This is a genomic window from Blautia faecis (assembly GCF_020554845.1).
In the GTDB taxonomy this organism is placed as follows: domain Bacteria; phylum Bacillota; class Clostridia; order Lachnospirales; family Lachnospiraceae; genus Blautia_A; species Blautia_A faecis.
Map to the genome: position 1 here is coordinate 1 of NZ_JAJCIA010000028.1, position 52,259 is coordinate 52,259.

Sequence of the window (52,259 nt, forward strand, 5' to 3'; positions counted from 1 at the left end):
CTTCGGGTCACACCGTTCTCTGCGACAAAATAGTTACTTGTCACTATTAAGCCTTCCTTTGCCCTGTTTTTTTCATAAGGAGAGGAGCCGAAAGACACCACAGCATCTTTGAATTCCTGCTGGTCGGACACATGGATAGGAGTTCCGTTCAGATAGGCACCTTCCCCTTTGGCACCGTAGAAGAGTTCCTCGGTAAAGGGATTATAGACCACTCCGAAAGTGATTTCCCCATTTTCATAAAGCCCCAGAGAAACTGCGCTTAAATGATAATCCCGGATTAAATTGGTGGTTCCGTCAATGGGATCCAGAATCCAGTAAGATTTCCGGGAATTCAGTCCAAGGTTTTCTTTTTCCTCAGCAATCAGTGCAATGTCCGGAAATTCTTTTCCAAGAGCCTCCTTCAGGTAATTTTGTACGGCAACATCTACGTTGGTAACGTAATCGGCAGCCCCTTTTTCGGTAACCTTTTCGTGGACCATTTCCTGGAGAATCAAGGGCTTGGCCTGCTTGACCAGTTCTATGATTCTGGCTTGGTTTTCCTTATTCATATCAATATACCTCCTAACGTATGTCAAAAAATTTCAACAATTTGTATGGCCTAGAGAAAATTTACCATAAACGGAAAGAAAGGGCAAATGGAAAATTAAAGTGTAAAAATACATAGATTGATTTTATTCGCAGTTTAGCGTATAATAAATTTGATTAATTATGTTCCGCTGAGAGTAGATTGCAACATGAAGAATGAGGTTAACTATGGATTATTTATCGATTAAACAATTATCAGAAAAATGGGGGATTTCAAAAAGAAGAATTCAAACTCTGTGTTCAACAGGGCGAATCCCCGGAGCTAAAAAAGTTGGCTACTCATGGATTATACCTGACGATGCAGAAAAGCCCGTTGATGCCCGCATTAAGTCAGGAAAATATCTAAAGAACAAAAAATGTTCTGAGGCTTCGGAATAACAAGGGCTAAGGAGGCTGCATACAAATGAAGATTTTTGATAATATTTCTGAAATTGTGCGTGACGACATGACCACTACAATTGCAAAAGGAAGTAAGGTGTCTGTTGCAGCTGCCTGCTTTTCCATGTACGCGTATAAAGAACTGAAAAAACAGTTAGAAGGCGTGGGTGAGTTTCGTTTTATATTCACTTCACCTACTTTTACAACTGAGAAAGCCTCAAAAGAAAAGCGGGAATTCTATATTCCGAGATTGAACCGTGAGAGCAGTTTGTATGGAACGGAATTTGAAATCAAATTGCGGAATGAGATGACGCAGAAGTCGATTGCAAAAGAATGTGCAGATTGGATCAGGCGGAAAGCTGTTTTCAAATCTAATATTACAGGTGAAAACATGCAGGGTTTTATGACCGTGGAGTCTTCGACAGAACAAGTCGCCTATATGCCGATGACGGGGTTCACAACAGTTGATATAGGATGTGAACGAGGCAACAACAGCTATAATATGACCAATCGAATGGAAGCACCATTTTCCACTCAGTATATGCAGCTATTTGAGAAAATTTGGAATGATCGCAGTAAGATGCAGGATGTTACAGATGTGGTGATTGAGAATATTTCTTCTGCTTACAATGAAAATTCTCCAGAGTTTATTTATTTTATGACTCTGTATCATGTATTCAGCGAGTTTTTGGCGGATATTTCGGAAGATGTTCTTCCCAACGAATCTACAGGATTCAAAGAAAGCAAGATCTGGAACCTACTTTACGATTTCCAGAAAGATGCTGTTCTCGCAATCATCAACAAACTTGAAAAATACAATGGCTGTATTCTGGCGGATAGTGTTGGTCTTGGAAAAACTTTCACAGCCTTAGCCGTTGTGAAGTATTACGAAAATAGAAATAAGTCGGTTCTTGTTTTGTGCCCTAAGAAACTGGCGGAAAATTGGAATACCTATAAGGGAAACTATATGAACAACCCGATTGCGCTAGATCGTCTGCGGTATGATGTGCTGTTCCATACAGATTTATCACGAACAGGCGGTACTTCCAATGGCATTGAGCTGGATCGCCTGAACTGGGGGAATTATGACCTTGTTGTCATTGATGAATCTCATAACTTTCGCAACGGCGTCGGCACGCATGCGAATACAACAGAAAATCGATATGTGAAGCTGATGGAGAAAGTCATCCGCACCGGTGTGAAGACGAAAGTTCTAATGTTATCTGCAACTCCGGTCAATAACCGATTTGTGGATTTGCGCAATCAATTGGCTATTGCTTATGAGGGAGACAGTGAGCAAATCGACAGTAAGCTTGCAACAAAAAAATCTATCGATGATATTTTTCGTCAGGCACAGAAAGCATACAATGCCTGGTGCAAGCTTGATCCGGAAGACCGCACAACGGATGCGCTTTTAAGAACCTTGGATTTTGATTTCTTTGAAGTGCTGGACAGCGTAACAATTGCCCGCTCCAGAAAGCACATTTCCAAGTATTATAGCACAGCAGAAATTGGCAAGTTTCCGGAGAGATTGAAGCCAATTTCACTGCGGCCGAGTCTTACCAGCTTAAAGTCGGCAATCAACTACAATCAGATTTATGAAGAGCTGATGAAGCTTAGCCTTTGCATTTATACGCCGTCCAACTATATCTTTCCAAGCAAGCTGGATAAGTACATGGATTTGACGCATAACAAGGGCATCAATCTTACCCAGCGCGGTCGTGAGCAAGGAATTCGCAGACTGATGAGTATCAACCTACTGAAGCGATTGGAAAGTTCTGTGTTTTCATTCAACCTGACGCTTAGCCGTATTCGCGAGCTGATCACGAAAACAATCGATGCGATCAATCGTTTTGAAAAATATGGTGTATCTGATCTGGATATGTCTGAAGCGTCTGATAATGACTTTGATATGGATGACGGCAATACAGATTTCTTCTCTGTGGGCGAGAAAATAAAAATCAATCTTGCGGATATGGATTATCGCACATGGAGAGAGGAGCTTCAGACCGATGCTGATATTCTGGAACTACTGACACTTATGATCGCTGACATTACACCGGAATACGATACGAAGCTGCAAACATTATTTGGTCTGATCTCCAAAAAAATTGAGCATCCGATCAATCAAGACAACAAGAAAATCATGATCTTCTCAGCGTTTTCAGATACGGCAGAATACCTCTACGAGAATGTCAGTGTATTTGTAAAAAAGAAATATGGATTGGATACCGCTCTTATTACCGGAGCAGTTGACGGAAAGACTACTGTTAAAGAGCTGAAAGCAACACTGAACAATGTTCTGACTTGCTTTTCTCCTATCAGCAAGAGCAAGGCAGCGCTTATGCCGAACAGTACAGCTAATATTGATATTCTGATCGCCACGGACTGTATTTCGGAAGGTCAGAACCTGCAAGACTGTGATTATCTGGTGAATTACGACATTCATTGGAACCCCGTGCGTATTATCCAGCGTTTTGGACGTATAGACCGTATTGGCAGTAAGAATGAATATATCCAGTTGGTGAACTTCTGGCCCGATATGAATCTGGATGAGTATATCAATCTGAAAAGCCGTGTAGAAACTAGGATGAAAATTTCAGTCATGACTGCTACCGGTGATGATGATCTGATCAACGCAGAAGAAAAAGGCGACCTAGAATATCGTAAGGCACAGCTGAAACGGTTACAGGAGGAAGTGGTTGACATCGAGGATATGTCGGAGGGAATCTCAATCATGGATTTGGGGCTGAATGAATTCCGCCTCGATCTGCTGGAATACCTGAAAACACATCCAGACATGGAACGAAAGCCACGCGGTCTTCATGCTGTGGTGTCGGCAATGGAGGAACTGCCGGAAGGTGTGATCTTCGTGTTGCGGAATGTAAACAATAGCGTGAATATAGACAATCAGAACCGCATCCATCCGTTTTACATGGTTTATATCGGTCGGGATGAAGATGTGATCTGCGATTACCTGAATCCCAAGCAGCTTTTGGATGATGTGCGGCTTCTCTGCCGTGGTAAGTCGGAACCAATCAAAGAAGTTTATACAAAGTTCAATGAAGAAACAGATGATGGCCGGAATATGGCAGAGATGTCGGAACTTTTGAGCATGGCCATTGATTCTATTATAGATACTAAAGAAGAAAGCGATATTGACAGCTTGTTCTCGCCTGGTGGTACATCGGCTCTGATGTCGGATATTTCCGGACTGAGTGACTTTGAGCTGATCTGCTTCCTGGTCGTGAAGTAAAGGAGGAATTTATTTTGTTAGGACTTCCTAAGTCGACAGAATTTAACAAGCGCTTGCCCAAGCAGAAGTTCTATGAGAACCTTACCATTACACCTGCTTTGAAAAAGAGGGTTATTGATGATATTCGGATTATATATTGGCGTAATAAGATTGCTGCGTCTACGATGAATCTGGCAGCGGGGCAAATGGTGACTGAAATTGAAGTGTTTGAAATCAGGTGGAACACGCAAACTGTGAATGAAGCGATACTGCGACAAATTGACCGTGAAATCCCGTATCACATTTTATTCCTGATGGAATATGGCGGCAAGTATCAGGCCTGGATCGGATACAAAGAAGCGACTGCTGGAAATAATGCTTTCAAGGTGGAACGTTACTATCACACGGATTGGCTGGCAGAAGATGAGCTTTCATTAAAAGTGGAAGGCTTGAATCTGGATGCGGTGTATGAGAGTTTTGTTCGCCAGCTGGCGGGTGCCGTGTTAGAGCAGACAGAAGGCGTGCAGGAGACTTTGCAGGAAGCTGTGCAGCGGAGTGAGCAGAAAGCAAAGCTTCAAAAACAGATCGAAGCCTTGCAGGCAAAGATACGAAAAGAAAAGCAGCTGAATAAACAGATGGAAATGAATGCGGAGTTGAAGAAATTGAGAAATCTTTTAACCAAGATGGTCAGATAGAAAAAGAGGTGAAACTGGTGGGGAATTTTGAATACAGAGATTTGGCACCAATTGACAATATCGAAAACGGCGACAAATATATAGAAGCCCTTAACTGGGCATTTCAAAATAAGAAAGTTAAGAATATTGCTTTAACAGGCCCTTATGGTGCAGGCAAGAGCAGCGTTATTGAAACTTTTCTTGCGCAGGATGATGAAAAAAATAACAAGGGCATTCCCTTTCGTGCTAATACCATCAGAAACAAATCTCTTAAAATCTCTATGGCCACATTCTTTAAGGGAAAGGTTTTGGAAAATGATGAATCAGGAGAAAAAATTGAAGTAGATGCTGACGAGGTTGAAAAGGGAATCTTAAAGCAGCTTTTTTACAAAGTAGAACCAGGTAAAATCCCGCAAAGTCGATATAGAAAAATACATAAAATAAAATTTCTTCCAGTGTTTGTAGGTGTTTTGGCTGTAATGATATTTACGGCTATTCTGTCTGATATTTTTGTGCCAGAAAAGTTTAGTACCTTTGTTGAGACGGTAAGTAACTTCCTTTCAAGAAAAAAACTGCCCTATATCAATACATATTTTTTTATTGGAATACTTTTCACGGTAACATCTGGCATAATTGCTTATCTGTATCGCACAGTGATTTCGAGATTCAGGATAAAAGAAGTAAAGCTGCCCAGTGATACAACCATTCAAAGCGGCAGAGAAGAATCGGATTCTGTTTTCAATAAGAATCTTGATGAAATCATGTACTTCTTTGAAGCTACTGGATACAGAATCGTGTTTTTTGAAGACCTGGATCGTTTGGACGATCCAAAGATTTTTGTTCACCTTAGAGAGCTGAACAACCTTCTTAATAACGATGACGCTATTAAACGAAAGCCGATCGTTTTTGTTTATGCTGTTAGAGATGATATTTTTTCAAAAGAAGATAGAACCAAGTTTTTTGATTTTATCATTCCTATCATTCCTGTAATCAATGAGACGAACTCTGGGGAGATTCTTCTTCAGCGGCTTCAAGAGGCAAAAGGGAAAGCCATTGAGCACAATATATCACAGGGGTTTGTATTGGATGTTTCTCCGTATATTTCGGATATGCGTGTTCTGCAAAATATATATAATGAGTTTGTTATATACAAAGATACATTAAGGACAACGCAGGAACTTTCATTGTCGGATGAGCAAATGCTTGCAATGACCATCTTTAAAAATGTCCATCCGAGTGATTTTGCAGATATACAAAGCGAATCGGGCGTTATTAAACAAGCTTTTGAGGATAAACAAAGGTTTATTTCGGCCAAGAAACAGGAAATGCAAGCAGAAATTGATGACTATAAAACCACGGTAGAGCGATACAAAGCGGACAGCATGAAATCGGTGAGGGAAATTAAATTCGCAATGTTTGGTGAGTTGATGGGGCAATTGGGAACACCAGAGTCTTTGAGAGCTGGGTGGGATGCAATTTCCGCAAGTGAAATCATGGATGATAAATTTGATTTAGTGAAAATACTCAACAAAAATTATACCGAAATGTATTATTATTATGGAAGTGGATATTCTGGTCAAACATCAATAAATAAAGAAACGCTCAAATCCTACATTGAACGGTGGAAAGAAATCAATCGAATAAGGAAAATCGGGCTGCAGGAAATACAGGAAAAATTGCAAGAACTTAGAATGCAGCAGCATGATCTTTCGGGTCTTTCACTTGCTAAGCTGTTGGAAGATTATTCACCAGAGGAAGTATTATCAGAAAAGGTCAAACGGAACAAATTGCTTGTATTCCTCTTGCGCAGAGCCTATATTGACGAAGAGTATGCCAGTTATATTAACTACTTTAAAGGCGCAAGCATTACTAAAGATGATATGAATTTTATTCTTTCGGTGAAGAATCAAGAGCCACTTGCATTTGACTATCAGCTGACTAAGACGCCAATGGTGCTTCAAAGACTTCAAGAATATGAATTTGAGGAAAAGGCTATTTATAATTTTACCTTACTTGAAGAATTGCTATCAGAAGGTGAATCAGTAAAGCTAAGTGCTTTTATTAACCAGTTATCTGATGAAAGAGAAATCAGTTGGCACTTTATTGATGAGTTTTTCAGCTGTACCAAGCAAAGAAAACAATTTATTCAATTGTTGTCCCAAAAGTGGACCGGAATGTGGACGCATATCAGTGCAGATGCAACAATGACATATGCTCACAAACTGGAATACCTATGCGAAATCATGAATACTTCTCCAATTTCTGTAATTGAGGAGTTGAATGCAGACGATAGTATGACGGCATTTTTTGAACAGCATGAAGACATCCTTCAGGGGTTAGAATCTTGCGAAAATGAAAAAATCATTTCGGTGATCCAGTGCCTGAATGTTCACTTTACTCGCTTGCTAATAGAAAATGTTGCAAATAATATTTTAGATGCAGTTTTCGATGGAAAATTTTTTGCTCTGAATCAAGAAATGATCCAAACGATAGTAGGGTATAAAAATAGCAGCATGGTTGGCAATTTGACCACTCGTCCATATTCTACACTGATCGATCTAAAATACTTGCCTTTGCTCCAGTATGTTCAAGACAACATCGAATTGTATGTTCGTGAAATTGTTTTGACGAATGAAGCTTTGAAGGATAGTGCAGAGGATATTATTGACCTGCTCAGGCGTTTGGATGGTATGACGGAATTGCAGGTTCAGATCGTTCGGCAGGAGCAATTTGCACTAAGTAATATTGAAGATTGTGCAGGTGATTTGGCTCGAAAAAATAAAGAACAATGGAGTGCTATTTGGGATGAGCTTCTGAAGGAAAATATTATTGAGCCTGATTGGAATAATATCATTGAGTATTGGAAGATTTACAGCCTTACAGATACGCTGAAAAAATATGTATCCGCTCAGGTCGATGTATTGAAAAAGGCCGATACTACGGTTGTAAGCGATGCGTTTATAAGGAAATTCATAAGTTCCAAATTCGACGAAGAAGTTCAAAGAAAGCTCATCCCTGTGCTGAAGATGAATGACTTTGATATGGATATTTCGGCGATAGATCCATTCACATTACAGGTCATGATCGATTGCAGATATTTTGCATTCTCCGCTAACCGATACACAGATGTTACGGCAATCTCACCTGCTCTCGGTGTAGCTTTCATAACGCAGAATCAGGCTGATTTTATGGCGACAAAAAACAGTATTCCTATATCTGATAGTTTGTTTGAAAGCCTCATGCTTAGTGAAAGCATTCAGAAGGAATATAAAGATGAATTGTTTATTGAATATGCCGAAAGCTACATGACAGCAGGTGTGGCCACGAAAATGGTTGTATTAAAATTGCCGGTTACAAAAGAAATTGTGGATATTGCAATGAACTGTGTAGATCAGAAGAATAAAGCGGAAATTCTATTTACAAATATCGATGTATATGGTGCTGACGATCTCCCACGAAAATTCAATGAACTTGGTGGACAATATGCTGATCTTGTAGACCGTACAAAACGCCATGAGGTTCTTCTATCAGCGACTCAAGAACATTACTTGCTGGCTGAATATTTGGAGAAGATTGGATATATCACAAGTAAGGAAGAAAAAACAGAAACTCAATTTGATCCTGCTTTAGAAAGAAAGAAAACGCAAAAATTCTTAAAGCTGCGTGTCAAGAAAGTGTAAGAGGAGGAAAAACTGAATGGATAAGATGAGAATGGAATCGCCGGATATGACGGCACAGAATGTAGACCGCATTGCCGCACTGTTCCCAAACTGCGTCACAGAGGTGCTGGATGAAGAACACAGCACGCCGGAAAAGAAGGTGTACAAGCGGGCAATCAACTTTGAGCTGTTGAAGCAGATGCTTTCGCCTGATGTGGTGGAGGGCAATGAGCGGTATGAGTTTACATGGGTGGGAAAGAAGGCTGCTATTGTAGAGGCAAACCAACCCATTCGCAAGACGCTGCGTCCTTGCAAAGAGGAAAGCAAAGACTGGGACACCACCGAGAACCTCTATATTGAAGGCGACAATCTGGAAGTGTTGAAGCTCTTGCAGGAGAGCTATCTCGGCAAAGTCAAGATGATCTATATTGATCCGCCGTACAATACAGGCAACGACTTCATCTATGCCGACGATTTCATGCACTCACAGGAACAAGAAAACCAGCAGATGGGAATGTACGACGAGGACGGTGACCGTCTGTTCAAGAACACCGATACCAACGGGCGCTTTCATTCTGACTGGTGCAGCATGATCTATTCCAGACTGCATCTTGCTAAGAATCTCCTAACAGATGATGGCGTGATTTTTATTTCTATTGACGACAGCGAAGTAAAAAATCTCAAAAATATTTGTGATGAAGTTTTTGGAGCGGCAAACTTTGTCGCACAACTAATATGGCAAAATAAAAAAGGAGGCGGCAATGATTCTACGCACATAGCTATTGAGCATGAATATATCCTTACTTACGCAAAGAATATAGCACTGCTCGGAGAGTTCTATGAATCATATTCCGACGACTACATCAAAAGGTACAAAGAAGAAGATAATATTGGGCGCTTTTTCTGGGATACATTCAAGAGAAAAGCTGGCAAGCAATACTATCCTATTACATGCCCGGACGGAACAGTCTTAGAATATGATGAAGACGGAAATGCAATTAGCTGGTTGCGTTCAAAAGCAAGATTTGATTCTGACATTGCAGCAGGAGAAATAAGAATTATAAAAATTGGAGAAAAGTGGTCAGTCCAGTTTAAGCAAAGAATACCGCTTGGGAAGACGCCGCGTAGTATTTTTACAACAGAAACTGTGATCGATGACCGTGGTACTACAAGTACAGGCGCAAGTGATGTTTATGACTACTTCAAAAAGGATGTTTTCTCTAATCCGAAACCAGTTGAACTAATTCGATTCCTTTTAGGATTTGGACTTGGTGAGAATGACATTGTACTGGACTTCTTTAGCGGATCAGGGACAACGGCGGAGGCTGTCATGCGTTCTAATCTTGAAGGAGGTAAAAACAAGTTTATTCTTGTGCAACTTCCTGAAAATATTGATCCGCTTGTGAATAGTTCTTCTGCTAATGCAAAGAGGGTTGCCGAAAACGCTGTTTCCGTCCTCGATGAAATGGAACATCCACATCTTCTGACAGAACTCGCAAAGGAACGCATCCGCCGTGCCGGTGAAAAGATCAAGTCCGAAAGCCCATTGACAACTGCTGATCTTGACGTTGGCTTCCGCGTTCTCAAACTGGATGACACCAATATGAAGGATGTCTACTATGCACCTGATGATTACGACCAGGGCTTGCTTGCCGGTCTGGAATCCAATATCAAGGATGACCGCACTGATCTTGACCTGCTGTTCGGCTGCCTGCTGGACTGGGGGCTGCCACTGTCTATGCCCTATTCTTCTGAGCAGATCGATGGCTGCACCGTTCACACCTACAATGATGGTGATCTGATTGCCTGCTTTGATGAGAATGTGCCTGAAAGTGTGGTTGAGAAAATTGCCAAGCGCCAACCACTTCGCGTTGTTTTCCGCGACAGCGGCTTTGCAAACAGCCCAGCTAAGATTAACGTCACAGAGATTTTTAAATTGCTTGCACCGGATACCAGAGTAAAAGTGATTTGACGGGAGGCGCGGAGATGAAAAATAATGAGATTCACGAGGCAAATCAAAGTGATTTTTTAAAGAATGTTTCCGATGTTCTTCTGCAAGCCCAGAAAAATGCAAAAACCGCTGTTAACCTCTCTATGGTTTATGCCTATTACGAGATAGGCAGAATGATTGTAGAGGAAGAACAGCATGGCGAGAATCGGGCAACTTATGGCAAAAAGCTTTTGAAGGAACTTTCCACATATCTGACAGGCATGTTTGGAAAAGGCTATTCCGCTGAAAACCTGAAACTTATGCGGCGTTTCTATAGCATCTATTCGCATGATCAAATTGGGGAAACAGTGTTTACCCAATTCGAGAATCTTCCGGCGATCAGTACAGGAAGAAAATTTTACCTGAGCTGGTCGCATTATTTGAAACTCATGCGGATCGATAATATAGACGAACGGCATTTCTATGAAATCGAGTGTGTTAAAAACGATTGGAGCCTCAGTGAACTGAAACGTCAATATAATAGTGCTCTTTATGAACGGCTTGCTCTCAGTACGGACAAGGACAAGGTTTATCGGCTGGCACTGGAAGGCCAGAAAGTAGAGACACCGAAAGATGCAGTGAAAGACCCATATGTGCTTGAATTTCTGGGCTTGAAAGAGCTTCCGGAATATTCAGAAAGTGAACTGGAAAGCAGAATTATTGATCACTTGCAGCAGTTCCTTTTGGAACTGGGCACTGGTTTTGCGTTCATCGGGCGTCAGGTGCGCTTCACATTTGATGAAGAACATTTTATGGTTGATCTGGTTTTCTATAACCGTCTGCTGCGATGCTTTGTTCTGTTTGACTTGAAAATTGGGGAACTCAAGCATCAGGATATTGGGCAGATGCAGATGTATGTCAATTACTATGACCGCAAAGTAAAACTGCCGGATGAGAATAAAACAATCGGTATTGTCCTTTGTCGCGATAAAAATAATGCGGTAGTAGAAATGACGCTGCCAGAAGATAATTCTCAGATATTTGCCAGCAAGTACGAAACGGTTCTTCCAAAAAAGGAAGACTTAAAGAAACTTCTGGAAGAGCAAATTGCAGTTGAGAACGGAGGAGCGGAAGAATGAAACTTCAATTTAAGCATCAGAAGTTCCAGGCGGACGCTGCCAAGGCAGTGGTAGATGTCTTTACCGGGCAGCCATATCTGACTCCAACTTATATGATGGACAGAGGTACCGGTAATTTCCAGTTTGGTATGAATGAAGAGGAAGACTTTACCGGATGGCGTAACCACCCACTTGTGCCGGAGCTGTCTAACCGTATGATCTTGGAACAAATCCAGAAAATACAAAGAACCTATCAAATCACGCCTTCTCAGAAATTAGAAGGTGAAGGTTATAATCTGACAATTGAAATGGAAACTGGTGTTGGTAAAACTTATACTTACATCAAAACCATGTTTGAGCTGAATAAGCACTATGGCTGGAGTAAGTTCATTGTTGTGGTACCGAGTATCGCCATTCGTGAAGGCGTTTACAAATCTTTTCAGGTAACGCAGGAACACTTTGCGGAAGAATACGGAAAGAAGATTCGCTTTTTTATATATAATTCCGCTCAGCTTACGGAAATTGACCGCTTTGCGTCTGATAGTGCCATCAATGTTATGATTATTAACTCGCAAGCGTTTAATGCCAGAGGAAAGGATGCGCGTCGCATCTATATGGAACTGGATGACTTCCGTTCTAGACGTCCGATAGATATCATTGCGAAAACGAATCCGATTCTTATTATTGATGAGCCACAGTCTGTCGAGGGTAAGCAGACAAAGGAGCGGCTGCGGGAGTTTCATCCGTTGATGACATTGCGTTATTCTGCAACACATAAGGATGACAGTATCTACAACATGATCTATCGCCTGGACGCTATGGAAGCCTATAACAAACGTCTTGTAAAGAAGATTGCAGTTAAAGGGATTACAGAATCTGGCAGCACGGCAACAGAAAGCTATGTTTATCTGCAAAGCATTAACTTATCTAAAGCTGATCCGACTGCAACCATTCAGTTTGACTATAAAGGTGCTTCTGGAATTCGGAAAGTTACTAAGACAGTAGGAATTGGATTTAACCTCTATGATCAGTCTAACGGCATGGAAGAATATCATAATAACTTTGTAGTAAAGTCGATTGATGGTCGTGATGATTCTGTAGAGTTTTTGAATGGTATCAAAATTTATGCTGGTGATGTGATCGGTAGAGTTAGTGAGGAGCAACTGCGCCGTATTCAGATTCGAGAAACGATTCTCTCTCACATTGAGAGAGAACGACAGCTGTATTACAAGGGAATCAAAGTCCTTTCTCTGTTTTTTATTGATGAAGTTGCTCATTACAAACAGTATGATGCAAACGGAAAACCGAGTAATGGTATCTTTGCAGAGATGTTTGAAGAAGAGTATCGCGACATTGTAGAAAATTTGCAGATAGGTGTTGGAGAGACTGAATATTTTCGCTATCTGGCTTCTATCTCTGCCGAATCCACTCATGCAGGCTATTTTTCGATTGATAAAAAGGGCAAGATGATTAATAGCAAGGTTGGCCGTAAAGAAACCACAACAGATGATGTTGACGCCTACGATTTGATTATGAAAAACAAAGAGCTGCTTTTGGACAGAGATCCGAAACGTTCCCCCGTTAGGTTTATCTTCTCGCATTCAGCGTTACGTGAGGGCTGGGATAATCCGAATGTTTTTCAAATCTGTACACTGAAACAGAGCGGCAGTGATGTTCGCAAGCGCCAGGAGGTTGGTCGTGGTCTACGCCTGTGCGTCAACCAGGATGGTGAACGCCAAGATGCGAATGTTTTGGGAAATGATGTTCATAATGTCAATATTCTGACTGTCATTGCCAGTGAAAGTTATGATTCCTTTGCGAAAGGCTTACAGAGTGAAATCGCAGAGACTGTGGCAGATCGGCCTCGTGCTATTACAGCTGATCTGTTTGTAGGAAAGGTCATCAACGATTCGGATGGTCGTGAACAAGTGGTTGATAGGGATACTGCCTATGCCATCATGTATGATTTGACTATTAACCGCTATATCGACAAGAAGGGTGTATTGACTGATAAATACTACGAAGACAAATCCAATGGCATTTTGCAAATTGCTGAAGAAGTGAATGATTTCGCAGCATCCATTGTAGAACTCATCGACTCGGTTTACAACCCGAGGGCAATGCAGCCTGAAAATGCTCGTAGTAATAATGTTGAGCTTAGGGTTAATGAAGAAAAATTTGCTATGCCTGAGTTTCAAGCGCTCTGGTCAAAGATTAATGCAAAGTCTATTTATATCGTAGATTTTGATATTGATGAACTGATCCGAAATGCAATAACATCTCTGGATGCTAAGCTGAGAGTTGCTAAGATTTTCTTTAAGATTGAATCAGGTGCAATGGAAGAAATTAAATCGAAAGAAGCTTTGGAATGTGGAGCAGCTTTTACAAAGGAAACTTCTGCTTACGGTACGCAGACACGGATTCCTGTCAATAGTAGTGTGAAATACGATTTGGTTGGCAAACTGGTGGAAGAGACAAAGTTGACTCGTAAGGATGTTATTGCTATTCTGTGTGGTATCAAAAAGACTGTTTTTGATCAGTTTAAAGATAATCCGGAAGAGTTCATTATCAAGGCAGCTGCACTTATTAATGAGGAAAAGGCTACAGCCATTATCCAGCACATTACTTATGCAGCTTTGGATGAGCATTACAGCATGAAGGTATTTACTGATTCCACTATTAAAGGCAGGTTGGGCGTCAATGCAATGAAAACAAAGAAGCATTTGTACGATTATCTTGTTTTTGATTCCACCAATGAACGTGATTTTGCTATAGGACTGGATATGAGCACAGATGTGGCCTTATATGTAAAATTGCCGAATGGATTCTATATTTCAACACCGGTAGGAAATTATAACCCTGACTGGGCAATTGCTTTCTATAAGGGAAAGGTAAAGCATATTTATTTTGTAGCTGAAACCAAGGGCTCTATGTCCTCTATGCAGTTGCGCTTGATTGAGGAATCTAAGATACACTGCGCACGGGAACACTTTAAGGCTATCAGTAGTGACAGCGTTGTTTATGATGTTGTGGATAGCTATCAGAGTCTTTTTAATATGGTGACGAGATAAGGCGTTAAGGATAATATTTCCTCAACAATCATAGGAAGGAGTGCTGTGTATGTCAGCTTTTATATCTCGCTGCGAATAGCACGAATGTAATTCAGTGTGAAAACAGGGACTAACAATGTGTATGCGATGTAGTCCCTGTTTTCAAAAAAGGTTCATAAAAACATTGTTAAAGAAATATCTTTACTTTATTTAAAGGGTAAGTTATAATAATTCTGCTTAAAAGAATAAATGTGCCAAGTGCTGAAAAATATACAAAATTTATACTATTTTCAGAAGAGGGAATCAGGTGAGAATCCTGAACGATCCGGTCACTGTATTCAGTTATGCCACATTCATATCCATTGCATTTTTATGTGAGAAGGGAATGGGGATTTAAGCTGTAAGCCAGGAAACCTGCTTGGTTCATAGAAAGAAACTTCCGTGTAAAGTGCTGTCTTTCGTATCATGTTTTTTTGTGATGCCCGCTTTTCATGGAAGCGGACTTTTTTCTTTTAAAAACAGAAATTCAAAAGAAAAAGTGAGGAGAAAAAGCATGAAAAACATGAAAACAGCAGCAGGAATGTTATGTCTGGCAGGAATTCTCAGCCTGGGAATGGGAACAACTGTATTTGCGGAGGATGGAGACAGCCATTATCCCGTAACAATCACAACCTACAATTATGAGAACGAACCGGTTGAAATGACTTTTGAGAAAGCTCCGGAGAAAGTATTTGCATATGCAAACTCCAATATCGAAGAGCTTCTGGCACTTGGTCTCGGTGATAAGATCGTAGCTGCTTGCGGTCTGGACGGTGATGTGCGTGAGGATTTAAAAGATGAATTTGACAAGATTCAGTATATGGATACCAAGCCATCCAAAGAAGAAGTTGTTGCAATGGAGCCTGATTTTATTGCGGCATGGTATTCTTCTTTCAGTGATGACTGGCTTTCTGATGTAAGCTTCTGGCAGGAGAGAGATGTAAATACATACATGTCCCTGAACAGTTCTGCAAAGGGACCGGCTTCTGAGTTCCCACGTACAATTGAAGACGAATATGAGGATATCCTGAACCTTGGCAAGATCTTTGATTGCGAAGACAAGGCAGAGGAAATCGTTGATCAGATGAAGGGTGAGATTGATAAAGTAAAAGAGCATGTGGAAGGAACAGACCCGTTATCCGTAGCCGTTCTTGAGGATGAGGGAGATTCCTTCCGTGTATATGGAACAGAGACACTTGGCGGAAATATTCCGGAGACACTTGGTGCAGAGCTGAAGCTTGGTGCAGAGAACTCTGAAAACGTTGGTGCAGAGGATCTGATTGCAGCTGATCCGGATGTATTATTCATGATCAACTATGATGGATTTATGACAGCTGATGAGGCAATCGCTGATATTACAGATAACCCTGCATATGCGAGCCTTTCTGCAGTTAAGAACAACAAAGTATTCTCTGTAAACCTGAACGAGGTATACTGCAGCGGTGTGAGAACCTATGATGGAATTATGACATTTGCAAAAGCATTATATCCGGATCTGTACGAATAAAATGAAAAGAAAACCGGATTTTAAAAATGGAATTTTTCATGGAAAGCCGATCTATGTGCTGGCGGTGATATTACTGACTGTGCTTCTGGTGATATCCATTCTGACTGCAGTTACCATTGGTTCTGTAGATCTTTCTGTGAAAGATGTGTATAGTGTAATTTTGTATAAAGTGTTTGGAATCGGGGATCCGGAGGTTTATGGTGTAGGAGCCATGTCTGATATTGTGTGGTTTATCCGCCTTCCCCGTATTCTTCTTGCAACAGCCGTTGGCATGGGGCTGGCAGTTGCAGGTGTGGTAATGCAGGCCATTGTGAAAAATCCGATTGCAGATCCGTATATTCTGGGTATTTCCTCTGGTGCATCTCTTGGTGCAACAGTGGCAATCTTTCTTGGAGTTGGAGCCGTATTTGGCTCCAACTCTATTGGAATCTGCGCATTTATCGGAGCCTTCCTTATTTCTGTACTGGTACAGATCACTGCAAATATAGGAGGCCGGGCAAATTCAGTCCGACTTCTGCTTGCAGGTACAGCACTTGGAAGTGTGTGCAGTGCATTTTCAAACTTTGTTGTCTATATTGCGGGCGACAGAGATGGAATCCAGACAGTTACTTTCTGGCTGATGGGAAGTCTGGCAGGCGCGAAATGGGAAAATCTGGCTGTGATTATTCCCTGCGTTTTTATAGCAACCCTGTTTTTCTGCACCCAGAGCCGTATTCTCAATATGATGCTGCTTGGAGATGAGGTATCCATCACATTAGGAACTGACCTGCACAGATATCGTCAGGTGTATCTTGTAGTGACAGCACTGTTGATCGGTTTTGTGGTATATTCCGCAGGTATCATTGGATTTGTAGGACTCATTATTCCTCATGTGGTACGAATGTTCTTTGGAACCGATCACAAGAAAATGCTTCCACTGTCAGCACTTAGCGGTTCCATTTTCCTGATCTGGGCAGATGTTGCTTCCAGGATCATTATTCCCAAGAGTGAAGTCCCAATCGGAATCCTGGTATCCATGATCGGAGCACCTTGCTTTATTTATCTGCTGGTACGCAGATCTTATGGATTCGGAGGTGAGAAATCATGAAACTGACAGCTTCTGATATCCATGTGGAGCTTGGCGGAAATGAGATTCTTAAGGGAATTGACGCAGCCATAAAGGAAAAGGAATTTGTAGGAATTATAGGACCAAACGGAAGTGGAAAAAGTACATTGCTGAAATGTATTTACCGTGTACTTAAGCCAGATACCGGCGTGATCATGCTGGATGGAAAACCGTTGAACGAATATAAGGTAAAGGATTCTGCAAAAGCACTGGCAGTGGTGTCCCAGCACAATTACTATAATTTTGAATTTTCCGTACAGGAAATTGTAATGATGGGAAGGGCTCCTCATAAGAAAACCATGGAACGGGATAATGCCGAGGATTATAAGATCGTGGAAGAGTGTCTGGAAAAAGTGGGAATGCTTCCCTATCGGCACCGTGTTTTTTCCAGTCTGTCTGGCGGTGAGCAGCAGCGAATCATTCTGGCAAGAGCTCTGGCGCAGAAAACTGACTGTCTGATCTTGGATGAGCCTACCAACCATCTTGACATCAAATACCAGCTCCAGCTTCTGGATATTGTAAAAAGTCTTGGGGTCACTGTGATCGGTGCTTTGCATGATCTGAATATTGCAGCAGCATACTGCGACCGGATCTATGCCATGAAGAACGGTCGTCTGGTGGCTTGCGGAACTCCGGAAGAAGTCATTACAGAAGATTTTATACATATGTTGTATGAAGTAGATGCAACTGTAAAAAAGGATGAATACGGCATGCTGAATGTTACATACCATCCTTTGCATGTGAAAAAATAAAGGAAAAGTGGAGGAAATCTGAATGAGCGATACAGCAAAAAAAGGGATCCTTGTAGTCAGCTTTGGCACCAGTCACGAGGACACCAGAGCAGTGACCATTGATGCAATTGAAAAAGAAATTGGAGCTGCTTTTACAGATTGTAAAGTTTATCGCGCATGGACAAGCAAGATGATCCTTGCCAGAATTGCAAAGAGAGATCATATTCACTATGACAATGTGACAGAAGCAATGGAGCGTATGAGAACAGATGGAATCACAGAGGTGATCGTCCAGCCTACGCATGTAATGAACGGTGTGGAAAATGATCTTATGAAAAAGGATGTTCTGGCGTATGCGGATCATTTCCGATCTGTGAAATTCGGAGCTCCTCTGCTTACAACAGAAGAAGATAATGAGTATGTGGTGAAAGCGGTTGCAGATGAGTTCCCTGTAATTAAGGATAAGGAAACGGCACTTGTGCTTATGGGGCATGGAACCGAGCACTACGCAAATGCCGTTTATGCCGCACTGGATTACAGATTCAAGGATATGGGATATGAAAATGTGATCGTAGGAACTGTGGAAGGTTATCCTGAAATTGACCAGGTCCTGAAACAGCTTGGAAAATGCGGGGTAAAAAAAGTAGTAATCGCACCGTTTATGATCGTTGCCGGTGACCATGCGAAAAATGACATGGCAGGAGAGGAAGAAGACTCCTGGAAAAATATCATCAGCAAAGCTGGCTATGAAGTGCAGACAGTTCTGAAAGGACTGGGGGAATATGAAAGTATTCGAAAACTCTTTGTGGAACATGCGAGGGAAGCGGTATGATTAAAATTGGAACACTGACCTGCCTTCACTCCAATAATGTGTGTGCCAGAGTGGGATGCCTGAAGGCCTTTCAGAATCGCAGTGACTTTTTTGATGGATATTCTCCGGACACACTTCTGGGAGCAATGATGACCTGTAATGGATGCAAAAGTACAAATCCCAAAGAACCGGATGTAGATGAGGGAATTCTGGAAAAAATAGACAGGCTGGTCAGCGAAGAAATTAAGGTAATGCATGTGGGAGCCTGTCGTCTGGACAGGGAGAAAAAAGAGTGCCCACGAATAGCCAAAATCTGTGAGATGATAGAATCCAGGGGAATCCAGGTGGTAAGAGGAACTCACAGAGAATCCTGAAACAGGATAGAGAAATCGTATAGGGGAAACTTCCAGGCAGATTGTGGAAAATAGTCTGTCTGGAAGCTTTTTTATTGCTGTGTTTTGCCTGGCTTTATTGACAATATACGCAGGAATTAGTAAAATGAGCGGTGGCAGAAAATGATATTTAAGGAGAATTACATAAGATGAGTATTTCTATGATTGGAATAGACCATAGTATGGCTCCCGTAGATATACGAGCCTTGTTTGCATTTACCAGAAAAAATGCAGGGGAGGCTATGGAAAAATTAAAGGAACAGCGGGGAATAGACGGCTGTATTATTCTTTCTACATGCAATCGCCTGGAGGTATGGGCAAGTGTGGATGATGAGGCAGAGCTTTCTTTATATAAAGAGCTTTGTAAACTGAAAAATATTAATGATGATCAGTACGAGATATATTTTACAAAGCGTGAAGGCCATGCTGCTGTGGAACATCTGTTTTACCTTGCATCCGGTCTAAAATCCCAGATACTTGGAGAAGATCAGATTCTTACTCAGGTAAAAGATGCACTGGGAATTGCCAGAGAGCATTTTACAACAGATGGAGCCCTTGAAGTGCTTTTCCGAATGGCTGTAACAGCAGGAAAAAAGATTAAAACTGAGGTGCCATTTTCTCATGGGAATCCGTCTGTGATCCATCAGGCGATAGAAATGCTTGACAGACAGGGCTATTGCGTACAGGATAAGGTCTGCATGGTGATCGGAAATGGAGAAATGGGAAAGGTTGCAGCCCAGGCTCTTATGGAAGCCGGTGCAGATGTGACTGTAACCGTGCGTCAGTATCGCAGCGGAATGGTGAATATTCCATTTGGATGTAAACGAATTAATTATGGCGAAAGAATGGACTATCTGCCTAAGTGTGATCTTGTAGTCAGTGCTACGGCAAGTCCGAATTTTACTTTGCGTGAGGAACTGTTTGAAAATCTGGAACTGGAAAAAAGTATTGTTCTCATTGATCTGGCAGTTCCAAGGGATATTGAACCGGAGCTTGGAAAATTCGAAGGGATAACCTTGTTTGATATGGATAGCTTCCGCATGGAAGAAACTCCGGCTGAGCTTCAGGAAAATCTTGAGGCGGCAGGACTGATCGTGAGAGATCAGATGGATGAATTTTTTAAATGGTTAGATGGTAAGGAACTGATACCAAGAATTCAGGAAATCAAAGAGAATGCAGTGAATGATTTTAACCTGCGGATCATGAAGCCATTGAAAAACACACAGATGGATGAGCAGGAAAAAGAGAAGTTGATAAATGCAGTGGATACTGCAATGGGGAAGGTTGTAAATAAAATGCTGTTTGCATTGAGAGACAGTGTGAATGAGAAAGCATTTTTGGAATGTGTAGCAGGACTGGAGAAAACATATGAAAAATAAGCGCTATTTCCCACTGTATGTGGATCTATCGGATAAGAATATTGTGGTAGTGGGTGGGGGAACCATTGCCACAAGAAGAGTGAAAGCATTATTATTATTTACCAGGAATATTACAGTAATTGCGCCGAAGATGACAGCAGATCTCTGGGAACTGGGCAAGCTGGGAAAAATTCAGATCCAGCCCCGCCCTGTGAAAAAATCAGATTTCTCTATGGCTTATATGGTGCTGGCTGTTACGAATAACACTGAGTTAAATGAAGAAATTTACCGTATCTGTAAAGAAGAGGGAATTTATGTAAATGTTGCAAGTGATAAGAATTTGTGCGATTTTTACTTTCCTGGAATTTGCCTGAAGGATGATATTGTAGTGGGAATCACGGCCAGCGGTGTCAATCACAAAAAGGCTAAGGCAGTAAGAGAAAAAATGCAGGCACTTCTGGAAGAACTGGAAAAAGATGAGGATAGTTATGAATAAAAAAGTTGTGATCGGAAGCAGGGAAAGCAAGCTTGCCGTACTGCAAAGCCAGATGGTGAGGGACTATATTGTCTGCAAGCACCCGGAAACAGATGTGGAAATTCTTACCATGAAGACCACAGGTGATAAAATTCTGGACCGTACGCTTGATAAAATCGGAGGAAAAGGTCTGTTTGTAAAAGAACTGGACCGGGCGCTTCTGGAAGGAAGAAGCCAGTTGTCGGTTCATAGTCTGAAAGATATGCCAATGGAAATCTCAGAGGAACTTCCCATACTTGCTTTTTCCAGACGTGAAGATGCAAGGGATGTACTGGTTCTTCCAGAAGGCTGCTATACTTTGGATCCATCCAAACCCATCGGATGTTCCAGTCTTCGAAGAAAACTGCAGCTGAAAGAAATTTATCCGGATATGAATGTGAAAAGCATTCGTGGAAATCTTCAGACAAGACTGGAGAAGCTGGATAACGGAGATTATGCTGGGTTAGTTCTTGCAGCCGCAGGGTTGAAGCGTCTGGGACTTGAAAAAAGAATCAGCCGGTATTTTGATACAGAAGAAATGGTTCCGGCAGCAGGTCAGGGAATCCTGGCTGTCCAGGGAAGAAAAGGGCTGGATTATGAATATCTGGAAGGATATGACGATCTGCAGGCACACCAGGCGGCAGCAGCGGAGCGTGCCTTTGTGAAATATTTAAACGGAGGCTGTACTTCTCCTGTGGCAGCCTATGGAGAAATCAAAGATGGTCAGTTGAAACTTACCGGCCTTTATTACGAGGAAGAAACCGGACATTACCTGAAAGGATATAAAACCGGAAATCCTTCAGATGCAGAAAAACTGGGAACTTCTCTTGCAAAAGAACTGCAGGAGCGCTGCAAAGTGGAATACAAAGAGTCCGGCTTGCAGGAAGACAACAAAAAAGAACCGGGAAAAGTCTGGCTGGTGGGAGCTGGCCCTGGAGATGTGGGACTTTTTACAATGAAAGGTGCCCAGGTGCTGGAACAGGCAGATGTGGTTGTTTATGACAGCCTGGTAGGACAGGGAATCCTGACCAGAATTCCTGCTTCTGCAAAATTGATTAACGTGGGAAAACGAGCCGGCCACCATACCATGTCCCAGGAGAAGATCAACCAGGTTCTTGCGGATGAGGCAAAAAAGGGCAACCGGGTAGTACGCCTGAAAGGCGGCGATCCTTTCCTTTTTGGACGAGGAGGAGAGGAACTGGAGCTTCTTACAAAGGAGGGTATTCCTTATGAAATAGTTCCTGGTGTGACCTCCCCGATTTCCGTACCTGCATACAATGGGATTCCTGTGACACACCGGGATTTCTGTTCCTCTGTCCATGTTATCACCGGACATAAACGCAAGGGTATGGAGTACGACATTGATTTTGGGGCACTGGTGCATACAAAGGGAACTCTTGTTTTTCTTATGGGAATCACTGCCATGGAGGATATCTGCAATGGCCTTATGAAAGCTGGTATGGAACCGGATATGCCTGCCGCTGTTTTGTCCAAAGGAACCACAGCAGGCCAGAAACGAGTGGTAGCTACTGTTGGTACCCTGAAAGCTGCGGCTGATCAGGCGAAGATCCAGACACCGGCCATTATTGTGGTAGGAAAGGTCTGCACTCTGGCAGATGATTTTGCCTGGTATGAGAAATTACCTCTGGCAGGCTGGAAGATCCTTGTCACCCGGCCAAAGGAGAATATTTCCAGAACTGCGGCCCTTCTTCGGGAGAAAGGTGCAGAAGTACTGGAACTTCCATCCATCAGTATTATCCCTCTGGAGGATCAGAGCAGACTGTACCAGGCCTTTTCTCATATCCGCAGCTATGACTGGCTGGTATTTACAAGTCCTGCAGGCGTGGAAGTTTTCTTCAGGCAAATGGAGAAAAAGAAGATCGACCTGCGTTCTCTTGGAAATGCAAAAATCGCGGTGATCGGTGAGGGCACAAAGAAGAAATTTCTGGAAAGAGGAATCTATCCGGATTTCATGCCTTCTGTTTATGATGGAAATACCCTTGGAAAAGAGCTTGGCGCTCTTTTAAATGGAACAGAAAAGATTCTGATTCCAAGAGCCTCCCTTGGAAACAAGGAACTGGCAGAAGAACTGAAAAAAACAGGTGCACAGGTGGATGATGTTCCGACCTATGAGACTGGATATGTAAGCAGTCCTCTTATTAATGAGAAGAAAGAATTTGAAGAGGGCACTATTGACCTGGCTGTATTTACCAGTGCTTCCACAGTGAAAGGCTTTGTGGAGAGCACCAAAGGACTTGATTATTCCAGGGTTCGTGCTGCATGCATTGGAAAACAGACTCGTGCAGCGGCGGATTCTTATGGAATGCAGACATATATGTCAGAAAAAGCAACCATCGACAGTCTGATCGAACTGGTTGAGACACTGAAGAGGAGAGAAGAAAAATGGAACTGATTAAGAGACCTAGAAGATTAAGGGGCGGTGCGAATTTGCGTAAAATGGTGAGAGAGACCAGAATGGACAAATCTTCTCTTATCTATCCGCTGTTTGTAATGGAAGGAAATGGAATCCAGGAAGAGATCCCTTCCATGGAAGGGCAGTACCGTTACAGCCTGGACCGTCTTCCCTATAAGCTGGAGCAGTTGGAAAAAGCAGGAGTAAACAGCATTATGCTTTTTGGAATCCCGGATCATAAGGATGAAGTCGGAAGCGGCGCTTACGCTCAGGATGGTATTGTACAGAAGGCACTTCGGGAAGCAAAGAGCAGATTTCCAGAGATGTATTATGTGACAGATGTGTGCATGTGTGAATATACTTCCCACGGTCACTGCGGCGTTCTTTGCGGCCATGATGTTGACAATGACAAGACATTGGAGCTTCTGGCAAAAACAGCTCTGTCTCATGCGCAGGCTGGCTCTGATATGATCGCGCCTTCCGATATGATGGACGGACGTGTGGCTGCCATCCGTAAAGAACTGGATCTGGGCGGTTATACCAATATTCCAATCATGTCTTATGCAGTAAAATACGCTTCTGCGTTCTATGGCCCATTCCGCGATGCAGCCGGAAGTGCTCCTGCTTTTGGAGACCGCAAGAGCTATCAGATGGATTTCCACAACAGAAGAGAGGGAATGAAAGAAGCTCTTATGGATATTGAAGAAGGCGCTGATATTATTATGGTGAAGCCTGCCATGTCCTATCTTGATATGGTATCTGAGATCTCCAAGGCTGTGAATGTTCCGGTAGCTGCCTATAGTGTAAGCGGTGAGTATGCCATGGTGAAGGCTGCAGCAAAGATGGGCTGGATCGATGAAGAGCGGATCGTTGGAGAAATGGCGGTGGGAGCTTATCGTGCAGGTGCACAGATTTATATCACCTATTTTGCAGAAGAAATTGCAAAAATGATGGAGGAAGGGAGAATCGGATAATGACAAAGTCTGAGAAGCTTTTTGAGAGAGCGGTAAAAAGAATCCCTGGCGGTGTAAACAGTCCGGTGCGTGCATATGGCGCTATTGGAGAAGCACCGAGATTTATTGAACGTGCAGATGGCTGCTATATTTATGATGTAGATGGCAATCGTTATATTGATTACATAGATTCCTGGGGACCAATGATCCTGGGACACAATTTTCCTGCAATACGGGAAAGCGTTCTGAAGGCATGTGAAAAAGGCCTGAGTTTTGGATGCGCTACAGAGATTGAAGTGGAAATGGCTGAATTTATCTGTGACAGAATCTCGCATGTGGATATGATCCGAATGGTCAATTCTGGTACAGAGGCTGTTATGAGTGCAATCCGTGTGGCAAGAGGTTATACGGGGAAAAATAAGATCATCAAATTTGCAGGCTGCTATCATGGACACAGTGATGCCATGCTGGTAAGCGCAGGTTCCGGTGTGATGACAAGTGGTGTGCCGGACAGTGCCGGTGTTCCAAAAGGCTGTACAGAGGATACTATGCTGGCAGCTTACAACGATCTTGGCAGTGTGGAGACTCTTTTTCAGCAGGCAGATGGCCAGGTGGCAGCAGTGATCGTGGAAGCAGTTGGAGCCAACATGGGTGTAGTTCCGCCAAGGGAAGGATTTCTGCAGGGACTTCGCGCTCTTTGCGACCAATACCATGCCCTTCTTATTTTTGATGAGGTGATTACCGGATTCCGACTTGCATTTGGCGGCGCAGCACAGTATTTTGGTGTAACACCGGATCTGGTTACTTATGGAAAAATCATTGGTGCCGGAATGCCGGTAGGTGCATATGGCGGAAGAAGAGATGTGATGGAATTGGTTGCTCCGGCAGGAAAAGTATATCAGGCAGGTACTTTAAGCGGAAATCCGGTAGCTATGGCTGCCGGGCTTACCCAGCTGAAATATTTGTATGACCATCAGGAAATTTACACGGAACTGGAGAAAAAGGGAGAGCTTCTCTACGGTGGAATGGGAAAAATCGTGAAAGAAAAAGGTCTGAATTACCAGATGAATTATGTGGGCTCTCTTGGAAGCCTGTTCTTTACGGGACAGCCTGTTGTCGATTATGTTTCTGCAAAATCTTCTGACACAGTGGCATTTGCAGAATATTTCAAAAAAATGCTGAATATGGGAATTCATATGGCTCCGTCCCAGTTTGAAGCCATGTTCCTGTCAGCGGCTCATACAGATGAAATTATTATGGAAACTCTGGATGCAGTAAAGCTTGTTCTTTGAAAATGTGTGTGGTATAATTTAGACACAATTACATAAAAGAAACCAGAATACGAGTTGCTGTAATAAAATGCGGCTGTAATAAATGAACCGTGGCAGAGGATTTACTGATATAGAGAATGCAGTAATATTCAGAGCTGCACAGTGACCCGCTACGCTGTAAAAAAGATCGGAAGAACAGCGTGAACGGACGGTTTCCAGAAAGAGACTGTAGGAGGCTAGACAAATGGGTAAGAAATATGTGGCTTATGTAGGAACCTATACTCACGGAACCAGCAAGGGAATTCAGGTTTATGACGTGAACCTGGAAGAAGGTACTCTCACAGAGAGAAGTGAAGTGGAAGTAAGTAATGCGTCTTATACTGCGGTATCCAAGAATGGAAAATACCTTTATTCTATCGAGGATGAGGGCGTTGCGGTATTCAAGCGTGATCATAATGGCGATTTGGCACGTATCAACAGCGTGGATATTGATGGCATGAGAGGTTGTTTCCTTGCTACAGACGTAGATGGCAAATATCTTTACGTAGCAGGTTATCACGATGGAAAGGTAACCGTTGTACACACTCATAAGGATGGACGTCTTGGAAGTGTTATGGACGGTGTTTTCCACACTGGTCTTGGAAGTGTTGCAGAGCGTAACTTCCGTCCTCACGTAAACTGTGTACGTCCTACTCCGGATAATAAATATCTCTGCGCAGTAGATAATGGAATTGACCAGATCAAGGTTTACCGGATCAATAAGCGCACAGATAAGCTGGAGCTTGTTGATATTGTCCGCTGCCCGAGAGAGAGCGGACCGCGTATTATCCGTTTCAGCGCAGATGGACGTTATGCATATGTTCTGTTTGAGCTGAGCAATGAGATTAAAGTGTACAGCTACAATGGAGAGGGTGATACTCCGGAGTTTGAGCTGCTTCAAAGTGTTTCCACCCTTGCGAAGAAGGAAGACGGAAGCGTATCTCATAATGCCGCATCAGGTCTTGCTCTTGCACCGGATGGCAAGCATTTATTCTGCACTACAGCAGGTGAGAATACAGTAGGTATGTTTGAGGTAGATGGTGAGACTGGTCTTCTGGATCGTAAATTTGTTCTTCCTGTAAGTGGTGATTATCCGAAAGACCTTGTTATTTTCCCGGATAATCAGCACATTGCCGTTGCCAACCACTCCAGCAACAGCATTACAACCTTCAAGGTTGACTACGAGAAGAACATCATTATGATGAAGGGCAAACCACGTAAGATCGAGACCCCGAACTGTATCAATATCTGGCCGGTACCGGATGGAGAGGATATTGAGGATATAGAGGCCTGATACATTCTGATTGACAAACAGGAAATGCTGTATTATACTTTTCGATGTTGTGTTGAGAATTGAATAAAACGACCATTTTGGTGCCTGGTGGAAATTAAAATAAATTCTAGCAGGTCAAACGGGAAACAGGTGAAAATCCTGTGCTATGCCGTAGCTGTAACAGTTGAGTAAGCTTTCGAAACCACTGAATTTTTATCGGGAAGGGAAAGCATTATGATGACACTGGAGCCAGAATACCGGCCAGAATGAAGAACTTTTGCTGCGGGGCACGGTATAGGGGTTGGTTTTATATAACAGGATTATTATGTCATTAAGCCGCTGCGTTAGCAGCGGCTTTTTCACGCTTTTATTACATGAATTCCCTGATTTGGCAGAAGTTTATGCTATTGGAAAGGATAAACACAAATGGCAGAATTGTTAAAGAATATTCAGTCATATTGGGATATGAGAGCTGGAGGATTTTCAGATGCCAGTATGGAAGAAAGAAAAACAGAACCTGGAGAGAGATGGGAAAATATTTTCAAAAATTCTCTTAAAACGGGATGCCATGTATTAGATGATGGGTGTGGCGCTGGCTTTTTTACCACTTTGCTTGCTTCGATGGGATTTCAGGTGACTGCGGTAGATTATAGCACAAAAATGCTGGAAGAAGTCAGAAGAAATCTGGAGACAGAAGGACTTAAAGCAGAACTTCATCAGATGGATGTGCAAAGCTTAGAATTTGCTGATAATTCCTTCGACGCAGTGGTATCAAGAAACGTATTCTGGAACCTGGAGCATGCAGATAAAGCTTATGAGGAAGCGTACAGGGTTCTAAAAAAAGATGGAATTCTAATTCTGGAAGATGGAAATTATTATCGCCGTTTTTTTAGTGATAAGTATCAGAAAGCCTATGATGAGTTTCAGCGGGGACATGAAAAAGAAGAACAAGGGTGCCATGCGCGACATAATAAAGAAAATGTAGATTTTTCCATTATGGATGAAATTGCAAAGAAATTGCCAATGAGTCAGGTAGATCGACCTGCCTGGGATTTTAATAAACTTGTAGAAACAGGATTTCATAAAATACAGGTGGAAATAGCTGGCAGCCCTTTACCGATGAGTTTTTGTATTGTAGCACAGAAAGGCTGAAAAAGTGAAAAGAGAGATTATAAAACGACTGATTTCACTTGTGATTATTTTGTTTGGGCTGTCTCTGATGACCTTTGGACTTACATATATTTTGCCGTCAAATCCAGCTGAACAGCTGGCAGAATCTATGGGTGCAGGTCATGACCGGGAGGTAATCGCAAAGATTGAAGAAAAATACGGATTAGACAAATCTTTTGGAGAGCAGTATGTGAACTGGCTGAAGGGTGCGTTACATGGCGATTTCGGAATGTCGGTAAAATATGCACAGCCCGTTTCTCAGGTATTAGGAAGAAAACTCCCCAATACGGTTAAACTGGCAGTTGCATCGTTTATTCTGATGATATTAATTTCTTTTCCGTTAGGAATTTTATCAGCAGTATATAAGGATAAAAAGGCTGATTATATTATTCGGTTTATGTCTTTTATTGGAATTTCACTGCCTAGCTTCTGGGTTGGTATGATGATGATCTATTTTTTTGCAGTTAAGATGCACTGGCTGCCTGTGGGGGGATCAGATTCTTTTAAAAGTCTGATCATGCCGTCTGTAACACTTTCGTTAAGCATGAGTGCGTACTACATAAGACGGATCAGGGCGGTAATGGTCGAGCAGATGAATGAGGAATATATAAATGGCTGTCAAGCAAGGGGAATTGGAAGGTTTCGTACAATTTTCTTTCATGTGCTGCCAAATTCCCTGCTTACTGTAGTGACAATGCTCGGCATGTCATTTGGAGGATTACTTGGTGGAACAATGATCGTTGAAACGGTCTTTAGCTGGAATGGAATCGGCAGCGCAGCAGTGGCTGCGATTTCCGGCAGAGATTACCAGCTGATCCAGGGATATGTTATGTGGATGGGATGTATTTATGTACTGGTGAATCTTTTGGTAGATATATCTTACCAGTGGCTTGATCCAAGAATTAGAAGAGGAGCCCTGCAACATGAAGAGTAAGAAAAAATTATGGATTCGTTTTGTGATTATAATGGCATTTGCAGTGCTTTTCTTATTATTTGCATTGTTCGCGGGAAAATTTGCACCTTATGATCCGTTGGAAACACACTATACAGACCTTCTGAAAGCGCCATGCAAACAGTATCTCATGGGAACTGATCAGATGGGAAGGGATATGTTTTCGAGAATTCTTTACGGAGGAAAAACATCACTTTTGATCGCATTTGTTGTGACAGCGATCATTTCCGTTGTAGGAATTCTTATCGGGACAATAGCAGGCTTCTGGGGAGGCGCTTTTGATGCTGTTTTAATGCGTTTATCTGACATGCTGATGGCCTTTCCTGGTTCCATTTTTACAATTGCACTTGTAAGCTTTCTTGGTACAGGACTTCCAAATCTGATTTTGGCAATGACCATAACAGGATGGACTTATTATGCAAGAATTAGCCGGTCATTAGTGCTTTCCATAAAAAATAATACATATATAGAGCAGGCAAGACTGGGAGGCGCTAATAATTTCCGGATTATGACAGGTTATATTATTCCAAATGTCATGCCTTCGCTGTTAGTAAATATTACGCAGGATATTGGAAGTAAACTTTTGACCATTGCAGGTCTTTCCCTGCTGGGGCTTGGTTCCCAGCCACCTACACCGGAGTGGGGATATATGCTGTCTGAGGGAAAAGACTATATGTATTCGGCACCCTGGATGCTTATGGCACCTGGTATTGTTATTTTAATAAATGTAATCATATTTAATTTACTTGGAGACAGTGTTCAGGATCTGATGAATCCGAAAAGAAAAAATTAATAATGTTTACTCTTTAAAATAAAGAGTTGAACATAGATTATAGTTTAACAACAGGAGGAGAAATAAAAAATGAGAAAACGGTTAGTATCTTTATTGTTTGCAGGAATTATGGCATGCAGCGTAATAGGAAGCGGTGTTACTACATTTGCAGCCGAAAATGACAGTCACATTAATCTGGCACTTTTCACCTACATCGAAGGCATGGATCCTGCAACAGACTGGTGCGGATGGAATCTTACACGCTGTGGTGTAGGAGAAACTCTTGTGACTGTAAATGAAAATATGGAAATTGTAGGACAGTTAGCTGATGAGTGGGAGCAGGTTGATGATACAACTTATCGTTTTCATATCCGCCAGGGAGTAAAATTCAGCAATGGTACCGAGCTGACACCAGAGATCGTAAAGGATTCTATCCAGAGATCTATTGATAATAACTCTCGTGGAGGAGATCTTAAAATTGCAAACATCGAAGTAGATGGAGAGAATGTAGTATTTACTACAGATGGTGCATACAGTGCTTTTGTTTCACAGCTTACAGAGCCGATGACAGTTATTGTAGACACCACAGCTGATACAAGCAATTATGATACTATGCCAATCTGTACAGGACCTTATGCAGTGTCTGAGTATGTATCTGAAGAGAAGATTGAGCTTGTGGCAAATGAGAACTACTGGGATGGAGCACCGGAAATCAAGAGCATTACTGTAAAGAATATCGGAAGTGATACAAAGGTAGATGCAATGCTTTCCGGAGATATTGACCTTGCACAGGGACCGGATGCAACAGCTCTTAATCGTGTGGAAAATAATGACGATATCAACATTGTAAAAGTAACCGGAACAAGAGAGAATGATTTCGAATTAAACTGCCGCGAGGGAAATCCCCTTTCTGATAAGAACCTTCGTCTTGCACTGTCCTATGCAGTAGATCGTGATGTTGTAGCACAGGTAGCAGGAAATGGTTATTCTTCTCCAATCAGCACAGCATTCCCGCCATCTGTAGGATACGATTCTGAAGATGTAAACGGACAGGTTTATGATCTGGATAAGGCAAAAGAATGCCTTGAGGCAGCAGGCTACAGCGATTCTGACGGAGATGGAATTGTGGATAAGGATGGAGAGAATCTGTCCCTTACAATTTCTATTGCCAATGGTTCTTCAACAGCAGTAAGTGAGACTTTACAGGATATGTGGAAGCAGATCGGAGTTGATGTACAGATTGAAATGCTGGAGAATGTAAGTGACAAACGTGCTTCTGGTGATTTCGATATGCTGGTATCTCCAAACTGGCAGACTGTAAATGCTGGTGATGGTCAGAAATATCTTATGAACCGCTGGTCTGATGGAGGAAGTGACAATTACAGCGGATATCACAGTGATGAATTCCAGTCTGTTCTGGATAAACTGGATGCTGCATTTACTCAGGAGGACCGTGTAAGCGCATTTGTAGAAGCCCAGCAGATCCTGGCAGATGATGCCCCGGCAATCTGGATGTATGCAAATGATAACGTGACTCTTGTAAACAGTAAACTTGAGAATGTAACAGTATTCCCAATTGACTATTATCTTGTAACAAACAAGTGGACATTAGCTGAATAATTATGGATATTCTGAATATTGAGAACTGTACGATTCGCTATCAGGAGCAGGAAGCGGCAGTAGAGCATGTTTCTCTTTCTGTAGGAGAGCAGGAAATCGTCAGTATCGTAGGTGAAAGTGGAAGTGGAAAAACAACTTTAATTCGTGCTATTCTCGGAATTTTATCTCCTGGCGGGACAGTGACAGAGGGGAAAATCTTATTTCAGGGAAAAAATATTTTGGAATTAGATGAGACGTCTTTACAAAAGCTCCGGGGAACGGAAATTGCAATGATCTTTCAGGATGTTGGAGCATCATTGGATCCCATACGGATTGTAGAGTCTCAATATCGGGAATCTATTCTGGCGCACAGGAAAATGGCAAAGGCTGACTGTCGGTCACTGGAAAAAGAAATGCTGGCAAAAATGCATCTGACAGATCCGGAACGTGTAATGGTATCTTATCCTTTTGAACTTTCCGGCGGGATGAAACAGCGTGTTGGAATTGCAATGTCAATGACTGCAAGACCAAGACTTCTTCTTGCAGATGAGCCTACTTCTGCATTGGATGTGACAATTCAGGCAGAAGTGGTACGAGAAATGAAGAAGCTTCGGGAGCAGTATGAAACTGCAATTATTCTTGTGACACATAACATGGGGGTTGCTTCTTACATTTCAGATAAGATCGGTGTGATGTGCAAGGGTGAGCTGGTGGAATTTGGAAAAAGAGATGATGTGATCTTTCATCCGAAGCACGAATACACCAAAAAACTTCTGGCGGCAGTGCCAAGGCTGGAGGGAAAACGATTTGCAAAATGATACGATTCTCCTGGAAGTTAAAAATCTGAATAAGACATTTCCAGTGAAAAAAGAAAAATTATATGCAGTAAGTGATGTTAGTTTTTCCCTCAAAAAAGGTGAATGCCTAGGGATTGTGGGTGAAAGTGGATGCGGGAAAAGTACAGTGGCGAGAATGATTGCCGGTATCATACCTGTTTCGGGTGGAGAAGTACTGCTGGAAGGGGAAGCTTACATGAACCTGAAGGGCAGTGAAAAAAGACGTTTCCGCCGAAACATTCAGATGGTTTTCCAGGATCCTTTAAGTTCATTCAGTCCAAGAATGAAAGTTGGCACTTATCTTATGGAATCCAGGAGAAACTTTGATGGGATCAGTAAAGAAAATGGTCTTAAGGAAGCGCGCAAACTGCTTCTGGAAGTAGGTCTTCCGGAAGATTTTGTGAATCGTTATCCACATGAGCTTTCGGGTGGTCAGCTGCAGCGTGTGGCTATTGCCAGGGCCATTTCTATTCAGCCTAAACTACTGATCTGTGATGAAGCGACAGGTGCACTGGATGTTTCCATACAGAACCAGATTGCGAAGCTGCTGGTAAAGCTGGTGGAAGAAAAGCAGATCAGCTGTCTGTTTATTGGGCATGACCTGGCACTGGTAAGGAGTGTAAGTCAGAGAATCGCAGTTATGTATCTGGGAAGAATTGTGGAAATTCTGGAGAGTGAGACGCTTGCTGCAAAAGCAGTACATCCATATACGAAAATGCTGCTTGGTTCTGTTTTTGATGTATATTGCGATCAGAATGAGAAAATTGCAGCTGCAAAGGGAGAGCCTCCAAGTCCTCTTGAAGTGCAAAAGGGCTGTGCTTTTGCCGGGCGCTGCAACTGGTGCAGGGAGAAATGTAAAGAAGAACTGCCTCTTTTGCAGGAGATTGAGCCAGGACATAAGGTTGCCTGTTTTCAATTTATGAAATAAAATACTGCTCTGAGCAGCAAAAGCTGTCTGGTAGATGCCAGGCAGCTTTTTTGAGGTGGAATAAAGTTAATTCCATGCTCGAAGCAGTTTTGTACCATTTAAGATTTGTTCCAGAAGATATAGAGCACCTGTACATCCAACGTAAGTTTTGGGAATGACATGGATATATCCGGAACCTGGATTGGCAGTTTCAATGCCAAAAATGTTGTCGCTGTAAGTGTTCAATTCTACGATTGTGTTTGCACCAGCAAGAAGGATAACATTATTTACAGAGGCAATATCCTGTTCCAGTGCGTCTTCACAATGAAGCTCATGAAGCTTTTCCTGAATCAGATTTTCCGTGTGGCATTGTAAATAAAGTGGATGGATGACTTTGGGCTTAATGCCTAAATAACCGGAAAGATAATCCACATATCCTCTTAGAACGGATGGTTCGCCTTCCGCGGCATAGCGAAGATCCTTTGGGAAGCCTTTATTTCCCATATTATGTGCAATGAAATAGAAAGCGCGCGAACGGCTTTCTTCAATATAATCTAATGCAGGTTCACAATTTGTTCCGAGCAAAGAGGAAATCCCCCGGACAAATTCTTCGGTGAGGTCAAAACCGATTGGCATTCCTCCGGTCTCGTAAACTGGTATGGGAAAATGGCTGCGGAGATATTCGGCTGTTTTTTTACAACGCTCCGGGCAGAGTATAATATTGGCGTCTGCCTGAGCAATTGTACGAAAATCAGTTATGGGACAATTCATACCAGCTGCTACATGAACAGAGATTCCGCAAAGCTTCAGTAATTTGGTGATTTCCTTTAAACCGCCTTCCGGGAATTTCTCATGTGCATCAAAACCAAAAAGGTTAATAGATGGAATTTTGGAGGCTTTTTTATTGGTGCAAGGTTTATCACATAACAATTCCATCAGGCGAACGGTTGCTTCGTCGTATCCGATCATAGAATTTTCTGATAAGCCAGGGGATTCGATAAAAAGGTGTGGAATTCCAAATTCTTTGCTGATGGCATCCAGTTCCGGCTCCAGTGCTTCGCCGAGGAGAGAAGTACCGGGAGTCTGGATTACTGTGAATAAGTCATAACTTCTTTCTGAAAACAGATCGTTTAATGCGCGATGAAGTTGTTCGGCGGTCCCGAAAATATAATCAGAATAGCGGAGATTGGTAGCTGGTATGCGAGGACTGCCGATGCAAAACTGGCTGCGAAGCAACCGGTCATCCATAGCATCTTCCAGTCGAAGCTCATCACCAAGAGTCCATAGATTGGATCTTCGAATCAAAGAATCAACACCACTAAAGGTATAGTAGGTTTTACAGCCAATAGGACCATTTAGGAGAACCAGGTTGTTTTGGATCCCTTCGCATGCAGAGATAACACCCGCAATGTGATCAGGGACAGCGTTTCTCAAATAATGATTTGTCATTTTTCCATCGTCCTTCCAAAGTGTTTTCAAATAAACGGATCCATTTTGCAGCACAATCTGTTCCAGTAAAGAAACCTGTGCTGATATCCCGTGCAAGATTTACGGTGCAGATTTCATCAAGTATGAAAGCCTGTCCCATAAAATCATTCAGGATAATAAGATCTGGCTTTTGTTTTGCAATAGAAGTAAATAATGTATTTTGTGCATTTTCCCAGTCCGCTGAGAATTGATGCTTCCAATCTGCAACGCTGTCTTCTTTACTTCCGATAAGGATAGAATCCAATACATCCAAATCCAGATCATGAGCCAATTCAAGAATCCAATCAATGCTATTGTTCTTTAAGAATAAAATCACTTTTTTCCCTTTATACAAAAGTTTGAGGTTGTTAATAGTTTGGGTGTATTGAATGCGGTTTTCTAAAATTACCTGTTCTGTTTCTTTTTCTTTTCCATAAAGTTTTCCTATTTTGCGAAGCCAGGAGGCTGTTTGGGAAAATCCCCTGGGAAGCTCGTTGCAAAGAAAACGGCAACCATATTTTTCTTCAAATATTTTTTGCAGTTCATGTCCTAGTTTATCATAGCGTGCCATGATCGAATAAGGCGCTTTTAAAAAATTATGGATGTTCTCCATTGATTCTGCGCAGATAAAGCGACAGTTGATTCGGATTCCTATTCTTTTAAATATTTCCTGCAGATTCATAAAAGTACGATCTGTCTGAGAAGAAATTGTATGTTCATAGACAAGATTGATGCAATCAGGTTCTGGCTTTACGTTCGGATCAACAGCTTGAAGAGCAAGCGTTTTGTAGCAAAGTGCCATTCCTTCGTTATAGTCACCGGCTTCGATTCCGTCAGTATGAATAATATACATATCGACACCAAGACTTTTTAATTCTTTTTGAAGTGGAACCAGGTCATCGCCACTCATGCCTGGAATACAGGAAGTGACAGTGATAATATTGCGGATTCCGCGTTTCACCATTTGAAAAGCTTTACGCCGTGTCTGTTCTACACCACCGTATACGGCTTCGTTTATGGTGATATCAGTATTCTCAAACTGTCTTGGAACAAAGGCCGGGTAAAGGATTCCGCGTTCATACAATCCTCTTCGTCCGTAGCTGGTAAAACCGTTAATGGCATACCAGGTGCAGCTTTTGGGAGCATGTCCGAGAATTGCGGCATCTTTGATATGAACCGCCAGATCGATAGCACCACGATAAGCACAGCCATATAGCGGAACTCTGCTAAAAGGATCAGATAAAGCTCTCTTTTTCGTGGCAGAAGGTTGTGCGGGAACAGCAGTAATCACGGGAGCAGATGTATGTTTGGAAATTGTAGTGGTAGTGTGGGATAGTCTTTCCCCACGCATAAAAAGCTCCATCTGCTCTTCAGATAAAGGGGCAGCGGCATAAAGAACAGGCTGCGTTTGTAATTTTTGTGCAAGCTCCAGAAAAATATTAGCTTCGGCACTTTTGGGGGATTTTTCAACCAGAGTCATTGCTTCTTTTTCTGCCTGGGTAAAAAGATTACTTCTGGGAATTTCTGCAAGAATTGGAAGATTGACAGCATTGGTAAAGTCTTCTACATATTTGCGATCATCACCGACTCCGCGGCTGTTATAGATGATCCCGGCAATCTGTCTGCCCTGGGGATTAAGATTCTTTATTCCGCACAGAATGTTATTTGCAGCATAAATAGACATAGATTCCCCACTTGTTACAAGAACTACTGCATCGGCATATTGTTTGCGGACAGGAACCGCAAAACCGCCACAGACAACATCTCCTAATACATCATATATGACCTGGTCATATTTTTCTATGGCGTGGTATTTGTTTAAAAAATCAAATGCAGTCAGAATTCCCCGGCCTGCACAGCCCATTCCTGGTCTGGGACCGCCTGCTTCTATGCAACCAGTGTCAAGAAAACCTGGTATTAATACATCTGCCAGGTTTTGTTCATCTTCAGGAGTGTTTAGAAGATAATCGAGGATAGTTGTGATTTTTTGCCCATGGTGTAGAAGACGGGTTGAGTCGTGCTTGGGATCACATCCTATTTGAAGTACTTTACTGTTGCAGACTGCTAAGGCTGCGGTCAGATTCGCACTTATTGTGGATTTCCCAATCCCTCCCTTTCCATAAACTGCAATTTGCATATTGGTCCTCCTCATTATGAAATTCCAAATTACCTTTGATAATGGCATTGGAGACTGTTATTACTTGCTGGAAAAATTTTTAACGACGTTTTTTTCGTAATCTACAGATAAAAATCCTTCACATAATCCATCCGTGCGCTCATATTAGAAAACATAGCATCTACCAGTGTGATGGCGGCCATGGATTCTACTACTACAACGGCACGGGGGACGATTACCGGATCATGGCGGCCTTTGATTTCGATGGAGGTGTTCTCGCCGGTAGTGGTAACAGTCTGCTGAGGCTGTGCAATGGATGGGGTTGGTTTGATGTGGGCGCGGAGGAGAATTTCACCGCCGTCACTGATTCCGCCTAAAATGCCTCCAGAGTGGTTGGTGGTCTTTACAATTCTGCCATTTTCCATGTGGAAGCCATCATTGTTTTCGGAACCCTTCATGGTGGAAACCTTTACACCATCGCCGATTTCCACTGCTTTTACGGCGCCAATAGACATCAGTGCCTGGGCAAAAGCTGCATCTAGTTTTCCAAATACAGGATCTCCAATGCCAGCAGGAACGCCGCTTATACGGCACTCGACAACACCGCCTGCACTGTCCTCCTCTTTCATGCATTTCTCCAGATACTTGGCTGCTTTTTCTGCGGCAACCATATCTGGCATATAGAAAGAGTTTTCCGGTATTATTTCAGGGTGGTAGCTTTGGCATGAGACTGGTCCGATGGAACTGGTGTAGGCCTGCAGGGTAATACCAAGTTCTTTCAGAATCCTGGCTGCAATGGCTCCGGCGGCAACTCGGCCGATGGTCTCACGTCCAGAGGAACGTCCGCCGCCTCTGTAGTCGCGAAAACCATATTTACTGTCAAAACCAAAATCTGCATGTCCAGGGCGATAGGTCTGCGCGATATTTCCGTAATCCCGGGAACGCTGGTCTTTGTTCCGCACGATCATGGAAATGGGGGTGCCAGTGGTCTGTCCCTCAAAGATTCCGGAAAGGATTTCGACTTCATCTCCTTCATTTCGGGCAGTGGTGTAACGGCTTTGGCCAGGCTTCCTTCTGTCCAGATAAGTCTGTATATCTGCCTCCGTAAGGAAAAGTCCTGCTGGAACGCCATCTACAACGGTGCCCAGTGCCTTGCCGTGGGACTCTCCCCAGGTAGTTACTGTAAATTTTTTTCCAAATGTTGACTGACTCATAGGCATAAATCCTTTCTTCTTCGGACTGCAGCAATCGCCAGTTGTGGAGGGAAAACTGCTGTGCCGAATTAAAGTATGAATGTGATGTTAAAGACATTATAGCGAAATGCAAAAAATTTGTAAACCGAATCTATTAGAATTGACAAAATTTCCTGTAGAAATTATAATTAAGCGTGTATTTTTGAGGATAGGAGCCCTGTCTGACAGAAAAGTGGGACAGCTGGTTTTTATACAGAAGCAAGAGATTGGAAGGAGTGCAGCTTGTGGTAAGGATTTTTAAGACAATAGAGGGTGCGATCCATGAGATTCAGGAACCACAGGAGGATTGCTGGATTGCAATGACCAATCCCACTGCAACTGAGATCTTTGAGATGTCCGAAAGATTCGGAATCGAAGTAGATGATCTTCGCGCTCCTCTGGATGAGGAAGAGCGTTCTCGTATTGAAGTGGAAGATAATTATACACTGATCCTGGTAGATGTTCCTATGATCGAGGAACGCAATGACAAGGACTGGTATGGCACTATCCCTCTTGGTATTATTGTTACCAAGAAGATGATTTTTACCGTATGTCTGGAGGATACCCAGGTGCTTACCCGGTTTATGGAGGGAAGAGTACGTAATTTCTTTACCTATATGAAAACCAGATTCATTTTGCAGATCCTGTACCGCAATGCCACTATGTACCTGCATTATCTGCGTATTATAGATAAGAAAAGTGAACAGGTGGAGGAGAAGCTCCACATGTCCACCCGTAATCAGGAACTAATGGAACTGTTGGAACTGGAGAAATCCCTGGTTTATTTTACTACATCTCTTCGGTCGAACGAGGTAGTACTGGAGAAGCTTCTGAAGGTAGAGAGCATTAAGCAGTACCCGGAGGATACGGATCTTCTGGAAGATGTTATCATTGAGAATAAACAGGCAATCGAGATGGCCAATATATACAGCGGTATCTTAAGCAGCATGATGGGGACTTTTGCCTCGGTTATTTCCAATAACCTGAATGTGGTTATGAAGGTTTTGTCCGTTATCACGATTGTAATGAGTATTCCCACTATTGTGTTCAGTGCATATGGAATGAACCTGAGCCCTTCGGGAATGCCGTTTTCTGCTGACAAATGGGGATTTTTAGTGGTGATATTGCTGTCCATACTGGTGAGTATTGTGGCAGCTGTGATTCTGTCCAAGAAGAAATTTTTCTGAATAGGAGGATTACATGAAATTTATTGATAAGCTGGAACGAAAATTTGGAAGATTTGGTATTCCCAATCTCACAATTTACATGATTGTATGCTATGTGATCGGTTATGCACTGATGATCGTGAATCCAGGCATACTGAACTGGCTGAGCCTGGAACCAGCGTATATTCTGCGGGGACAGGTATGGAGACTAGTGACCTGGGTACTGTATCCACCGAGCACTTCCGGAGTATTATGGTTTGCAATTGCAGTTCTGTTCTTTTATTATCCAATTGGAACTTCTCTGGAGCGGACGATTGGAACTTTTAAATATACGTTGTATATTCTTTCGGGCGTGATATTTACAATTTTGGGAGCGTTCATTCTGTATTTCCTTCTCGGAGGAAATGTTCTGGTAGGAAACGTATTTTCTACTTACTATATCAGTCTGTCCACATTCCTTGCATATGCAATGTGTTATCCGGATATGCAGGTTCTGCTTATGTTTATCATTCCGGTGAAGATGAAGTGGATGGCAATTTTTTATGTGGTGATCGTTGTATATGAAATGATTCAGTACATTATGGCAGGTGCATGGTATTTGGTGATCCCGATTGTGGCTTCTCTGTTGAATTTCATTATTTTTTACTTTGGAACAAAGGATTTCAGCCGGTATAACCCGAAGGAGGTCCACAGAAGAAATGAATTCCGCAGAGCAATGGAACCCCAGGGACGTATGAAATCAGGCAGCGGCAGTGTGACCAAGCACAAATGCGCGATTTGCGGACGTACTGAGCTTGATGATCCTAATCTGGAATTTCGTTTTTGTTCCAGATGCAATGGAAATTATGAGTATTGCCAGGACCATCTTTTTACACATACACATGTGAAATGAAATTAATGTAATTGTTAACCGGTAACATTGCATGGCTGCTGTGAACGATGTGGGCAGCAGCCAGCAAATGACTGAAAAGACAGAGGGAAAGACTGCTTATGAAGAGAACAAAAATTATCTGTACTATGGGACCAGCATCCAGTAAGAAAAATACTTTAAGAGCTATGATGCGTGCCGGAATGGATATTGCACGTTTTAATTTTTCCCATGGTTCTCATGAAGAACACAGGGGAAGAGTAGACATGGTCAAAAACCTACGGGAAGAACTGAATATTCCGGTTGCCCTGCTTCTTGATACAAAGGGACCGGAGATCCGTACCAAGCTTCTTAAGGATCATAAGAAGATTACATTGGAGGCTGGAAGCGAATTTACACTTACTACCGGTGATATAGAGGGAGATGAGACCAGAGTCGCCATCACATATGAAAATCTTTACAAAGATGTGAAAAAAGGCGGTAAAATCCTGATTGATGATGGTCTGATCGAACTGGAGATTGAGAATATTAAGAATGGGGATATTGTCTGTCGTGTCTTAAACGGCGGCGAGCTTGGAGAGCGCAAAGGAATCAACGTCCCTTATGTGAAAGTGAAGCTTCCGGGAATTACAGAGCAGGACAAAGAGGATATTCTGTTTGGAATTACACAGGAGTTTGATTATATTGCAGCTTCTTTTGTACGTGACGCAAAAGCGATTAAAGAAATCCGTCAGCTTTTAGATGAAAATGGCGGACATGATATTGGAATCATTGCCAAAATCGAGAATGCCGAAGGTGTTGAAAATATTGATGAGATCATCAAGGCCGCAGATGGTATTATGGTTGCCAGAGGCGATCTTGGCGTGGAGATTCCTCCAAGTGAGGTTCCTTATATCCAGAAAATGATCATCCGCAAGTGCAATGAGAACTATGTTCCGGTTATTACTGCTACCCAGATGCTGGATTCCATGATCCGTAATCCACGTCCTACAAGAGCTGAGGTGGCAGACGTTGCCAATGCTATTTACGACGGTACAGATGCGATCATGCTTTCCGGTGAAACTGCAGCTGGTAAATATCCGCTGGAAGCACTGAAGATGATGGTGGAGATTGCACAGACCACAGAGCCTCACCTGAATTATGAGGATTATACCCATAACCGCAATATGTGTGGTGAGAGCAGAGTGTCCAGTGCTGTGGGACTGGCTGCAGTGCAGACTGCAAGAGATCTGAAGGCCAAGGCCATTGTGACTCCTACCTTTGGAGGAAGAACAGCCAGACTGATTTCCAATTTCCGGCCGGAAGCTCCTATTTATGCTGTTACTCCCAATGATACGATTCTGCATAGACTTCAGCTTGTATGGGGCGTTACACCGTTGAAAGGATACGAGAAGGATTCCACAGAGCATATTATTTCCCAGGCCATGAGCGTTGTCCGCAGAAAGCGGCTTGCAAAGAAAGGAGACCTGATCGTATTTACGGTTGGAGATCCTGCTACCAATATGACCCGGGAAGGTGCTGTAACAAATATGCTGCATGTGATTGAAGCCAAATAAAGCTGTCACAGGCTCTGACTTGTGACAACAGAAAAATTACTTTTTAAGAGCAGCGAGTGCTGTATTTTACAAACGAGGAGAAACTATTATGAAAAAGACACCTTTTGTAACACTGGAGAAGGTACAGGAAATTGCCGGAAAATATCCTACCCCATTTCATCTTTATGATGAGAAGGGAATCCGGGAGAATGCACAGGCTTTAAAGGAAGCTTTTGCATGGAACAAGGGCTTTAAGGAGTTTTTTGCAGTAAAGGCAACCCCGAACCCGTTTCTGATCAAGATTCTGCAGGAATATGGCTGCGGATGTGACTGCTCATCCATGACAGAACTGATGCTTTCCAAAGCTATCGGATGCAAGAAGGGAGACATTATGTTTTCCTCTAATGACACTCCGGATAAAGAGTTTAAATATGCAGATGAGATCGGTGGAATTATCAATCTTGATGACATCACTCATATTGAGAGTGTAGAGAAAGCTGTTGGAAAGATTCCGGAGATCATTAGCTGCCGTTATAATCCTGGTGGAGTGTTCAAGATCAGCAATGATATTATGGATAATCCTGGGGATGCAAAATATGGCATGACTACGGAGCAGATTTTTGATGCATTTCGTATCCTGAAGAGTAAGGGCGCCAGGGAGTTTGGAATTCATGCATTTCTTGCCAGCAATACAGTGACGAACGATTACTACCCGATGCTTGCGAAGGTTATGTTTGAACTTGCTGTGAAGCTTCAGAAGGAGACTGGGGCGCATATTAAATTCATCAATCTTTCCGGTGGTATTGGTATTCCTTATCGCCCGGAGCAGACTCCAAACGATATTCGTGCAATTGGAGAAGGTGTACGCAAGGTATATGAAGAAGTTCTGGTTCCGGAAGGAATGGGAGATGTAGCTATTTATACAGAGCTTGGACGATTCATGATGGGACCTTATGGCTGCCTGGTAACAAAAGCGATTCATGAGAAGCACACTCACAAAGAGTATATCGGTGTGGACTCCTGCGCAGTAAACCTTATGCGGCCGGCTATGTACGGTGCTTATCATCATATTACTGTTCTTGGAAAAGAGGATCAGGTTTGCGATCACCTGTATGATATCACAGGATCTCTTTGCGAGAATAATGATAAGTTTGCAATTGACCGTTATCTTCCGAAGATTGATATGGGAGATTATCTGGTGATTCATGATACTGGCGCACATGGTTTTTCCATGGGATATAATTACAATGGTAAATTGAAATCTGCGGAGATCCTTCTTCACGAAGATGGAAGCTTCGATATGATCCGTCGCGCCGAGACCCCAAGAGATTATTTTGCAACTTTCGACTGCTTCCCGATTTTTGAGAAAATGCTGGAGGATGAAGACCGGGCGTAATTACTTATGAGTAAAATAAAAACAGTTTGATGCGTTTGGCTTGCAGACTGTGTAAATGAAAAGAGGAACCGCTGAGATGCTGGCGGATCCTCTTTTGCTATATAGAAAGAATTTCTTTGGAACAGTTGGAGATTGATGGTCAAAAGTATGAACCCACGAGGCAAATGCAGGGCAAATTTTTGACAACCTTTGCCATTTTTTGAAATTCTGAACAATAAAAAATCCCGTAAAATCAAAGATTTGACAGGATTTATATAACATATGAAATATGAAAAAGTGCCGGCAGTGGGACTTGAACCCACACGTAGTTGCCTACAACAGATTTTGAGTCTGCCTCGTCTGCCATTCCGACATGCCGGCGGTTGAACAATTGATATAATAGCACATTATAAAAATAAAGTAAAGATGAAATTATGAAAAGTTTATAAATTTTCGAGGCAGAATATTGATATTCATACATGGAAATGCTAAAGTATTTAACAGTTGACAGAAAATGGAGGAAATGCCAATGAATATTGACCATAAAAAACCAGAGAACCGGCCATTGTACATTTTTGCACTGATAGCGGTTGTGGTGATCCTTTTCCTGAACATATTTGCCATTCCAGCCATGCAGGAACGCTCTGTAGAGAAAACCGACTACAGTACATTCCTCAGCAATGTAGAGCGTGGAAATGTATCTAAGGCAGAGGTGCAGGACGATTATATCTATTATATAGTGAGAAAGAACGGCGAGGACGTGGTGTGCAAGACTGTACGCATGGATGATCCGGACCTTGTAAGCCGCCTTTATGAAGCCGGAACCAGTATGGAAGCAGTGGAGCCTCAGAAGCAGTCCATCTTCCTCAGTCTGGTGATCGGATATGTGATCCCAATCGTAATCTTTGTTTTCCTTGGAAGATGGCTGAGTAAGAAGATGATGAGCTCTATGGGCGGTGGTCCTGGCGGAGCAATGTCCTTTGGAAAAAGCAATGCCAAAGTATATGTGAAGTCTTCTACAGGAATTAAATTTACAGATGTGGCAGGTGAGGACGAGGCGAAAGAGCTTCTTACGGAAATTGTAGATTATCTTCATAATCCGCAGAAATACACGGAGATTGGAGCATCCATGCCCAAAGGCGCCCTTCTTGTAGGCCCTCCAGGTACAGGTAAGACATTGCTTGCCAAGGCAGTTGCAGGAGAAGCAGAAGTACCGTTTTTCTCTATTTCCGGTTCAGAATTTGTGGAAATGTTTGTGGGCATGGGTGCTGCCAAGGTTCGTGATCTGTTTAAGCAGGCAAATGAGAAGGCACCTTGTATTGTATTTATTGATGAGATTGATACCATTGGTAAGAAACGTGACAGCGGAAGCTTCACAGGTGGAAACGATGAACGTGAGCAGACATTAAACCAGCTGCTTACAGAGATGGATGGATTTGACGGCTCCAAGGGAGTTGTAATCCTGGCTGCTACCAACCGTCCAGATTCCCTGGATCCGGCCCTCCTGCGTCCGGGGCGTTTTGACAGACGTATTCCGGTAGAACTTCCGGATCTGAAAGGACGTGAGGAAATCCTGAAAGTCCATGCCAGAAAGATCAAAATCGCAGACAGTGTCCGTTTCGATGAAATTGCCAAGGCAGCAGCCGGCGCTTCCGGTGCAGAGCTTGCCAATATTGTAAATGAGGCGGCTCTTCGTGCTGTCCGTGATGGCAGGAAGTTTGCTACGCAAGCTGATTTTGAGGAGAGTATAGAGGTTGTTATCGCTGGTTACCAGAAGAAAAACCGGGTGCTTTCCAATAAGGAGAAGCTGATCGTATCCTATCATGAGGTGGGACATGCACTTGTGGCGGCGAAACAGACGGATTCTGCTCCGGTTCATAAGATTACCATTATTCCCCGTACCTCAGGCGCTCTTGGATACACCATGCAGGTGGATGAGCAGGAGCACTTCCTGATGTCAAAGGAAGAACTGGAGAATAAGATTGCTACATTTACTGGGGGCCGTGCTGCTGAAGAACTGATTTTCCACAGTGTTACAACTGGCGCGTCGAATGATATCGAGCAGGCTACCAAGATTGCCAGAGGCATGATTTCACGCTATGGCATGAGCGATGAGTTCGATATGGTTGCGATGGAAAGTATGAGCAATCAGTATCTGGGTGGTGATTCAAGTCTTAGCTGCTCCTTTGAGACACAGACGCTTCTGGACAAAAAGGTAGTAGAGCTGGTACGAAGACAGCATGAGAAGGCCTATAAGATTCTTGAGGATAATATTGAGAAGCTTCATGAACTTGCAAAATATCTGTATGAGCATGAAACAATCACAGGCGAGGAATTTATGAAGATTTTAAATGATCCGCCGAAGTCTCTTACAGCCAGTGCAGAGTAAAAAGAGCATTTTTGTAATATTTGACCGGACTTTGCGGCAATAAAAAGAACCGCATTGCCGGATATATAAAATAAGGGACAGCAGAAAAAGATCAGATGCCCTTTAAACAGATTTTGGTTATTTCCCTTGTCTGCTTAAAGAGTATCCGGTCAAACATCTGCTGTCTCTTGTGTTTTGGGGAAGATTCGGATATAATAACAAATATGGGCTGCAAAAGGGAGGAGTGTTTCCATGAATTGTCAGACAGCAGAGAGTATGGTAAACCGATACATTGAGCATGATTTATCTGTAGATGAACTGGAGGATTTTCTGGAACATGTGGAAAATTGTCCGTCCTGTTACGACGAGCTGGAAACTTATTTTATTGTTCATGCTGCCATGCAGCAGCTGGATGAGGAGAGCAGAGATTCCTCATTGGATCTTCGGGAGCTTCTGGAAGAAGATATTCGTAAATCCAAGCATTATATACTGAAGATGAGATTCCGCCGCGCGCTGAGTGGAATGGGATTCTGTGCGTTGATTGCTGGACTGGGTGGATTTTTGATTTATATTATTATGCAGGTATTATAGGAAACACGGTACAGGAGGCTTATATGTGTGAGAAAATTTTACTGATAGATGGTCACAGTATTTTAAACAGGGCATTTTACGGACTTCCGGATCTGACTAATTCAGAAGGTCTGCATACAGGTGCTGTCTATGGCTTTTTAAATATCCTGTTTAAAGTGCTGGGAGAAGAGAAACCGGAATATCTGGCAGTGGCATTTGACAGAAGTGAGCCGACTTTTCGCCATGCGAAATACCCAGAATACAAAGGTACACGTAAGCCCATGCCTCAGGAACTAAAGGAACAGATTCCGCTCTTGAAAGAGATGCTTGAAAAGATGGAAATCGCCACAGTTTCCCTTGCAGGCTTTGAAGCAGACGATATTCTTGGTACGCTGGCGAAAAAAGGTGAAGAAAAAGGTATGGATGTAATCATTCTTTCCGGTGACCGTGATCTTTTACAGCTGGCGACTAAGAAAACCATGATCCGTCTGCCAAGGACTGCAAAAGGGCAGACTGTTATAGAAGACTATAAGGAAGACCAGGTGCAGGAGCGGTATCTGGTTACTCCTGCCCAGGTTATAGAATTAAAGGCTCTTATGGGTGATGCTGCCGACAATATTCCTGGAATTCCAGGTGTCGGAGAGAAGACAGCCACCAGGCTGCTTGCAGAATATGGCTCCATAGAAAATGCTTTTTCCCATGTGGAAGAGATTTCACAAAAGCGGGCCAGAGAATCTTTGAGGGAAAATTACCAGATGGCCCAGCTGAGTAAGGAGCTTGCAACTATTTGTACAAACAGCCCCATAGAATTTGAACAGGAGAAATTCCAGTTAGGAAATATTTTTACAAAGGAAGCCTACGAGCTATGCAGAAAATTGGATTTCCGGAATTTTCTGATGAAATTTGATCCGGCTGAAGTGAATGAAAATACAATAGAACAGGATTTTTTCATCTGCAATGATCTGGAGGGCTGTGAGGCACTTTTTGAAAAAGCGGGACAGGCAGAAGCTGTGGGAATAGCGCTTCTCTGGGATAAAGAAGGTGTCTATGGAGCTGGTCTGGCATTAGGGGAAGATGAAATGTATTATGTTCCTGTGGAGGGAATGGTAACAGCAGCTTATTTAAGTGATAAGATCGGCAGGCTGGGGAAGTCTACCACAGTTTGTTCCATGGACGTAAAAACCATGCTCAAGCGTGCTGATCTAACACCCGATGCAAACGTATTTGACTGTGGCATTGCAGCTTATCTTCTGAATCCTTTGAAAAGTACTTATACTTATGAAGAGCTTGCAAAAGATTATCTGGATGGGAAGCTCCTTCCGGGAAAAGAAGAGCTTCTGGGAAAAATATCCCTGAAAAAGGCCTGGGAGGAGGATATGCCGGAACTGGAACATCTGGCATGCTATATGGCGTATACCGCTTTTGCCACCAGAGCCCCCTTGAAAGCGAAGCTTCAGGAAACAGGTATGTGGAAGGTATACACAGAGATTGAACTTCCTCTTGTATTTACGTTAGATTCCATGGAAAAATGGGGAATCGAAGTAAAAGGAGAAGAATTGAAAAATTATGGTGAAAAGCTGACTGTCCGCATTCATGAACTGGAAAAGCTGATCTGGCAGCAGGCAGGAGAAGAATTTAATATCAATTCTCCGAAACAGCTTGGTGTGATCCTTTTTGAAAAAATGGCTATTCCGGGAGGAAAGAAAACGAAGACCGGCTACTCCACATCCGCAGATATATTAGAGAAACTGGCATCAGAGAATCCAATCGTAAATGATATTTTGGAATATCGTCAGCTTACAAAGCTGAAATCCACTTATGCAGACGGTCTTGGAGCCGTAATCGAGAAGGATGGAAGAATCCATTCCACTTTTAACCAGACCATAACTGCCACTGGCAGAATCAGCAGTACAGAGCCAAACCTTCAGAATATTCCAGTCCGAATGGAGCTTGGAAGACTGATCCGCAAAGTATTTGTACCGGAAGCTGGATTTGTATTCCTGGATGCTGATTACTCACAGATTGAGCTGCGTGTTCTGGCTCACATGTCCGGGGATGAAAAGCTGATCAAGGCTTACAGGGAGGCGGAAGATATTCATCGACTGACAGCGTCTCAGGTCTTTCATATTCCGCTTGAGGAGGTCACTCCTCTGCAAAGACGAAATGCCAAGGCGGTAAACTTTGGCATTGTATATGGCATCAGCTCTTTTGGTCTTAGCCAGGATCTTAGTATTACAAGAAAAGAGGCTGCCGCTTATATCCAGAAATATTTTGAGACCTATCCAAGCATAAAGGGATTTCTGGATGGACTTGTGGAGCAGGGAAAAGAAAAAGGCTATGTTTCCACTATGTTTGGCAGAAGAAGACCGGTTCCGGAACTGAAATCCAGCAATTTTATGCAGAGATCCTTTGGCGAGCGTGTTGCCATGAACTCGCCAATTCAGGGAACTGCCGCAGATATTATCAAAATTGCCATGAATCGTGTGTATAAACGTCTTTTGGATGAGAAACTGAGATCCAGACTGGTGCTTCAGGTCCACGATGAATTGCTGATCGAGACTTGGAAAGATGAAATCCCTCAGGTATCAAGAATTCTGGAAGAGGAAATGAAGGGTGCAGCCAATCTGGCAGTGGAGCTGGAAGTAGATATGCATCAGGGGAATAACTGGTACGAGGCAAAGTAGAATCAGAGCTATGTCTGGAATAGGATTGAGGAAGAAAATAGTTTGCACCTCATAATTACCAGGTGAAATCGAAGCAGTAAGGAATAGGACAAATGAAGACAATTGGTATTACAGGAGGAGTTGGTGCCGGAAAAAGTACGGTGCTTGCTTATCTTGAGAAAAAATATAATGCTTTTGTTATACAGGCTGACGAAGTGGGACATATTGTGATGGCTCCGGGACAGGAATGTTATCAGCCAGTGATTGATCTGTTTGGGAAAGATGTGATAAAAAACGATAAAACTATTGACCGGAAGAGGGTTTCCGATGTAGTATTTGAGCAACCGGATTTTTTGAGCCGCCTAAATGGAATAATTCATCCGGCTGTAAAAAGATATATCCTGAAAAGCCTGGAGGAACAGAAGAATAAGGGACGGAAGCTATGCATTGTGGAAGCTGCACTTTTTCTGGAAGAACATTACCAGGAGTTTTGTGATGAAGTATGGTATATTCATACAGATGAGGAAATCCGCATTCAGCGCCTGATGAAAAACCGAGGCTATACAAGGGAAAAATCTCTTGGAATTATCGGAAATCAGGCCAGCGAAGATTATTTTCGAGCCCATACAGATTTCGTTGTAGAAAATAACGGAAATGTGGAAAAAACCTGGAAGCAGATAGATGAAGGAGTAAGAAGAAATGAGACTTTGTAGCATTGCCAGTGGAAGCAGCGGAAACTGTATTTATGTGGGATCAGAAGAGACCCATGTTCTTGTAGATACAGGAATAAGCGGCAAAAGGATCGAGCAGGGACTGAACCAGCTGGAGCTTACTGGCAGGGACATTGACGCGATTCTGGTCACTCATGAGCATTCTGATCATATCAGCGGTCTGGGAGTGATGGCACGCAGATACCACATTCCGGTTTATACTACAGGTGGAACTGCAGATGCGATCAGCAGAATGAAGAATATGAAGAACCTTCCGGAAGACACTTTTCATGAGATTGTGGAGGATCAGGATTTTCATATCAGGGATCTGACTATTCATCCTTTTTCCATTCCACATGACGCGGCACAGCCGGTAGGATACCGGGTTGAGTGTGAAGACAAGGCAGTTGGGATCGCCACAGACCTTGGAAAATATAACGATTACATAGTAGATAATTTACAAAATCTGGATGCTCTTTTGCTGGAGGCAAATCATGATATCCGTATGCTTCAGGTGGGAAGTTATCCCTATTATCTGAAACAGCGTATCCTGGGAGATCGGGGACATCTTTCCAATGAAAATGCAGGAAAGCTGCTTTGCAGGCTTTTACATGATGACATGAAGGCTGTTTTTCTTGGACATTTAAGTAAAGAAAACAACTATGAGGCGCTTGCCTATGAGACCGTTTGCTCAGAGGTAACCCTTGGAGATAATCCATATAGATCAAAAGATTTTCAGATTCAGGTTGCGAAACGGGACAGTATTTCAGATGTGGTTGTATTGTAGAAGAGAAAACTATATTTGGAATATAAGTTCAGTTTTTATATACAAAGCAGGAGAAATTATGGCGTTAGAAATGCAACGATGAAAGCTGTATTTTCCCTAGAGCCTGTTTGAAAAATCATTCCCGCAATCTGCACGCCCCACTTTGCGGTATATTTTGCCCGGATTCGGTTGTCGTAGCCCGCTACGGCAACCGAATCCAGACAAAATCTCCCACAAATTGTGACGCACATCTTGCAGAAAGCCTTTTTCAGCCACGCTCTAAGACAGTCAAATATGGGCTGCAGGCCCAAATACAGGAGGAGTATCATGAAAAAAACAATTATCACAGTAGTAGGAAATGACACCGTTGGTATTATTGCAAAGGTATGTACTTATCTTGCCCAGAATCAGGTTAACATTCTGGATATCTCCCAGACGATTGTACAGGGATATTTTAACATGATGATGGTCGCAGATACCAGCGCTTCAGACAAGGAAATTGCAACTCTTTCCAAGGAACTGGCTGCTCTCGGGGATGAGATCGGCGTAGTGATCCATTGCCAGCATGAGGATATTTTCAACGTAATGCATCGAATTTGAAATGAAAGTTCCGTCCACGTCTATTGGACATTCATTTCACAAAAATGTCGCCTGTAGGTGATATATCCATAGAAAGGAATACGAATGCTATGATTAATATATTTGAGGTAAACGAGACCAATAAAATGATCGAGCAGGAGAATCTGGATGTACGTACCATTACTCTTGGAATCAGCCTGCTGGATTGTATTGACAGCGATCTTGCGAAATTAAACGAAAAAATTTATAACAAAATTACCACATATGCCAAAGATCTGGTGGCAACCGGTGAGAAAATATCAGCACAGTACGGAATCCCGATCGTAAACAAACGAATTTCTGTTACACCAATCGGTCTGGTTGGGGGTGCTGCATGCAAGACTACAGATGATTTTGTAACAATTGCCAGGACTCTGGACAAAGCTGCCAAGCAGGTGGGAGTGAACTTTATCGGTGGATATACAGCTCTTGTAAGTAAGGGAATGACACCGGCAGAGGAGCTTCTGATCCGTTCTATTCCGCAGGCACTTGCCAGTACAGAGCGGGTATGCAGTTCTGTGAACGTTGGTTCCACAAAGACTGGAATCAATATGGATGCTGTGAAGCTTATGGGAGAGATTATTCTGGAAACAGCTCAGGCAACCAAAGAGCAGGATTCCCTTGGCTGTGCCAAACTGGTAGTATTCTGCAATGCACCGGATGACAATCCGTTTATGGCGGGTGCATTCCACGGCGTTACAGAGGCTGACAGTATTATTAATGTTGGTGTCAGCGGTCCAGGCGTTGTAAAAACCGCTCTGGAGAAAGTAAGAGGAGAGGATTTTGAAACTCTCTGCGAGATGATCAAACGAACTGCATTTAAGGTAACCCGTGTAGGTCAGCTGGTTGCCAGGGAGGCTTCCAAAATGCTTGGGGTTCCGTTTGGAATTGTGGACCTTTCCCTTGCGCCTACTCCTGCAATTGGTGACAGTGTGGCTGAGATCCTGGAAGAAATCGGTCTTGAAAGAGCCGGTGCACCTGGAACTACAGCAGCTCTTGCCCTGTTAAATGATCAGGTAAAAAAAGGTGGTGTAATGGCTTCCACAGCAGTTGGAGGTTTGAGTGGTGCATTTATTCCGGTCAGCGAGGATCAGGGAATGATCGATGCGGTAACAGCAGGTGCACTTACCATTGAGAAATTAGAGGCTATGACTTGCGTATGCTCTGTGGGACTGGATATGATCGCAGTACCAGGTGATACGAAGGCATCCACCATTTCCGGCATTATTGCAGATGAAGCAGCAATTGGAATGGTGAACCAGAAGACAACCGCAGTCCGTCTGATCCCTGTTATCGGAAAAGGAGTAGGAGAGACAGTAGAATTCGGTGGTCTTCTTGGCTATGCACCAATCATGCCGGTAAATAATTTCTCCTGTGATGCGTTTGTGGCAAGAGGCGGAAGAATTCCAGCTCCGATCCATAGCTTTAAAAACTAAGTTTTCTGGGTTACTGGTCACGGAGTGAACAGAAACTTTTTTGCTTTATAGGAAAGACCGCCTGTGGCGCTCTCTTGAATTGAAAAATGCCCGCACGG

41 protein-coding genes, 1 tRNA gene, 1 pseudogene and 2 riboswitches are annotated in these 52,259 nt (G+C 42.8%); of the genes and pseudogenes, 37 read left to right on the forward strand and 6 right to left on the reverse strand.

Annotated elements, in window-relative coordinates; genetic code table 11:
• A partial coding sequence (locus tag LIZ66_RS13235; RefSeq protein ID WP_227227641.1) for an inositol monophosphatase family protein occupies nt 1–548 on the reverse strand: 548 nt, incomplete at its 3' end.
• A gap of 205 nt (nt 549–753) precedes the next feature.
• Here LIZ66_RS13235 and LIZ66_RS13240 point away from each other — a divergent pair.
• The 25 genes and pseudogenes from LIZ66_RS13240 to LIZ66_RS13360 all read left to right on the forward strand — a co-directional run bounded on the left by LIZ66_RS13240 (nt 754) and on the right by LIZ66_RS13360 (nt 33,292).
• A complete protein-coding gene (locus tag LIZ66_RS13240; protein WP_173718116.1) occupies nt 754–963 on the forward strand; it encodes a helix-turn-helix domain-containing protein in 210 nt (69 codons plus the stop codon).
• A 25-nt stretch (nt 964–988) separates the two neighbouring features.
• A complete protein-coding gene (locus tag LIZ66_RS13245) occupies nt 989–4,219 on the forward strand; it encodes a helicase-related protein (RefSeq protein ID WP_227200783.1) in 3,231 nt (1,076 codons plus the stop codon).
• Nucleotides 4,220–4,233: 14 nt separating this feature from the next.
• Nucleotides 4,234–4,893 carry a DUF4391 domain-containing protein gene (locus tag LIZ66_RS13250; protein ID WP_173718118.1) on the forward strand — a complete coding sequence of 220 codons (660 nt, stop codon included), beginning with the start codon at nt 4,234–4,236 and terminating at the stop codon, nt 4,891–4,893.
• Between the two features lie 17 nt (nt 4,894–4,910).
• The gene (locus tag LIZ66_RS13255; protein WP_173718119.1) at nt 4,911–8,552 is read left to right on the forward strand and encodes a YobI family P-loop NTPase; all 3,642 of its coding nucleotides are present in this window, start codon (nt 4,911–4,913) and stop codon (nt 8,550–8,552) included.
• A 16-nt stretch (nt 8,553–8,568) separates the two neighbouring features.
• Nucleotides 8,569–10,503, forward strand: a complete 1,935-nt coding sequence (locus LIZ66_RS13260; RefSeq protein ID WP_173718120.1) for a site-specific DNA-methyltransferase — start codon at nt 8,569–8,571, stop codon at nt 10,501–10,503.
• Nucleotides 10,504–10,517: 14 nt separating this feature from the next.
• Entirely contained in the window at nt 10,518–11,600 is a 1,083-nt protein-coding gene (locus LIZ66_RS13265) for a PDDEXK nuclease domain-containing protein (RefSeq protein ID WP_173718121.1), read from the forward strand.
• On the forward strand, nt 11,597–14,650 hold the full coding sequence (locus tag LIZ66_RS13270; protein ID WP_227200784.1) for a type III restriction-modification system endonuclease: 3,054 nt from the start codon (nt 11,597–11,599) through the stop codon (nt 14,648–14,650). Before LIZ66_RS13265 ends, LIZ66_RS13270 begins: the two co-directional genes overlap by 4 nt.
• Before the next feature lie 218 nt (nt 14,651–14,868).
• Nucleotides 14,869–15,065, forward strand: a riboswitch (cobalamin riboswitch).
• Between the two features lie 117 nt (nt 15,066–15,182).
• Nucleotides 15,183–16,175, forward strand: a complete 993-nt coding sequence (locus LIZ66_RS13275; RefSeq protein ID WP_195983034.1) for an ABC transporter substrate-binding protein — start codon at nt 15,183–15,185, stop codon at nt 16,173–16,175.
• A gap of 1 nt (nt 16,176) precedes the next feature.
• Nucleotides 16,177–17,262: a FecCD family ABC transporter permease gene (locus LIZ66_RS13280; protein ID WP_173716563.1), complete on the forward strand. Its 1,086-nt coding sequence runs from the start codon at nt 16,177–16,179 to the stop codon at nt 17,260–17,262.
• Nucleotides 17,259–18,032 (forward strand): ABC transporter ATP-binding protein, encoded by a 774-nt coding sequence (locus tag LIZ66_RS13285; protein ID WP_019161065.1) that lies wholly within the window; start codon nt 17,259–17,261, stop codon nt 18,030–18,032. The genes LIZ66_RS13280 and LIZ66_RS13285 overlap by 4 nt, the downstream gene beginning before the upstream one ends.
• A 22-nt stretch (nt 18,033–18,054) precedes the next feature.
• On the forward strand, nt 18,055–18,843 hold the full coding sequence (locus LIZ66_RS13290) for a sirohydrochlorin cobaltochelatase (RefSeq protein WP_227200785.1): 789 nt from the start codon (nt 18,055–18,057) through the stop codon (nt 18,841–18,843).
• On the forward strand, nt 18,840–19,196 hold the full coding sequence (locus LIZ66_RS13295) for a CGGC domain-containing protein (RefSeq protein ID WP_173716560.1): 357 nt from the start codon (nt 18,840–18,842) through the stop codon (nt 19,194–19,196). The genes LIZ66_RS13290 and LIZ66_RS13295 overlap by 4 nt, the downstream gene beginning before the upstream one ends.
• A 167-nt stretch (nt 19,197–19,363) precedes the next feature.
• A complete protein-coding gene (hemA, locus tag LIZ66_RS13300; RefSeq protein WP_226815458.1) occupies nt 19,364–20,593 on the forward strand; it encodes a glutamyl-tRNA reductase in 1,230 nt (409 codons plus the stop codon).
• The gene (locus LIZ66_RS13305) at nt 20,583–21,068 is read left to right on the forward strand and encodes a precorrin-2 dehydrogenase/sirohydrochlorin ferrochelatase family protein (RefSeq protein ID WP_173717535.1); all 486 of its coding nucleotides are present in this window, start codon (nt 20,583–20,585) and stop codon (nt 21,066–21,068) included. Before hemA ends, LIZ66_RS13305 begins: the two co-directional genes overlap by 11 nt.
• Nucleotides 21,061–21,924 (forward strand): annotated as a pseudogene (gene hemC / locus LIZ66_RS19455) (hydroxymethylbilane synthase); the annotation flags it as partial. The gene LIZ66_RS13305 and the pseudogene hemC, both read left to right, overlap by 8 nt.
• Nucleotides 21,925–21,963: 39 nt before the next feature.
• On the forward strand, nt 21,964–23,499 hold the full coding sequence (gene cobA / locus LIZ66_RS19460) for a uroporphyrinogen-III C-methyltransferase (RefSeq protein ID WP_264467170.1): 1,536 nt from the start codon (nt 21,964–21,966) through the stop codon (nt 23,497–23,499).
• On the forward strand, nt 23,490–24,473 hold the full coding sequence (gene hemB, locus LIZ66_RS13320) for a porphobilinogen synthase (RefSeq protein WP_148462844.1): 984 nt from the start codon (nt 23,490–23,492) through the stop codon (nt 24,471–24,473). The genes cobA and hemB overlap by 10 nt, the downstream gene beginning before the upstream one ends.
• Nucleotides 24,473–25,744, forward strand: a complete 1,272-nt coding sequence (gene hemL, locus LIZ66_RS13325; protein ID WP_195983036.1) for a glutamate-1-semialdehyde 2,1-aminomutase — start codon at nt 24,473–24,475, stop codon at nt 25,742–25,744. Before hemB ends, hemL begins: the two co-directional genes overlap by 1 nt.
• A gap of 223 nt (nt 25,745–25,967) precedes the next feature.
• A complete protein-coding gene (locus tag LIZ66_RS13330) occupies nt 25,968–27,056 on the forward strand; it encodes a lactonase family protein (RefSeq protein WP_118579985.1) in 1,089 nt (362 codons plus the stop codon).
• 61 nt (nt 27,057–27,117) lie between these two features.
• Nucleotides 27,118–27,315: riboswitch (cobalamin riboswitch) on the forward strand.
• A 146-nt stretch (nt 27,316–27,461) separates the two neighbouring features.
• Nucleotides 27,462–28,187: a class I SAM-dependent methyltransferase gene (locus LIZ66_RS13335; protein WP_118579988.1), complete on the forward strand. Its 726-nt coding sequence runs from the start codon at nt 27,462–27,464 to the stop codon at nt 28,185–28,187.
• A 4-nt stretch (nt 28,188–28,191) separates the two neighbouring features.
• A complete protein-coding gene (gene nikB / locus LIZ66_RS18800; RefSeq protein ID WP_118579991.1) occupies nt 28,192–29,139 on the forward strand; it encodes a nickel ABC transporter permease in 948 nt (315 codons plus the stop codon).
• Complete coding sequence (nikC, locus tag LIZ66_RS13345; RefSeq protein ID WP_195478236.1) at nt 29,129–29,950, forward strand: nickel transporter permease; 822 nt, start codon at nt 29,129–29,131, stop codon at nt 29,948–29,950. Before nikB ends, nikC begins: the two co-directional genes overlap by 11 nt.
• A 69-nt stretch (nt 29,951–30,019) precedes the next feature.
• Nucleotides 30,020–31,549: an ABC transporter substrate-binding protein gene (locus LIZ66_RS13350; protein ID WP_173774240.1), complete on the forward strand. Its 1,530-nt coding sequence runs from the start codon at nt 30,020–30,022 to the stop codon at nt 31,547–31,549.
• A 2-nt stretch (nt 31,550–31,551) separates the two neighbouring features.
• Nucleotides 31,552–32,346: an ABC transporter ATP-binding protein gene (locus tag LIZ66_RS13355; RefSeq protein ID WP_227200786.1), complete on the forward strand. Its 795-nt coding sequence runs from the start codon at nt 31,552–31,554 to the stop codon at nt 32,344–32,346.
• Nucleotides 32,336–33,292, forward strand: a complete 957-nt coding sequence (locus tag LIZ66_RS13360; protein WP_195478235.1) for an ABC transporter ATP-binding protein — start codon at nt 32,336–32,338, stop codon at nt 33,290–33,292. The genes LIZ66_RS13355 and LIZ66_RS13360 overlap by 11 nt, the downstream gene beginning before the upstream one ends.
• Nucleotides 33,293–33,358: 66 nt before the next feature.
• On the opposite strand, the gene LIZ66_RS13365 is transcribed toward LIZ66_RS13360, so the two are convergent.
• The 3 genes from LIZ66_RS13365 to aroC all read right to left on the reverse strand — a co-directional run bounded on the left by LIZ66_RS13365 (nt 33,359) and on the right by aroC (nt 38,068).
• Nucleotides 33,359–34,720 (reverse strand): nitrogenase component 1, encoded by a 1,362-nt coding sequence (locus LIZ66_RS13365; protein ID WP_173772430.1) that lies wholly within the window; start codon nt 34,718–34,720, stop codon nt 33,359–33,361.
• Nucleotides 34,686–36,875: a nitrogenase component 1 gene (locus LIZ66_RS13370; RefSeq protein ID WP_226838103.1), complete on the reverse strand. Its 2,190-nt coding sequence runs from the start codon at nt 36,873–36,875 to the stop codon at nt 34,686–34,688. The genes LIZ66_RS13365 and LIZ66_RS13370 overlap by 35 nt, the downstream gene beginning before the upstream one ends.
• A gap of 101 nt (nt 36,876–36,976) precedes the next feature.
• Entirely contained in the window at nt 36,977–38,068 is a 1,092-nt protein-coding gene (gene aroC / locus LIZ66_RS13375) for a chorismate synthase (RefSeq protein WP_173735324.1), read from the reverse strand.
• A 263-nt stretch (nt 38,069–38,331) separates the two neighbouring features.
• On the opposite strand from aroC, the gene LIZ66_RS13380 reads away from it, so the two are divergent.
• From LIZ66_RS13380 to LIZ66_RS13395, 4 genes are all read left to right on the forward strand, one after another.
• A complete protein-coding gene (locus LIZ66_RS13380) occupies nt 38,332–39,273 on the forward strand; it encodes a magnesium transporter CorA family protein (protein ID WP_148462836.1) in 942 nt (313 codons plus the stop codon).
• Between the two features lie 13 nt (nt 39,274–39,286).
• Nucleotides 39,287–40,144, forward strand: a complete 858-nt coding sequence (locus LIZ66_RS13385) for a rhomboid family intramembrane serine protease (RefSeq protein ID WP_148462835.1) — start codon at nt 39,287–39,289, stop codon at nt 40,142–40,144.
• Between the two features lie 98 nt (nt 40,145–40,242).
• Complete coding sequence (gene pyk, locus LIZ66_RS13390; protein ID WP_148462834.1) at nt 40,243–41,676, forward strand: pyruvate kinase; 1,434 nt, start codon at nt 40,243–40,245, stop codon at nt 41,674–41,676.
• Nucleotides 41,677–41,764: 88 nt separating this feature from the next.
• Complete coding sequence (locus LIZ66_RS13395) at nt 41,765–43,051, forward strand: diaminopimelate decarboxylase (RefSeq protein ID WP_195699742.1); 1,287 nt, start codon at nt 41,765–41,767, stop codon at nt 43,049–43,051.
• 277 nt (nt 43,052–43,328) lie between these two features.
• Here LIZ66_RS13395 and LIZ66_RS13400 read toward each other — a convergent pair.
• Nucleotides 43,329–43,411 (reverse strand) — tRNA-Leu (locus LIZ66_RS13400).
• Between the two features lie 148 nt (nt 43,412–43,559).
• Between LIZ66_RS13400 and ftsH the strand changes: the two genes are divergently transcribed.
• The 5 genes from ftsH to LIZ66_RS13425 all read left to right on the forward strand — a co-directional run bounded on the left by ftsH (nt 43,560) and on the right by LIZ66_RS13425 (nt 50,128).
• A complete protein-coding gene (gene ftsH, locus LIZ66_RS13405) occupies nt 43,560–45,419 on the forward strand; it encodes an ATP-dependent zinc metalloprotease FtsH (protein WP_227200787.1) in 1,860 nt (619 codons plus the stop codon).
• Nucleotides 45,420–45,650: 231 nt separating this feature from the next.
• Nucleotides 45,651–45,989: an anti-sigma factor family protein gene (locus LIZ66_RS13410; RefSeq protein ID WP_118580021.1), complete on the forward strand. Its 339-nt coding sequence runs from the start codon at nt 45,651–45,653 to the stop codon at nt 45,987–45,989.
• 23 nt (nt 45,990–46,012) lie between these two features.
• Entirely contained in the window at nt 46,013–48,652 is a 2,640-nt protein-coding gene (gene polA / locus LIZ66_RS13415; RefSeq protein WP_173718132.1) for a DNA polymerase I, read from the forward strand.
• 92 nt (nt 48,653–48,744) lie between these two features.
• A complete protein-coding gene (gene coaE / locus LIZ66_RS13420; protein WP_148462829.1) occupies nt 48,745–49,344 on the forward strand; it encodes a dephospho-CoA kinase in 600 nt (199 codons plus the stop codon).
• Nucleotides 49,331–50,128: an MBL fold metallo-hydrolase gene (locus LIZ66_RS13425; protein ID WP_118580030.1), complete on the forward strand. Its 798-nt coding sequence runs from the start codon at nt 49,331–49,333 to the stop codon at nt 50,126–50,128. Before coaE ends, LIZ66_RS13425 begins: the two co-directional genes overlap by 14 nt.
• Before the next feature lie 56 nt (nt 50,129–50,184).
• Here LIZ66_RS13425 and LIZ66_RS19465 read toward each other — a convergent pair whose 3' ends face one another.
• Nucleotides 50,185–50,358 carry a DUF6783 domain-containing protein gene (locus tag LIZ66_RS19465; protein ID WP_306797084.1) on the reverse strand — a complete coding sequence of 58 codons (174 nt, stop codon included), beginning with the start codon at nt 50,356–50,358 and terminating at the stop codon, nt 50,185–50,187.
• On the opposite strand from LIZ66_RS19465, the gene LIZ66_RS19470 reads away from it, so the two are divergent.
• From LIZ66_RS19470 to LIZ66_RS13435, 3 genes are all read left to right on the forward strand, one after another.
• Complete coding sequence (locus tag LIZ66_RS19470) at nt 50,278–50,469, forward strand: DUF6783 domain-containing protein (protein ID WP_308768413.1); 192 nt, start codon at nt 50,278–50,280, stop codon at nt 50,467–50,469. The two genes, LIZ66_RS19465 and LIZ66_RS19470, sit on opposite strands and share 81 nt — an antisense overlap.
• Nucleotides 50,435–50,707 (forward strand): ACT domain-containing protein, encoded by a 273-nt coding sequence (locus LIZ66_RS13430; RefSeq protein WP_021925040.1) that lies wholly within the window; start codon nt 50,435–50,437, stop codon nt 50,705–50,707. The genes LIZ66_RS19470 and LIZ66_RS13430 overlap by 35 nt, the downstream gene beginning before the upstream one ends.
• 89 nt (nt 50,708–50,796) lie before the next feature.
• Nucleotides 50,797–52,161 carry a PFL family protein gene (locus LIZ66_RS13435; protein WP_195478217.1) on the forward strand — a complete coding sequence of 455 codons (1,365 nt, stop codon included), beginning with the start codon at nt 50,797–50,799 and terminating at the stop codon, nt 52,159–52,161.
• Nucleotides 52,162–52,259: the final 98 nt, after the last annotated feature.

What these genes read in the sequence shown, in the direction of transcription:
- LIZ66_RS13280 (WP_173716563.1), top strand. Translation starts at nt 16,177, where the DNA reads ATGAAAAGAAAACCGGATTTTAAAAATGGAATTTTTCATGGAAAGCCG.
- nikC (WP_195478236.1), top strand. Translation starts at nt 29,129, where the DNA reads ATGAAGAGTAAGAAAAAATTATGGATTCGTTTTGTGATTATAATGGCA.
- LIZ66_RS13355 (WP_227200786.1), top strand. Translation starts at nt 31,552, where the DNA reads ATGGATATTCTGAATATTGAGAACTGTACGATTCGCTATCAGGAGCAG.
- LIZ66_RS13295 (WP_173716560.1), top strand. Translation starts at nt 18,840, where the DNA reads ATGATTAAAATTGGAACACTGACCTGCCTTCACTCCAATAATGTGTGT.
- LIZ66_RS13330 (WP_118579985.1), top strand. Translation starts at nt 25,968, where the DNA reads ATGGGTAAGAAATATGTGGCTTATGTAGGAACCTATACTCACGGAACC.
- pyk (WP_148462834.1), top strand. Translation starts at nt 40,243, where the DNA reads ATGAAGAGAACAAAAATTATCTGTACTATGGGACCAGCATCCAGTAAG.
- aroC (WP_173735324.1), bottom strand. Translation starts at nt 38,068, where the DNA reads ATGAGTCAGTCAACATTTGGAAAAAAATTTACAGTAACTACCTGGGGA.
- LIZ66_RS19465 (WP_306797084.1), bottom strand. Translation starts at nt 50,358, where the DNA reads ATGTGCGTCACAATTTGTGGGAGATTTTGTCTGGATTCGGTTGCCGTA.
- LIZ66_RS13370 (WP_226838103.1), bottom strand. Translation starts at nt 36,875, where the DNA reads ATGCAAATTGCAGTTTATGGAAAGGGAGGGATTGGGAAATCCACAATA.
- hemA (WP_226815458.1), top strand. Translation starts at nt 19,364, where the DNA reads ATGAGTATTTCTATGATTGGAATAGACCATAGTATGGCTCCCGTAGAT.
- LIZ66_RS13305 (WP_173717535.1), top strand. Translation starts at nt 20,583, where the DNA reads ATGAAAAATAAGCGCTATTTCCCACTGTATGTGGATCTATCGGATAAG.
- LIZ66_RS13240 (WP_173718116.1), top strand. Translation starts at nt 754, where the DNA reads ATGGATTATTTATCGATTAAACAATTATCAGAAAAATGGGGGATTTCA.
- hemL (WP_195983036.1), top strand. Translation starts at nt 24,473, where the DNA reads ATGACAAAGTCTGAGAAGCTTTTTGAGAGAGCGGTAAAAAGAATCCCT.
- LIZ66_RS13430 (WP_021925040.1), top strand. Translation starts at nt 50,435, where the DNA reads ATGAAAAAAACAATTATCACAGTAGTAGGAAATGACACCGTTGGTATT.
- LIZ66_RS13290 (WP_227200785.1), top strand. Translation starts at nt 18,055, where the DNA reads ATGAGCGATACAGCAAAAAAAGGGATCCTTGTAGTCAGCTTTGGCACC.
- LIZ66_RS13265 (WP_173718121.1), top strand. Translation starts at nt 10,518, where the DNA reads ATGAAAAATAATGAGATTCACGAGGCAAATCAAAGTGATTTTTTAAAG.
- LIZ66_RS13245 (WP_227200783.1), top strand. Translation starts at nt 989, where the DNA reads ATGAAGATTTTTGATAATATTTCTGAAATTGTGCGTGACGACATGACC.
- LIZ66_RS13275 (WP_195983034.1), top strand. Translation starts at nt 15,183, where the DNA reads ATGAAAAACATGAAAACAGCAGCAGGAATGTTATGTCTGGCAGGAATT.
- LIZ66_RS13260 (WP_173718120.1), top strand. Translation starts at nt 8,569, where the DNA reads ATGGATAAGATGAGAATGGAATCGCCGGATATGACGGCACAGAATGTA.
- coaE (WP_148462829.1), top strand. Translation starts at nt 48,745, where the DNA reads ATGAAGACAATTGGTATTACAGGAGGAGTTGGTGCCGGAAAAAGTACG.
- hemB (WP_148462844.1), top strand. Translation starts at nt 23,490, where the DNA reads ATGGAACTGATTAAGAGACCTAGAAGATTAAGGGGCGGTGCGAATTTG.
- LIZ66_RS13335 (WP_118579988.1), top strand. Translation starts at nt 27,462, where the DNA reads ATGGCAGAATTGTTAAAGAATATTCAGTCATATTGGGATATGAGAGCT.
- LIZ66_RS13425 (WP_118580030.1), top strand. Translation starts at nt 49,331, where the DNA reads ATGAGACTTTGTAGCATTGCCAGTGGAAGCAGCGGAAACTGTATTTAT.
- LIZ66_RS13270 (WP_227200784.1), top strand. Translation starts at nt 11,597, where the DNA reads ATGAAACTTCAATTTAAGCATCAGAAGTTCCAGGCGGACGCTGCCAAG.
- LIZ66_RS13410 (WP_118580021.1), top strand. Translation starts at nt 45,651, where the DNA reads ATGAATTGTCAGACAGCAGAGAGTATGGTAAACCGATACATTGAGCAT.
- LIZ66_RS13350 (WP_173774240.1), top strand. Translation starts at nt 30,020, where the DNA reads ATGAGAAAACGGTTAGTATCTTTATTGTTTGCAGGAATTATGGCATGC.
- polA (WP_173718132.1), top strand. Translation starts at nt 46,013, where the DNA reads ATGTGTGAGAAAATTTTACTGATAGATGGTCACAGTATTTTAAACAGG.
- LIZ66_RS13395 (WP_195699742.1), top strand. Translation starts at nt 41,765, where the DNA reads ATGAAAAAGACACCTTTTGTAACACTGGAGAAGGTACAGGAAATTGCC.
- LIZ66_RS13285 (WP_019161065.1), top strand. Translation starts at nt 17,259, where the DNA reads ATGAAACTGACAGCTTCTGATATCCATGTGGAGCTTGGCGGAAATGAG.
- LIZ66_RS13435 (WP_195478217.1), top strand. Translation starts at nt 50,797, where the DNA reads ATGATTAATATATTTGAGGTAAACGAGACCAATAAAATGATCGAGCAG.
- LIZ66_RS13365 (WP_173772430.1), bottom strand. Translation starts at nt 34,720, where the DNA reads ATGACAAATCATTATTTGAGAAACGCTGTCCCTGATCACATTGCGGGT.
- LIZ66_RS13385 (WP_148462835.1), top strand. Translation starts at nt 39,287, where the DNA reads ATGAAATTTATTGATAAGCTGGAACGAAAATTTGGAAGATTTGGTATT.
- ftsH (WP_227200787.1), top strand. Translation starts at nt 43,560, where the DNA reads ATGAATATTGACCATAAAAAACCAGAGAACCGGCCATTGTACATTTTT.